The sequence below is a fragment of the Cellvibrio sp. BR genome (genome assembly GCF_000263355.1).
Taxonomy (GTDB): domain Bacteria; phylum Pseudomonadota; class Gammaproteobacteria; order Pseudomonadales; family Cellvibrionaceae; genus Cellvibrio.
The window spans coordinates 115,343-173,013 of sequence record NZ_JH668206.1 but is presented as its reverse complement, the minus strand read 5'-3'; the positions used below and the strand labels follow the sequence as shown (position 1 = coordinate 173,013).

Annotated in this window: 51 protein-coding genes and 1 riboswitch (2 of these 52 running past the window's edge); of the genes, 24 read left to right on the top strand and 27 right to left on the bottom strand. The window is 42.9% G+C overall.

From position 1 onward, the window contains the following. From O59_RS21190 to tssA, 11 genes are all read right to left on the bottom strand, one after another. On the bottom strand, positions 1 to 45 hold the 5' end (the start) of the coding sequence (locus O59_RS21190; RefSeq protein WP_050977126.1) for a tetratricopeptide repeat protein. Its footprint begins 570 nt before the window's first position; the window shows 45 of its 615 coding nt (coding positions 1–45); its start codon is at positions 43 to 45; its stop codon lies off the left edge, out of view. 49 nt (positions 46 to 94) lie between these two features. Further along, on the bottom strand, positions 95 to 2,887 hold the full coding sequence (locus O59_RS19000; protein WP_007645628.1) for a tetratricopeptide repeat protein: 2,793 nt from the start codon (positions 2,885 to 2,887) through the stop codon (positions 95 to 97). 4 nt (positions 2,888 to 2,891) lie between these two features. Beyond that, the gene (locus O59_RS18995; protein WP_007645626.1) at positions 2,892 to 4,292 is read right to left on the bottom strand and encodes a lipopolysaccharide assembly protein LapB; all 1,401 of its coding nucleotides are present in this window, start codon (positions 4,290 to 4,292) and stop codon (positions 2,892 to 2,894) included. 124 nt (positions 4,293 to 4,416) lie between these two features. Further along, positions 4,417 to 7,083: a type VI secretion system ATPase TssH gene (tssH, locus tag O59_RS18990; protein ID WP_081489748.1), complete on the bottom strand. Its 2,667-nt coding sequence runs from the start codon at positions 7,081 to 7,083 to the stop codon at positions 4,417 to 4,419. A gap of 47 nt (positions 7,084 to 7,130) precedes the next feature. Next, positions 7,131 to 8,261, bottom strand: a complete 1,131-nt coding sequence (gene tssG, locus O59_RS18985; protein ID WP_007645624.1) for a type VI secretion system baseplate subunit TssG — start codon at positions 8,259 to 8,261, stop codon at positions 7,131 to 7,133. Continuing rightward, positions 8,225 to 10,060, bottom strand: coding sequence for a type VI secretion system baseplate subunit TssF (gene tssF / locus O59_RS18980; RefSeq protein ID WP_007645623.1), 1,836 nt, complete (start codon positions 10,058 to 10,060; stop codon positions 8,225 to 8,227). Before tssF ends, tssG begins: the two co-directional genes overlap by 37 nt. Further along, the gene (tssE, locus tag O59_RS18975; RefSeq protein WP_007645621.1) at positions 10,053 to 10,547 is read right to left on the bottom strand and encodes a type VI secretion system baseplate subunit TssE; all 495 of its coding nucleotides are present in this window, start codon (positions 10,545 to 10,547) and stop codon (positions 10,053 to 10,055) included. Before tssE ends, tssF begins: the two co-directional genes overlap by 8 nt. A 29-nt stretch (positions 10,548 to 10,576) precedes the next feature. Then, complete coding sequence (tssC, locus tag O59_RS18970) at positions 10,577 to 12,103, bottom strand: type VI secretion system contractile sheath large subunit (RefSeq protein WP_007645619.1); 1,527 nt, start codon at positions 12,101 to 12,103, stop codon at positions 10,577 to 10,579. 74 nt (positions 12,104 to 12,177) lie between these two features. Continuing rightward, complete coding sequence (gene tssC, locus O59_RS18965) at positions 12,178 to 13,668, bottom strand: type VI secretion system contractile sheath large subunit (RefSeq protein WP_007645617.1); 1,491 nt, start codon at positions 13,666 to 13,668, stop codon at positions 12,178 to 12,180. 2 nt (positions 13,669 to 13,670) lie between these two features. Next, positions 13,671 to 14,180, bottom strand: coding sequence for a type VI secretion system contractile sheath small subunit (gene tssB / locus O59_RS18960; protein ID WP_040393503.1), 510 nt, complete (start codon positions 14,178 to 14,180; stop codon positions 13,671 to 13,673). A 33-nt stretch (positions 14,181 to 14,213) separates the two neighbouring features. Continuing rightward, positions 14,214 to 15,464: a type VI secretion system protein TssA gene (gene tssA / locus O59_RS18955; protein ID WP_232283116.1), complete on the bottom strand. Its 1,251-nt coding sequence runs from the start codon at positions 15,462 to 15,464 to the stop codon at positions 14,214 to 14,216. Between the two features lie 224 nt (positions 15,465 to 15,688). Here tssA and tagH point away from each other — a divergent pair, with 224 nt between their 5' ends. The 17 genes from tagH (at position 15,689) to hemN (ending at position 37,948) form a co-directional block, all read left to right on the top strand. Beyond that, entirely contained in the window at positions 15,689 to 17,239 is a 1,551-nt protein-coding gene (tagH, locus tag O59_RS18950) for a type VI secretion system-associated FHA domain protein TagH (protein WP_007645611.1), read from the top strand. Then, positions 17,239 to 17,772: a type VI secretion system lipoprotein TssJ gene (gene tssJ, locus O59_RS18945; protein ID WP_007645609.1), complete on the top strand. Its 534-nt coding sequence runs from the start codon at positions 17,239 to 17,241 to the stop codon at positions 17,770 to 17,772. Before tagH ends, tssJ begins: the two co-directional genes overlap by 1 nt. A gap of 39 nt (positions 17,773 to 17,811) precedes the next feature. Beyond that, positions 17,812 to 19,146 (top strand): type VI secretion system baseplate subunit TssK, encoded by a 1,335-nt coding sequence (gene tssK, locus O59_RS18940; protein ID WP_040393502.1) that lies wholly within the window; start codon positions 17,812 to 17,814, stop codon positions 19,144 to 19,146. A gap of 34 nt (positions 19,147 to 19,180) precedes the next feature. Beyond that, positions 19,181 to 20,080 carry a type IVB secretion system protein IcmH/DotU gene (gene icmH, locus O59_RS18935; protein ID WP_198284833.1) on the top strand — a complete coding sequence of 300 codons (900 nt, stop codon included), beginning with the start codon at positions 19,181 to 19,183 and terminating at the stop codon, positions 20,078 to 20,080. Positions 20,081 to 20,182: 102 nt separating this feature from the next. Beyond that, positions 20,183 to 23,722: a type VI secretion system membrane subunit TssM gene (gene tssM, locus O59_RS18930; RefSeq protein WP_007645603.1), complete on the top strand. Its 3,540-nt coding sequence runs from the start codon at positions 20,183 to 20,185 to the stop codon at positions 23,720 to 23,722. Further along, entirely contained in the window at positions 23,723 to 24,460 is a 738-nt protein-coding gene (gene tagF, locus O59_RS18925) for a type VI secretion system-associated protein TagF (RefSeq protein WP_007645601.1), read from the top strand. 26 nt (positions 24,461 to 24,486) lie between these two features. Next, positions 24,487 to 25,263, top strand: coding sequence for a PP2C family serine/threonine-protein phosphatase (locus O59_RS18920; protein WP_050977125.1), 777 nt, complete (start codon positions 24,487 to 24,489; stop codon positions 25,261 to 25,263). 37 nt (positions 25,264 to 25,300) lie between these two features. Beyond that, positions 25,301 to 27,922, top strand: coding sequence for a bifunctional serine/threonine-protein kinase/formylglycine-generating enzyme family protein (locus O59_RS18915; protein ID WP_007645596.1), 2,622 nt, complete (start codon positions 25,301 to 25,303; stop codon positions 27,920 to 27,922). Between the two features lie 271 nt (positions 27,923 to 28,193). Beyond that, positions 28,194 to 28,811 (top strand): MotA/TolQ/ExbB proton channel family protein, encoded by a 618-nt coding sequence (locus O59_RS18905; RefSeq protein ID WP_007645594.1) that lies wholly within the window; start codon positions 28,194 to 28,196, stop codon positions 28,809 to 28,811. A 3-nt stretch (positions 28,812 to 28,814) separates the two neighbouring features. Beyond that, the gene (locus tag O59_RS18900; RefSeq protein ID WP_040393497.1) at positions 28,815 to 29,366 is read left to right on the top strand and encodes a biopolymer transporter ExbD; all 552 of its coding nucleotides are present in this window, start codon (positions 28,815 to 28,817) and stop codon (positions 29,364 to 29,366) included. Next, the gene (locus tag O59_RS18895; protein ID WP_040393495.1) at positions 29,363 to 29,854 is read left to right on the top strand and encodes a biopolymer transporter ExbD; all 492 of its coding nucleotides are present in this window, start codon (positions 29,363 to 29,365) and stop codon (positions 29,852 to 29,854) included. Before O59_RS18900 ends, O59_RS18895 begins: the two co-directional genes overlap by 4 nt. A 30-nt stretch (positions 29,855 to 29,884) precedes the next feature. Beyond that, entirely contained in the window at positions 29,885 to 30,856 is a 972-nt protein-coding gene (locus O59_RS18890) for an AgmX/PglI C-terminal domain-containing protein (protein WP_007645589.1), read from the top strand. A gap of 282 nt (positions 30,857 to 31,138) precedes the next feature. Next, entirely contained in the window at positions 31,139 to 32,398 is a 1,260-nt protein-coding gene (locus O59_RS18885; RefSeq protein WP_007645587.1) for a hypothetical protein, read from the top strand. Continuing rightward, entirely contained in the window at positions 32,376 to 33,098 is a 723-nt protein-coding gene (locus tag O59_RS21185; RefSeq protein WP_007645585.1) for a hypothetical protein, read from the top strand. The genes O59_RS18885 and O59_RS21185 overlap by 23 nt, the downstream gene beginning before the upstream one ends. Before the next feature lie 3 nt (positions 33,099 to 33,101). Continuing rightward, a complete protein-coding gene (locus O59_RS18880; RefSeq protein WP_007645583.1) occupies positions 33,102 to 34,100 on the top strand; it encodes an ATP-binding protein in 999 nt (332 codons plus the stop codon). 249 nt (positions 34,101 to 34,349) lie between these two features. Beyond that, a complete protein-coding gene (locus O59_RS21870; protein WP_198284832.1) occupies positions 34,350 to 35,513 on the top strand; it encodes a hypothetical protein in 1,164 nt (387 codons plus the stop codon). Positions 35,514 to 36,556: 1,043 nt separating this feature from the next. Further along, positions 36,557 to 37,948: an oxygen-independent coproporphyrinogen III oxidase gene (hemN, locus tag O59_RS18870; RefSeq protein ID WP_040393488.1), complete on the top strand. Its 1,392-nt coding sequence runs from the start codon at positions 36,557 to 36,559 to the stop codon at positions 37,946 to 37,948. Between the two features lie 78 nt (positions 37,949 to 38,026). On the opposite strand, the gene O59_RS18865 is transcribed toward hemN, so the two are convergent. Beyond that, positions 38,027 to 39,643: a hypothetical protein gene (locus tag O59_RS18865; protein ID WP_007645577.1), complete on the bottom strand. Its 1,617-nt coding sequence runs from the start codon at positions 39,641 to 39,643 to the stop codon at positions 38,027 to 38,029. Positions 39,644 to 39,874: 231 nt separating this feature from the next. Between O59_RS18865 and narL the strand changes: the two genes are divergently transcribed. The 3 genes from narL to O59_RS18850 are packed head-to-tail and all read left to right on the top strand — an operon-like array spanning position 39,875 to position 42,550. Continuing rightward, complete coding sequence (gene narL, locus O59_RS18860) at positions 39,875 to 40,519, top strand: two-component system response regulator NarL (RefSeq protein ID WP_007645575.1); 645 nt, start codon at positions 39,875 to 39,877, stop codon at positions 40,517 to 40,519. Positions 40,520 to 40,539: 20 nt separating this feature from the next. Further along, a complete protein-coding gene (gene glp, locus O59_RS18855; RefSeq protein WP_040393485.1) occupies positions 40,540 to 41,796 on the top strand; it encodes a gephyrin-like molybdotransferase Glp in 1,257 nt (418 codons plus the stop codon). Between the two features lie 16 nt (positions 41,797 to 41,812). Further along, positions 41,813 to 42,550, top strand: coding sequence for a sulfite exporter TauE/SafE family protein (locus tag O59_RS18850; RefSeq protein WP_040393482.1), 738 nt, complete (start codon positions 41,813 to 41,815; stop codon positions 42,548 to 42,550). A gap of 24 nt (positions 42,551 to 42,574) precedes the next feature. Here O59_RS18850 and O59_RS18845 read toward each other — a convergent pair whose 3' ends face one another. The 6 genes from O59_RS18845 to moaA form a co-directional block, all read right to left on the bottom strand. Beyond that, positions 42,575 to 43,897 (bottom strand): VCBS repeat-containing protein, encoded by a 1,323-nt coding sequence (locus O59_RS18845; RefSeq protein ID WP_007645564.1) that lies wholly within the window; start codon positions 43,895 to 43,897, stop codon positions 42,575 to 42,577. A gap of 254 nt (positions 43,898 to 44,151) precedes the next feature. Beyond that, the gene (locus O59_RS18840) at positions 44,152 to 44,622 is read right to left on the bottom strand and encodes a molybdenum cofactor biosynthesis protein MoaE (RefSeq protein WP_007645562.1); all 471 of its coding nucleotides are present in this window, start codon (positions 44,620 to 44,622) and stop codon (positions 44,152 to 44,154) included. A 9-nt stretch (positions 44,623 to 44,631) separates the two neighbouring features. Next, entirely contained in the window at positions 44,632 to 44,880 is a 249-nt protein-coding gene (locus O59_RS18835; protein ID WP_007645560.1) for a MoaD/ThiS family protein, read from the bottom strand. Then, a complete protein-coding gene (gene moaC, locus O59_RS18830; RefSeq protein WP_007645558.1) occupies positions 44,873 to 45,394 on the bottom strand; it encodes a cyclic pyranopterin monophosphate synthase MoaC in 522 nt (173 codons plus the stop codon). The genes O59_RS18835 and moaC overlap by 8 nt, the downstream gene beginning before the upstream one ends. A gap of 9 nt (positions 45,395 to 45,403) precedes the next feature. Further along, complete coding sequence (moaB, locus tag O59_RS18825; protein WP_007645556.1) at positions 45,404 to 45,949, bottom strand: molybdenum cofactor biosynthesis protein B; 546 nt, start codon at positions 45,947 to 45,949, stop codon at positions 45,404 to 45,406. Between the two features lie 33 nt (positions 45,950 to 45,982). Further along, entirely contained in the window at positions 45,983 to 46,969 is a 987-nt protein-coding gene (moaA, locus tag O59_RS18820) for a GTP 3',8-cyclase MoaA (protein WP_007645554.1), read from the bottom strand. Further along, a riboswitch (molybdenum cofactor riboswitch) is annotated at positions 46,958 to 47,078 on the bottom strand. It overlaps the preceding gene by 12 nt. Positions 47,079 to 47,245: 167 nt before the next feature. Between moaA and O59_RS18815 the strand changes: the two genes are divergently transcribed. Together O59_RS18815 and O59_RS22340 are read left to right on the top strand one after the other, a co-directional pair. After that, positions 47,246 to 48,508 carry a U32 family peptidase C-terminal domain-containing protein gene (locus O59_RS18815; RefSeq protein ID WP_040393547.1) on the top strand — a complete coding sequence of 421 codons (1,263 nt, stop codon included), beginning with the start codon at positions 47,246 to 47,248 and terminating at the stop codon, positions 48,506 to 48,508. Positions 48,509 to 48,510: 2 nt separating this feature from the next. Then, positions 48,511 to 48,726, top strand: a complete 216-nt coding sequence (locus O59_RS22340) for a 4Fe-4S binding protein (protein WP_040393479.1) — start codon at positions 48,511 to 48,513, stop codon at positions 48,724 to 48,726. 32 nt (positions 48,727 to 48,758) lie between these two features. Here the strand turns inward: O59_RS22340 and O59_RS18805 are convergent, their stop codons facing one another. The 5 genes from O59_RS18805 to O59_RS18785 all read right to left on the bottom strand — a co-directional run bounded on the left by O59_RS18805 (position 48,759) and on the right by O59_RS18785 (position 53,239). Continuing rightward, a complete protein-coding gene (locus tag O59_RS18805) occupies positions 48,759 to 49,127 on the bottom strand; it encodes a putative zinc-binding protein (RefSeq protein ID WP_040393476.1) in 369 nt (122 codons plus the stop codon). Positions 49,128 to 49,201: 74 nt separating this feature from the next. Next, positions 49,202 to 50,488, bottom strand: coding sequence for a nitrate/nitrite transporter (locus tag O59_RS18800; RefSeq protein ID WP_007645548.1), 1,287 nt, complete (start codon positions 50,486 to 50,488; stop codon positions 49,202 to 49,204). A 126-nt stretch (positions 50,489 to 50,614) separates the two neighbouring features. Beyond that, complete coding sequence (gene mobA, locus O59_RS18795) at positions 50,615 to 51,283, bottom strand: molybdenum cofactor guanylyltransferase MobA (protein ID WP_007645547.1); 669 nt, start codon at positions 51,281 to 51,283, stop codon at positions 50,615 to 50,617. After that, positions 51,284 to 52,177, bottom strand: coding sequence for a U32 family peptidase (locus O59_RS18790; protein ID WP_007645546.1), 894 nt, complete (start codon positions 52,175 to 52,177; stop codon positions 51,284 to 51,286). It lies immediately after the preceding gene. 54 nt (positions 52,178 to 52,231) lie between these two features. Then, positions 52,232 to 53,239, bottom strand: coding sequence for a peptidase U32 family protein (locus O59_RS18785; protein ID WP_007645545.1), 1,008 nt, complete (start codon positions 53,237 to 53,239; stop codon positions 52,232 to 52,234). An 84-nt stretch (positions 53,240 to 53,323) separates the two neighbouring features. Between O59_RS18785 and O59_RS18780 the strand changes: the two genes are divergently transcribed. After that, a complete protein-coding gene (locus O59_RS18780; protein ID WP_050977123.1) occupies positions 53,324 to 53,836 on the top strand; it encodes an SCP2 domain-containing protein in 513 nt (170 codons plus the stop codon). A 102-nt stretch (positions 53,837 to 53,938) separates the two neighbouring features. Here the strand turns inward: O59_RS18780 and nrdD are convergent, their stop codons facing one another. Then, positions 53,939 to 55,792 carry an anaerobic ribonucleoside-triphosphate reductase gene (nrdD, locus tag O59_RS18775; RefSeq protein ID WP_007645542.1) on the bottom strand — a complete coding sequence of 618 codons (1,854 nt, stop codon included), beginning with the start codon at positions 55,790 to 55,792 and terminating at the stop codon, positions 53,939 to 53,941. Positions 55,793 to 55,828: 36 nt separating this feature from the next. Then, entirely contained in the window at positions 55,829 to 56,296 is a 468-nt protein-coding gene (nrdG, locus tag O59_RS18770) for an anaerobic ribonucleoside-triphosphate reductase activating protein (protein ID WP_007645540.1), read from the bottom strand. Positions 56,297 to 56,517: 221 nt separating this feature from the next. Here nrdG and O59_RS18765 point away from each other — a divergent pair, with 221 nt between their 5' ends. Continuing rightward, on the top strand, positions 56,518 to 56,901 hold the full coding sequence (locus O59_RS18765; RefSeq protein ID WP_007645539.1) for a hypothetical protein: 384 nt from the start codon (positions 56,518 to 56,520) through the stop codon (positions 56,899 to 56,901). Positions 56,902 to 56,915: 14 nt separating this feature from the next. Here O59_RS18765 and O59_RS18760 read toward each other — a convergent pair whose 3' ends face one another. Both O59_RS18760 and ytfE read right to left on the bottom strand, forming a co-directional pair. Next, a complete protein-coding gene (locus tag O59_RS18760; RefSeq protein WP_007645537.1) occupies positions 56,916 to 57,185 on the bottom strand; it encodes a hypothetical protein in 270 nt (89 codons plus the stop codon). Between the two features lies 1 nt (position 57,186). Continuing rightward, a protein-coding gene (gene ytfE / locus O59_RS18755) for an iron-sulfur cluster repair protein YtfE (RefSeq protein ID WP_007645535.1) crosses the window boundary here: on the bottom strand, positions 57,187 to 57,671 show its 3' portion. It continues 238 nt past the right edge of the window; only the last 485 of its 723 coding nucleotides appear in the window; its start codon lies beyond the right edge, outside the window — the gene reads right to left on this strand; its stop codon occupies positions 57,187 to 57,189.

Below are 57,671 nucleotides of genomic sequence, written 5' to 3'. Positions count from 1 at the left end.
CAGCCCAGCTATTTTATGGATATGTAATTCGGGTAAAAATTTCATCACGGCTCCATTCAGCAGTGTTTACTTAAAAAGATAAAATTATTTATAGTCAGTTAGCTGTGCTACTAAAAACATGAAATTTTCCCTGGCGCTGATAGCGCGATGGGAAAAGTGTTTGTAATTCGATATGGCTTTTTTTGATCCAGGAACTGTGTGTTCCATCGGCTGTCCTTGCCATATTTATTTCATAGAATTCGATGGCCTTTTCTTCAAAAGGAAATGCTTGATCCTCAATAAGAATGTTATATTGCTCAAGCTCATCATCTGAAAGATTCTTCGGCCGTTCTGAATTAAGAAGCGACTTCGAAAATTCTTGATATATTTTTCCTATAGAATAGGTTGCTTCTATAGTCACCTCAGCAATGTTATATGACGATGCCTGACCAAAAAGAGAAATAGATTCCTGCATAAATTTTTTCTTCTCTCTTAAGTTTTTAGCCAATGGCTCTACAAGATTTTTCTTTTCAAATTTATCTTTTTTATGCTTTGCCAAGGCTAAAGCCGCCGTAGCGGCAATATAATTTGTGCGATCGTTTTTATAACTTTGTACTGTCTTTTGGTCAGCATTAATAATCTGGCGTTGCCAAAATTCGGCTTTTCCAAGATCGTTTTTTTGTAAATAAAGTGAAGATAGCTTATCCATAGACTCCAAATACTGAGCATAAGGCGTCGGATAATTATTCGCATAACTGGTGTAAGCGCGAATTGCGTCGGAGGGTTTATTTTTTGATTCATACAATGCGGCTGCTTTCCATAAAGCAGCCATTTTTATATTTTGATCATTGTCTTGAGTCGATATTTTTTCAAATACAACGGCTGCTCTATCTTCCTGCCCCAGTTTTATATAGGCATTTGAGAGTTCCCGCGTTGCATCCTGATACAAGCGGTGATTGGGGAATTGTTGTTGAAATAGTTCAATATTAGCTACTGCCAGATTCCAACGTTCATGCGCTATAGCAAGGTTAATAGCGGCAAAGAGCGAGTCAGGTGCAATGGTGGCAGTATTAGCTTGTTTGACTACGCGAGCATAATTGGCAATCGCAGAGTCAATCTTGTCGAGTTGTAAATCAGCCTGACCTTGTTCATATATTGCCAGGGCCAAGCCATTACTAAAGCGGATTTTATCGGTATTATTATTTTCGGTAGATAGGAGATATGAGAAAACTTTTTCTGCTTTTTCCGGATTCTTGATCTTTAAGAAGGACAATCCTCGAATATAATCCGCTTCTTTGCGAATATTTTCCGCGGCACTTCGTGCAATGCTCTCGGAAAACGTAATCGCTTCTGCGTAACGTTTATTTTTATACGCAAGTTCCACAGCGTATAGACTCGCCTGTTGGTAGCGTTTTTCATCTTGATATAATTGCGCTGAACGCAAAGAGTAGGTTAGGTGTCGGTCAAGCCATGCGGAATTTTCAGGATAAGATTTGTGTAGTTTATCGGTGAGCTCAATCGTGGCATAAGCTGCCTCCTTGTCCAGTACAATATCGCCATCATAGGCTGCTTTTTCAAAATAACTGAGAGCTTGCTCATTCATATTTTGAGTGACAAGCAATTCTGCATATGCGGTGTAAACCTTATCTTGCCTTGCATAGGATGAATATTGATTTAGGTAGCGCTGATACCATTGATTAGCGGCAACAAAATTTCCAGTTTTTCTGGTTTTTCGATATTCCTGTTGTTGTGCATCTGCAACCAGCAAAATATTATCGCGCATGGATTTTTTAATAACATCGTAAGCTGAAGAGTATTTTTTTCCTTCCCAATAAGGGCTATTCGTATTAAAGCGAATATAAAAAGCCTCCATCGCTGCTGCAAACTCGTCATTCAGTCCGGCCTTTTTAAGGACTTGTAGCTGTTGTAAATAAGCCTCTGGAATTCGTTCTGAATCGGAGTTGCCCGCAATAAAATTATTGAGAATGATACTAGCATCTGCGTATCGTTGTTGTGCCAGGTAGATAGAACTAATAACCTGATGGGTGTGATAGAGGTAATCACTATCGGTTGGTGTATTAAAATAATTTTTAAGCAGATCGGTGCTTTCAAGGTTTATTGCCGCGAGAGCAAGTGCTCTGAAGTATTCATCAAAATCACCCAGATCATTTCCTGTCAGGGTCTGATAATTACCGAATTTCCTATGTTTAATTGCGGCTACATAATCCTCTACTGCTTCAGTAAAAAGACCTTGTTTATAACGGGACCAACCTCGTTTTAGCAGTGAACGCTCATAAAATTCGTTGCCACCGGCAGTAAATATCACCTCTGAGTATGAACTTTCAGCCGTTAAGTAATCCCCCAAAACAAAAGCGTTTTCAGCCAAACGAAAATGGGCTTCTGCATAGTAAACTGATTGTGGAAATTGTGTGGTGAGCTGAGTTAGCGTATTCAACGATTGATCTTGAAGATTCAATTTCTCATAATTTTGAGATAATTGATAAAGAATTCTATCGTTATCTTTTGCATTGGGATATTCATTTATTGCTGCTGAAAGCAGATCTATTGTGCGTAAAATAGATTTCTTATAGCCTTCACTTTGATCAATGCTGACATCAGTATTTGTACTTTCATCATCCAGTTTGTTTAATTCTGCCATTTCCAGCTCCGCCAAACGGCTTATAGCCGCCCGGCGTCCTTTTTCATCAACGGAAGCAGATTTTAAGTAATCACTATAAGCCTTTTTAATTTCACTCTCATTTTTAGCCTTAATGAATACTGGTGCCACATCTTCATCAGATGACTGGATATCTATATCGCGCAACGTGGCTTCTTGTTGTTCCGTCGTGCTACAGCCCATTAACAACAATAAAAATAAAAGTGGTATAGGATAAATGGGTGAATGCATGGGACTATTTACCATCATAAATTGTTGCCAACCCAAATTTTGATTGGCTTAGATAACTAGCGATTGATTCTTGTTCTGATCGTAGAATTGTTTTTGCAAGATTTACATATTCTTCTTCGAGAAGTATTTTTGTATTCGTTAACTGAGTTTTTGTGATACTTGATACCGGATAGTTCAATAGATCAGCAATAATATTAATTTTTTCTACGAAATGACGTAGTTGCTTATCATTCCGCGACTCTGGACGTATGAAAATCCTATTGATTATTTGTAGCGAAATTCTTTGTTCATTCAGGTTAGATATCGTATTAGTTTGTTGGTTGTGTAAGTCTGAATAATAGACAACCGCCTCCTGGTAAGCCGCCAGCGCATCGTCGTATTGCCCAAGTTGGCGCAACGTAAAAGCATTTAATAAATATGATTCAGCTACTGAAATATCTTTTTCTTCTTTTGTTCGTAGATGTTTGAAAGCACTTAATGCCCCTATAAAGTCCTCTTGGTGTAATGCTGCCATTCCCAACCCAAGCAAAGCGCGATTTGTATAATCACTTTTAAGTGATACGTTGCGAAAACTTTCTCGTGCATCACGATAAAAGCCAAATTGAATTTGAGAAAAACCGAGTAGGGTATGCAGCCGATAATCAAGCTCATCTTTTTTAGAGCTATTTTTCTTTATTGCATTATTAATTGCCATGTGCGCATCAGTCCACCAATCCTGACGGATATTAGCAGTGGCAAGATTAAGTTGAGCCAACCTATAATGAACAGAATCTGCTTTTATTTTTTCATAATAGCTCATAGCTTCACGATGTCTTTTTTGTTGCTGTAAAGCGCTACCAATTAATAAATTAGCTTCTTCTGCATCCTCTTTCTCAAGGTTTTCGGTTACATCGGTGTTTTTTAGTAGCATTAGCACCTTATCCCACTTGTTTTGTGCTGCACTATATTTTGCTATTTCGAATGAAATCCTTGCGCCTCCATATGCATCGCCCTGATTATGCGCGTGTGCTAATAATGTTTCGGCAAGTGTAAGGTTATGCAGGGATAAAGCGAGGGAAACTATTTGTTGTACAACTGGCAGATGAACGTTTTGTTTTGTAAAAGGCATGTTTTTTACAAGGATGATCATTGCTGCGGTGGATTTTTTTGCTGCAATTTCAGCGTCAACTTCCGCAATGATACTATTTAAATCCGTAGTAATAGGCTCTGATTTTTCTCGACTAACTATATCTTGATAAGCATTCGATGTAGCGGTCAAAAATTTTGTGTCTGTAGACGCAGCTGCTACTCTTCCGCTGCTTCCCAAACCTAAGATCATTAATAAAATAATATAAAAATAGAGAATATGAATATTTTCTAAAATTTCCTTTTTTTTTCTTTCTTCGTTTGTACTGAATAAGTTCATGGGTAGTTAAAAACGTAGTAGAAAATGATTGATGTTGATGCTTTAAGTTAAGATAACGTAAAGCCGAATGGCTATACACTTCCAAGATAAAGTCACCAGAAAATAGTTCTGGTGACTTTATTCATTAGATCACTTGATAAGTAAATTGGCCGTTTTCATTCACGCTCACATGGATGCTATTGATCGGTTCATTGTTAGCCATTTTTCCAAGACATTCAGTTGCTAACGCAGGTAACAATGTACGCGTCAAAATATTTTCGATATTACGTGCGCCGGTATCAACTTCTTGGCTACGGGCTAGAATATGAAGTAGAACATCTTCGTCATAAGTGAAGTCTGCGTTGTAATGATCTTTGACACGTTTACTAATACGTTTCATGTTAATTAAACAAATTTTCATTAAATCGTCATCATTGAGTGGATAGTAAGGAATCACAGTGGTACGACCAAGAAAAGCAGGCTTGAAGTAACGTAATAATTGCGGACGGAAATTATCCAGCAATACCTCTGGATCGGGACGTTCTTCTTGTGCGGCGCACATTGCGCGGATATGCTCCTCACCAGCATTGGAAGTCATAATGATAACGGTATTGCGAAAATCAATATCACGACCTTCGCCATCCTTAATCGTGCCCTTATCAAACAAGTTGTAAAAAATATCCTGTACACCAGGATGAGCTTTTTCCATTTCATCAAGCAAAATTACACTATAAGGTTTGCGTCTGACCGCCTCAGTCAAAACACCACCCTCACCATAGCCTACATATCCCGGCGGTGAGCCTAACAGCATGGATACTTTATGTTCCTCTTTAAATTCAGACATATTGATGACGGTAATATTTTGTTCACCACCATAGAGAATGTCTGTTAATGCGAGTGCTGTTTCTGTTTTTCCTACCCCACTTGAGCCGACCATAAAAAATACACCGATAGGTTTGCGTGGGTCAGTTAAGCCGGCGCGCGATGTACGAATGCTTTGTGCAATTGCTTCCAAGGCGTGAGGCTGGCCGATAACCCGCTCTCCTAGCGCGCTCTGTAAATCTAAAATAGCTTTAATTTCATTTGATACCATCTTTCCTACGGGGATACCGGTCCAGTTTGCAACCACTTCGGCGATGGCTTGGCTATCTACATTGACTTTAATTAGCGGAGCTTCACCTTGTAATACAGCAAGTTCTTCGCGTAAATTATCCAGCTGTGTACGCAGTGCAGTTAACTCATGGTCATTAAGGACGTTTTCGGCTGCATTATTTTTGCGGTTATGAAAATCATCTTCTATTTGTTTTTGTAAGTTTTGAATTGTTTTTACTTTTTCCAGTTCCAGTTGCCATTGTCCCTCTTGATCATGTAGTTGCATCTGCAATTGTTGTTTTTCTGTTTCAAGTTGCGCTAAACGTTCGGTAGCGTTTCCATGGGATGCGTTTTCTCTACCAAGAGATTCAATTGTTGCATTGCATTGAATAATTTGACGGCGAGTGTCTTCAATTGCTGCGGGTGTGGAGCTTTGGCTGAGTGCGACGCGGGCGCACGCCGTGTCAAGTAGGCTTACTGATTTGTCGGGTAATTGGCGTGCAGTAATATAACGACTGGAAAGACGTACCGAGTCCACAATCGCTTCATCCATAATTCTTACGCGATGATGATTTTGTAACATATCAGAGATAGCACGCATCATATTGATAGCCTTTTCTTCATCAGGCTCTTCGATTTTTACGACCTGAAAACGACGCGTTAGCGCAGGATCGCGTTCAAAATATTTTTTATATTCTGCCCATGTTGTGGCAGCAATGGTGCGTAGTTCTCCCCGTGCTAATGCTGGTTTGAGAAGATTTGCAGCATCACCTTGTCCCTCTTTCCCTCCCGCGCCAATTAATGTATGCGCTTCATCAATAAACATGATAATCGGTTCAGATGATGCTTTGACTTCAGCAATGACTGACTTTAAACGGTTTTCAAATTCACCCTTTACGCTTGCACCAGCTTGCAATAACCCTAAATCCAAACTGCGGATGGTGACATTTTTTAATTGTTCCGGAACATCACCTGATGCAATACGCAATGCAAAGCCTTCAACGACGGCTGTTTTACCTACGCCAGCTTCTCCCGTAAGAATAGGATTGTTTTGGCGGCGACGAATAAGAATATCAATAATTTGACGAACCTCATCATCTCGCCCTAATACGGCATCAATTTTTCCCTTCTTGGCAGCCTCAGTGAGATTAACTGTAAATCTATCGAGTGATGGTGTTTTGCTTGGCGCAGTAAATGTTGAATTATCTTCATTAGAGGAGTTCGAATTTTCTGTTTGTTTGGATTCACCAGTAGTACCAATAGCACTACGGACTACGTCACGTAGTGACTCAGGAATAATTTTTTTTAATTCACCGTTAGTGGCTTCGGTTGCTCGACGTAAGCTTTCATCCAATAATAGTGCTGCTAGTATGTGAGCAGAAGTAATCTTACTGTGGCCATACTCTACTGATGCAAGTATCCATGCATTTTTTGCCAAATCGACAATAGTAGGGGAGAGTGCGGGAGCGCGTGAGTTTCCGGTTTTAACAGCATCCAATTCTCGGTTTAGGTGACGAACGAGATTGCCAATATTAATATCAAATTTTTCTAGTACGGACAGGATATCACTATCCGCTATCTCTAATAGTTTAAGCAGCCAATGCTCAATTTCAACATTATAATGAGTTCTTGATAAACATAAGCCAGCGGCACTTTCAAGTGCATTTCTGCAAGGTTCATTGAGTTTTACTACAAGCGATTTCAGATCAATATTAATCATGGCTCTATCCTTAAATTAATTTAATGTGTGCTTTTAAATTCTAATAATCAAACGACATGTTTAGCTGAAACTTTAATTTTTAGCGTTTCATCTTTATCGACTAATGTTTTTTTCTCGCTAGTAGATAACCAGGTATTCCAGCTCAAAATTGGAGGTGATTTTGCGCTAAGTTTAATTTTGTTGGGTAGGTCTATTCGCTTTACCTCAATTATAAATTCATAATCATGTTCTAGCCCTAAATACATTTGAATCATATGATTCATTGCAGCTAGGGCCTTAGTCCCTGGTGCAAAGCGATAAAACTGTTCTTTATTGAGTGGGCCGAGCAATATCCTAATTTTCCCTTGGGCGATCCAACCTTTGGCACCTAACATTGCTGAGTATGCTAATGCTGCATTTTGTCCTTTAGGTTCTAATTTAGATGCAATGCGTGTACGAATATCGGGAATTAGATCCTGCCATTGCCCCACAAATTCCTGAATTTTCACGGGCAGATCAAAATAATCAGCTAATATTTGTTTTAGTCCGGTAGATGTTCTAACTTTCTGTGTTAGTAGTCCGCTGTAGAATAACAGTGACTCATCTTTTATTAACAACCTATTAGTAAGTCCCTCAGTACCCAATCCAATCATTGATAATAAAGCTTGTGTAGCTGTTGATTTATCTTTTTTCGCGCTGCCATTTAATTTTTTTCGCTCATATTCAATAGGTAATGAGTATTTAGTACTCGCTTGATAAAAAAGCGAAACAGTTCGATGATTAAACATATCCAGAAAGTGAATGAGGGACTCATCTTTCTGTTTCAAGCGTTGTAATATTAACTCTGTGTAATGGTAGGGCAGCACCCCGGTGCTGCCTGCCAGGCTCATAAAATTTATTTGCATTTCCCATGGTGCATTCAAGTTTCCTTCTTTGGTTTTTGTAATAGATGATATTTCGCTGCTTGGAAAATTAAATGATGTGCGAGTTTTGAAGCGCAAGGCTTCAGTTGTCGGCGGCACGAATAGTCCAATTGGATTTTGTTTTTTTGTCTGATTATTGTCATAAACAGACAATGAGTCGTTAAAAATAACCGCACGTTCCAATAAGCGTACTGCCTGGAAAAAGCTAAATGCATGTGGTGCTTTTAACAGTAAATCGGTTACAGCAGTATTTTTTCGCCAGCTCGGGGAGGACATTTTTTTAAGTAACCTTCTTTATTTTTACGTTTAACGAGTAAGCGGGAAAATGAATTAATTGAGCAGTAAAGACCAAAGAAATGTTCTAATACACTTGCAAATAGAAAACTGCTACTGCCAGTAAACTGTGAATCATCTATTTCAATTTCAACCTCGATACCGCGACATAATGTTGCTCTGCCATCTATATTAAGTGGTGCATTCACACTTCGTGTATGAATCGATTGAATAGAATCAATTAGCGCTCTTGTTGCCGGAGAGTCTTTAAAATTATAAAGACGCAATATTTCTTTTAAGGCATCGGTAGCGTTATGCGATCCTGTTATTGATAAATGGTTTAAATTTAAATGAGATAATAACCGCCAGCGCGCGCCATTTCTCAGTGGTGGACGAACAGTAATTGAAGGCTGGGTTAAGCAGCGAATTTTTTCGCAAGGCGGAGCTGCATTGACACATTGAAGTTTTGGTTGTTCAAGATTAAACGGAAGTTTTGCGGGTAAATCTCGGTTGCTACAAGTGGTTTCTACAATTAGCGTACGATCTTCAGGTAAGTTTGGGTTAAAGTTTAAATCAACCAAACTTAGGAACATATCCGTTCCTTCATCACGTTGGCCGTAGCCGAGTTTTGCGTGCTGGCGATTAGCAAACCAAAAAGACTGAGTTTTTAAATCCAGATGTTTATGTTTGAGACCATAGAATGGTAGAAATTTTTCTTGTATACCAGTTGTGCTGCTAGCGATAACATTCTCTATTGAATAAATTTCATATCCCGTTGGCCGGCGCGCATCTGGAATAATTTGATAGTCCAGCTGAGTGTGCTCCAATTTTATTGGATCTGCTTTATGGCTGAATAAATTTACCACCGGTGTACAGCCCAATACAAAAGTGGCTGCATTAATATTATGTTCAAGCTCTACATCAGATCGATTGAGATAGAGATAGAGATTTAGCTCTGTCGTGGCATTATTTGGGATGTAATTGGCGATTCCTTCAATATCAATAAACATGAATTTCTCTGGGAATACAAAAAATTCACTCAATAATCGGTAGCCCGAAAAAGAGGAAGAAGGGTAAGGGAGTAAACTTTCTGTATCGCAAAACCCTACCGCTTTTACGATATTTTTACCTAAAAAGACCGGATTTATATCGGTTGCAGATGTTGAAATAACTAATTGTTGGCATTCATTGAGTATCATCTCATAAAGTGGATGAACGTGTTGTGGTTGACCTTTGATATAAAAACGCAAACGGTTTGGGCGCAACTCGTTAAAATTTATTGCTTCATTAAAAGTATGAAGTCGCAAATGCAAAACACCCCCTGCACCGCGCACGCTATTCGCACCGGGTGTTGCAAAAGGTCGTCCCACCAAGCTTGCATCTTTAACTTGTAAGGGGAGGAGCTCAGTTTCATACACTGTAGTGAAACGACAATTCTCTCCTTGGAATTGCTCTGTTTCCAGGATTGTTTGGGCCGGTAGGATATAGCTCGCTTCAAGTTGCTCCTGATTTGGCACCAACTGCACTATGGCCATTGACGGTATTGGACGTTGGTAGTGCGGAAACAGGATACCTAGTAGGGCATCACTAAGTTCTGGAAAGTCGTCATCTAATTTATGCTGAACACGCGCATTTAAATAAGCGAAGCTCTCGATTAAGCGTGAAACATGCGGATCTTCAATCGTATCTGTACTAATCCCTAAACGGCCGGCAATTTTTGGATGTTCCTTCGCGAATTCGGCACCCATTTGCCGAATAAAAGCGAGTTCTTTTTCGTAATAGGGAAGTAATTCATCAGCCATGTTTGGACTCTTCTACTTTTACGGTTCTAAATACCGGGTCTAAAATGGAATCGAAAATGATCACTTCTGGAGCGGGATCCGCATGAAGTGTTGCATCTATACGAAATTTAAGGGTTCTATCAGTGGTATCTTTATTGTCTAGATGGATCACTTTTACTGATTTAAATCGCGGCTCAAATGTTCGAAGTGTTTTTTCTAGATTTTTAGTGAAACCTTTTTTTTTCTCTATATCTGCAATATTTATAGTGGCAAGATCTGGTAAGCCATAATTTAGTATAGAGAACTCCACCTCTTTTAAATCATCAGGTGGTGATTGCATTCTGAACCGAGTGTTTAAAAGGTTTTCCAAATCCCGTTTAACGCTGTTGCGTAGTTCGCGTAAATATTGATTTCGGTTTTTATCTTGTTCGATTTGTATGTGTGGTTCATCATCTATCAAACGGTCTAAAATAGATGGCCGTAATTCTTGTTTTTTCCAAATTCGCATTTCCGCGGTTTTCCTATTGTTAGCCGTTTTTAACTTGTTTGCATTAATTCGGTTACTAACTCTAATTCTGCGACCATTTGATCGAGCTGGTAATGTGGCACCAGATGAATAACACAGAGATATTGTCCAGGTTTGTTAGGGTGTTCGTTTACACTCACGGCGGCTTGACGAAGAGGGTAACGCGCCTGCTCTTCCCATTCCAAATCTTCGCGTCCGGTAGTGTATTTGAACAACCATTCAGTTAGAAATCGCTCGCATTCATCGGCTGTAATAAAAGAGCCGATTTTGTCCCGAATCATAACTTTTAAATAATGTGCTACGCGTGATGCACATAATACGTGTTGCAACATTGCTGATAGTTTCGCATTCACGTCATCCGAGCGCGATAGTCGACTGCGTGGTTGTTGGACAGACTGGTTGCTATAAAACGCGCTAAATGGCGTATCGTAACAATGACATAAGGGCATTAGCCCAAGATCACTAAGTTCCCGTTCCATGGTATCTGTAATCACAATATCGACTGAGGGTTTACATGCTATGCCATCAGCGTCTGTTGCAAAGTTAACAGACGATAAATTGGTTAATAGCCCTCCACCTATCTCATCGCGAGGGACACCGCGAATATGACCAAACCATCCAACGTTTGCAAATTCTCTAATCAGAACCCCACCAAATGCATAGGCTGCATTTCCCCATAATTCGCTAGAGGATTGATTTTCGTGATTTGATTTTTCGTAAAAAAATATACCTTTGTAACTTCCAGGAGACCTGCGATAAGGCTCTCGCATCAAAATGCGTGGCAGGGTAAGCCCGAGAAAGCGACTGTCTTGTTTTTCACGTAGTGCGCGCCATTTAACGTATTCTGTTTGCGCAAAAATACTATGCAGGTTTATAGGCATGCCCAATGCAGTAAAATTGTCTAAACCAAAAAATTCACTGGATGCAGCGGCAATAAATGGCGCAAATGCAGCGGCAGCAATTTGGCTTATACCATTGAGAGTAGCTATATCATCAAATGGGTGTCTTATTGATCTTTTATGGCTTATTTCATAATCACCAATAATGGCTCCGTAAGGTTCACCGCCGGGTGTACCATATTCTTCACTGTAAATTTTTTGAAATAGCTGGCTCTGATCAACGTCCAAAGCTCGTTCTATATCTTTGGTGATTTCTGCCCAAGTAATATCTAAAAAACGTATTTTAATATTTCGACTACCGTCAGCTTGTGCTACGAGATACCACAGGCCACGCCAAGAGGCTTCAAGTTTTTGCAGCCCTGGATGATGAATAATTTCATTTAGTTGGTCATTTACGAGATGGTCAATACGAGCAATTGCTTTATTGATGATGAAGGCGATATCGTTTGCTGTTGTATCGGGGGTTATATTTTCGAAGTTACTTAGCCAGTAACTGATGGCCTCATAGGGATCAGTCTCTTCAATAAAACCGGATAGTGATGTGATGTAAGGTCTACGCTTACAGGCTGATGTTAACAAGTCGATATTTACATCGTGGGATTTATCTATCGATGTACCTTGATGGTTAAGAGCTGACACAACAATAATCCATTTATTGAATAAGGAAGAGGGGAATTAGTATTCCCCTCTTTACTTTAATAGCCCGTAAATTATTAACCTGCTTTTGGAATGTTTGCTACTAATCGTAGTGACGCGGTTAATTCTTCCATTTGTAACCATGGGCGCATAAGTACAACTGCATTATAAACCCCTGGTTGGCCGGGGACTTCTTTCACTTCAACTCTTGCTTCGCGCAATGGATATTGAGCTTTGGCTTCTGCGCTCGCACCTTCGCTGCCATTTACGTAGTTGCTGATCCAGCGGTTTAACCATACTTCAGCTTCACCCGGCTCCATAAAAGAACCGATTTTGTCGCGTGCCATAGTTTTGAGAAAGTGTGCAATACGTGACGTTGCCATGATATATGGCAATCTTGCAGAAATAGCCGCATTTGCCGTTGCATCTGGGTCATCAAATTTTTTCGGACGTTGAGTTGTTTGTGCGCCAAAGAAAACAGCGTAATCCGTGTTTTTGTAGTGGCACATGGGTAAGAAGCCTAATTTACTGAGCTCTGCTTCACGGCGATCAGTGATGCCGATTTCGGTTGGGCATTTCTGATCTGTGTCGCCGTCATCGCTAACAAAAGTATGGCTTGGTAGTCCTTCAACTTTACCGCCACCTTCAGCACCACGTATGGCGGTGCACCAACCATTTTCAGCGAATGATTTTGTTAGTGTAGTGCCCAGCGCATAAGCGGCATTCATCCAACAATAATCATCGTGATCAGTTTCAATATGACGACCATCGTTACTTCTTGGCAGCTCTTCGTAATTAAAGGCTTCTACGGGTTTTGTGGATTGGCCATATGGCAAGCGCGCCAAAACCCTGGGCATAGCCAAAGTAACAAAACGTGAATCTTCCGTATCGCGAAAGCTGCGCCATTGGATATATTCGGCAGAATCAAAGATTTTTTCGAGGTCACGCGGTTTTGACAGTTCGGTAAAGCTATCGAAACCGAACATTTTGGGAGATGCGGCGGATAAAAATGGACAAAAACCTGCTGCTGCAACATTCGACATTTTAGATAATAGGGAAATGTCATCCGGATGAGTTGAAAACTCATAATCACCAATCAGTGCGGCATAGGGTTGGCCACCGGCGGTACCGAATTCGCTCTCATAGATTTTTTTAAAAATTTGGCTTTGATCAAATTCAACAGCTTTTTCCAGATCTTTGCCCAGTTCTTTTTTACTGATATTGAGCATGCGAATCTTGAGTTGAGAGCTTGTTTCAGTATTGCTGACTAAATAATTGAGTCCGCGCCATGAGCCTTCCAATTTTTGGAATTTTTCACTGTGCATGACTGCCGCCAGTTGTTTGGACATGGCATCATCGATAGCTTTAATGGCAGCGTTTATCGTAACCGACAAGTTTTTATCCCACTTGACAGTACCTTTCATTGCCTCGCTAGTTAAGGTTCTCAGCAGCTCTTCTGTTTCATCGCGCGATGTCTGTTTTGTGGCACTAATCGCCTGTTCAAGAAAACTCAATTCGGCAACTTGTGCTTCTGCTTGTAGGCCTTCTAATTGTTCTTTACTAGACATGTTTATTCCTCTTTTTTGCTTACGCCGAGTTCACTTGATAGCGATGACAGTGCGTTAGTGTTACTCAATACATCCTCAAGAATTGCTTCAAGATCTTCTGATCGATCTGCTTTGGTCAACAGGTCTCTGAGTTTGTTGCGTGTATCCATGAGTTTTTTCAGTGGTTCAAGCTGCTCTACGATTCTATGTGGTTCAAAATCTTCCATAGTTTTGAAATCCAAACTGGCGGTCATTTCACTGCCGTCATTTTCAAGAAGATTTTCTACTTTGACTCGTAACTGGGGATTTACTTTGGTCATGATTTCGTTGAAATTATCGCGATCAATTTGCGAAAACTTGCGATCTTTCAACGCCTTTTTACCTTCAGTGTTATCGCCTGAATAATCGCCCATCACGCCCATCACAAAAGGAATTTCCTTTTCTACGATAGAGCCGTTTGTTTCGAGATCATAAGTAATATGAACACGAGGCTTTCTGACGCGTTTAAGTTTATCGTGGATGCTATCGGACATAATCCCTAATCCTCTTGGCTAGGTGTGGTTTGGTTAATCTTCATTAGTTTTAACACCAGTGAGTTCACTGAAATGTTTTCGTGACGAAGAGTCAGGAATAAGCTCAACAATCAATTCATCAAGCGGCATATTGCCCCATTTTACGGCTTTTTCAAGCGCATAAGACACAGGGGAGTGTGGTTCGGTGGTGCGAAAAAATTTTGCGATATCCAACAGTTGTTTAAACGCTGCTTCGCGAGATGTGAAGGTATTTAGCGGGTTAATAACGGCTGGTTTTGTGCGGTCGTCTGTTCCTGTCGCTATGTTAGTGGCTTCAATGACAGGTTCAGCCTCTACTGTAGCGGGAAGTTTATGCTTGGCAATATGATTGAGTGCTGCGCGACATTCTTCCAGCGCGCCAATAATCGCGCGCATAGAGGGTGCATATTCTGAACCGCAGAGTTGGTCGAGGTTTTTTTCTATTCTTTTTGAGCAGCTAATTGCTTCATCAATAGCATCAAACTGATCAACTATAAATTCTTGAGTTGATTCCTCAATCGCGCGTTCTATATCAATTAAAGTGAACCCGAGCTTTTCAGCCTTACTATGGCGCGTATCTTCGTTGGTAATTCTCTCCAGCTCAACAGCCTGTTGGTATTGCCAATAAGCAAATGGACCAGGTGTGTAGCCTTCTGTAAATGGAACCCGTCTAATGGGGGCAATGAGCACACCTTCATTTGCCGTACCGTTGAGTCCGGAGAGAGGTGATATACGTGTTTCAATCCCATCCTCTTCATCAGGTGAGGGATAGAGATGATCCCAAAAATTTTCAATGAGGCCTTCTATTAATAAAAAAGCCTCTCTCAATCCTTGAAATCCATGACGACGAATTAAGGCTTCAGTTAACCAAGTGGCGACTTCAAGATCCTTGCTCTCACGTGTTAATAACATAGGAGCCAAGGATATTATTTTTCGCCAGTGTTCGTCTGCATCGCCATTGGAATCATTATACAAATTGTTTTTTTCGGCGTCGCGTGCCGCATAACGCGCAGTTTTTATTGTCTGATAACTAGAAATAGGTGAAGAGTCGAGCCGCAAGTCGATTCCGGTAGGCTGCTCGCTAGAGATGGGGGCCAAAAGGCTGGAAAAATCTAAAATAGGCGACGATGCCATTAAGTTCATATCCCTTTTCAGTTGCAAAAACGAACCTGACATGGCTGTGTTGTGAGATGCCACATCTGAAAAACTATTATTTACAATATTACTTTGCGGTAGTTTCCAAATTCTTGCTTCGAAGCTCGACACGCTAGCACAAACGCGGCCATAAATTAAGAACTGACACCAAAAGTTATACTCCATAGGGCGAATTGCGTCACAATTCTAGCGGTAGTATGTGGTTTTGATGCCATGATACCATCTGCACTTTTGATAAATAGTCCGGCAATTGAAAAGAGATGCGGGCATTAAATTATCATAACTTATTGAAATTTAAGTATTACTCCTGATGGATCGTTAAGGGTGAAAGTCAAATGGCGTTACAGGTTACTTTGGTGAAAACACCGGGAGGCGTTTCCCTATCCAGAACTAGTCATTTATTTGATGAGCAAGGGGGAACCTTTGGTAGGGCCGACACCAACAGCTGGGCACTACCTGATCCCGAGAAATTTTTATCCTCCTGCCATTGTGAAATTTTGTGGATCGCCGACGGATATTATTTACTCGACAGAAGTACTAATGGTACTTTCCTCAATGGGGCGCCTGAGCCGATAGGGCGAGGTGTAAAGTCCCGTATCGCCCATGGTGATATTTTTGACATTGGTGATTACAGTTTCTCCGTCAATGTCATTGAAGCTACGACTAACGCATCTCCATTTGATAATAAACCGCTCTTTGATAACACTCCTGCAGCAAATATTTTCGATGAACCATTTGGTCATGGGTCTATTCCAGAAGCGGCTTCCCTATTTGAGCAGCCGCTTGATCCACTGGCAATGTGGGATAAAGCGGCCAGAGTACAAAAATCACCGGCTAATTTTGCAAGCGCCACTCCCGCTATTATCAGCACATCGATAGATGACATCTTTGGCGATGAGCCACAGTATTCAACACCTGATTTCGCCCAATTGGATATGTCACAAAGCATGGATCAAGCGGTAGTTTGGCCTAATGCCTTGAGGGAAAATTTAATTCCTGAGGATTGGGAAGATGATTTTTCTGACTTGGGTAAAAAAACAGGTCCTCAGATTACAGCGCCCACAACAGATATAAATACCCTTCAAACCGCACCAATTAATCGTTCTGCTGATGTGCTAGTACCAAAACCACGGAGTGATCGTCAACCACTTGCAGAGCGTTTGATGGTAGCTGAGCCAATCCTTTCTACCTCAACGCCACCACTAGTTCCCGAGCCATCACCGACTCAAGTACCTGTCAATGTCGTGAAGGGGGCTATTGAATCATCGCATCAACCTCATACGACGCTAGCTGATTGTTCTTTTATTCAGGCAATGGGTTTGGATTCTTCGCGCCTTACAGAGGCTGAGGTTGCTGACATTGCAACAATGAGCGGTCAGCTGATGCGCGAAATCGTAGAAGGAATGATGGGCGTTCTACGTTCCCGAACAAGTATTAAAAACGAATTCCGCATGAATGTAACAACGATTCAGCCGGTAGAAAATAATCCGTTAAAGTTTTCAGTCAGTGTTGATGACGCATTGGAAAATATGTTTCTAAAAAAATCTAATTCCTATAAAAAGCCTGTCGAAGCATTTAAAGAGGGATTTCAAGAAATCGCTGAGCATCAGGTCGCGATGATTGGCGGAATACGTCAAGGATTTGAGCGGATGATGGAGCGGTTTAACCCGGATAATTTGGAGAAAAATTTTAACAAACAGGGGCGAGGAGGCGTAATCCCTGGTATGCAGAAGGCAAAGTATTGGAGTAGCTATACAGACTATTACGCTGGTTTTACTGACAATATGGAATCTTCATTTCAGCATTTATTTGGCAGCGACTTTGTCAGCGCCTATGAGGATCAATTACGCCGTCTGGCGGCAGCTCGAAAAAAGGATAAGCAATAATGCGCAATAAACTTACGTTAAGTGATTCAGTTTTCGTTTTCTTTTCCCGTACCTTGGCAATTATGATTTTTTTCAGCGCTACTGCTTTTATGAGCGGATGCAGCTCGTCAAAGAGCCGCGTAGGAGGTGCTCTTAATCTGGATACAGATTTAAAACTTACATTTGAGATTGCATCTGATATCAACCCGGATGATGAGTCTCGACCGTCTCCCGTCTTCGTTCGCTTTTATCAGTTAAAATCTGCAGCTGCTTTTGATAAAGCTGATTTTATCGATATTTATGAGCGGGATATGGAAATTTTTGGTGGCGATATTGTCAGTAAACAAGTGTTGAAACCTCTGCTTCCAGGTAGTGCGCGCACTGAAAGTTTTGTGCTTGAACCTGGTACAAAAATAATTGCTATATATGCTGAATTTTCTCAGTATCCTGGTTCCACATATAAAGCTATATTTCCGGTAACAGAAAATAACATTATTAGAAATAAAGCAATTATTAAGATTTCTGGAAGAACTATTTCTCTGGCAAAAAAATAATTTTTTAAGCCTTTTGCTTCATGATTCGGTGGGATTCGTATGTCGTTAGATAGTAAGGTGGTATGGTCAGAGGGAATGTTTCTCAATCCCCAACATTTTCAACAACAAGATCGATATATAGAGCGATACATTGATCGAAAGTGTATTGCTTATGGTAGCAATGCGTGGGGCTTGCAGGAGTTTGAAATTGACCACCAGTTGTTAAAGCTGGGTAAAATTTCCCTGCTCAGGGCAAGTGGAATATTTCCTGATGGAACTCCTTTTAGTTTTCCCGCAACCGACGAATCTCCTTCAGTTATTGATGTGCCAACAGGGCTGCACAATACCCTTGTATATTTAGCCGTCCCAGTCAAAAGACCAGGTGCAGTTGATGTATTATCAAAAAATAATACTCAGGGTTTGGCAAGATACTACCCAACGGAATTAGCAGTACGTGATGTTACCCAAGAGGGTGGGGAAGACCATGCTATCGACATTGCGAAACTGCGTTTGCGATTGATGTTGGACACTGATGATTTAAGCGGCTACGTATGCATTGCGTTTATCCGGATCGCTGAAGCCCGCGATGATAAAAATATAATTTTAGACGAACAGTTCCTGGCCACTTGTCTCGATTGCCGCGCTAGCCTCAAACTCACCAGCTTCATTACTGAATTGGGTGGATTACTGCATCATCGAGGTGAGTCAATTGCTGGGCGTTTAGCTGATGCTCGCAGAGGCGGTACCGCTGAGATTGCCGATTATATGTTATTGCAACTTATCAATCGTGCCGAGCCTTACGTTAATCACCTTGCTTCCCTAAGGGGGTTTCATCCTACGGAGTTGTTTGCAGTTTTATTGCAACTTGCGGGCGAGCTGGCTACGTTTGTCACCAAAACGAAAAGGCCGCCGGAATTTCCCGTTTATTTACATGACAATTTGCAACAGACATTTTTACCCGTATTGGCAACCCTGCGTGAATATCTATCAATGGTTTACGAGCAGACTGCAATCTCCTTGCAATTGATTGAGAAAAAATATGGCATTCGCGTTTCGGAAATTATGGATCGATCATTATTAAACACTGCCAGTTTTATATTGGCGGTGCGTGCCGATATTCCAGAGGAAGCTGTTCGTTCACGGTTGCCCGCGCAAATTAAAATTGGGCCGGTTGAGCGTATCCGTGAGCTGGTTAATGCTGCGATGCCAGGCATAATGCTTCGGCCATTACCTGTTGCCCCTCGGCAAATTCCTTTTCGCTCCGGGTATACGTATTTTGAATTAGATAAGCACAGTGATTTCTGGAAAGAGCTTAATCAATCAGGTGGCTTTGCACTGCATTTAGGTGGTGATTTCCCCGGAATTGAGATGGAATTTTGGGCTATCCGCCAATAAATTTTAATTAACCTGTTACTTCAGGGAGCGCCGCATGTCTACGGATGATTCAGATAAAACCGTTTTTAAACAGCCGATGCCAGGAGGTGATCGCACCTCTATGCGTCCAATGCCCGGGGCGAGAAATCCCAATCCTGAAATGGGGCAGGTCTCTGCACAGCATAAATCACAAGGTGCATACAATTCTGCTCCTGTTGCTAGTTATGTTCTCTCCGATTCTGGCAGCACAAACTTTAAAGCAGATTGTGGGTTAAACCCTATCATTAGTGCAGCTTCTACGTTGATTGCAGTATTTGCTAAAACCCGTAGCGCAGTCAGTCATCCTGACGTTGGAGGCTTGCATCAGCGTTTAGTTAATGAAATTAAAAAACTGGAAAATGAGTTGCGAGATTTAGGACTCAAACAGGAAGTCCAGTTATCTGTTCGTTATTTAATGTGTTCCGTGTTGGATGAAGCCGTATTAAATACCCCTTGGGGGACTGAAAGTGCATGGGCACAACGCACTCTGCTCAGTGTGTTCCATGGAGAAACCTCTGGCGGAGAAAAATCATTTTTAATACTTGATCGTCTTCGCCAGTCGCCATCCGAAAATCTTGATGTTATTGAGCTTTTTTATGTTTGCCTGAGCTTGGGTTTTGAGGGCAGGTACAGGCTTATGAATCGTGGCAGAGAGGCACTTGATCAGATGCGCGATGAATTATTTTCAATAATTCGCCGTCAACGTGGTGACTATGAACGCAGCCTTTCACCCACCTGGAGTGGTTTGGGGCGGACTCGTAATCCTTTAACCGAGTATATACCGCTCTGGGTTGTCGTTGCGCTTATGGCAACCATTCTATTTTTTAGTTATTCCGGTTTACGCTATTGGCTTTATGCATCATCAAGCCCGGTAGCAGATGATATTGCCGAACTTGTTGAAGAAAAAAATAACTGAATATTTTTTATATAGTGTTTTCGTCTCTATTCGCATACCGATAGCTCCTCGGATATATATTGATCATGTGCCAAGGCACTACTGAATAATGCTCAGGATTATATGAAGAAAATTGGTCGTTTTTTTACTCACCCGGTAGTGATCTCATTGATCGGCCTAGTACTTGTCGCATTGCTGATTTGGTTCGCCGGCCCACAGATTAAATTTGGTTCTGAAAATCAAGCACCATTGGCGAGTCCGATGACTCGCCTCTTACTTATCATGGCCGCAATTATTCTCTGGGGATTAAATAATTTACGCTTGCAGATGATGACAAATCGCAGTAACAGAACCTTGGTTACTGATTTACAGCAAAATAATTCCTATGCGCAGACTGATTCTGCATCAGAGCAAGCAGCGGATGAAATTGCACAGATTAATGATCGCTTTCATCAGGCACTTGATACCCTGAACAAATTAAAATTTACTGGTAAAGGAAAGAAGAAAGCGCTCTACCAATTGCCTTGGTACATTATTGTCGGCCCGCCAGGGTCGGGCAAAACAACAGCGTTAGTCAATTCCGGACTTGAATTCCCGCTCGCCGATCAATTCGGGAAAGGTGCATTACAAGGTGTTGGTGGTACGCGTAATTGCGACTGGTGGTTTACTAATGAGGCCGTATTGATTGATACGGCGGGTCGTTATACAACCCAGGATAGTCACAAGGTTGTTGATAGTTCAGCGTGGGAAGGCTTTTTAACTTTGCTCAAACGTAATCGCCGTCGCCGTCCGGTTAATGGTGTTATTGTGGCGATTAGTCTTCAGGATTTGTTACTGCAAACCGAAGAAGAGCGTTTATTGCACGCCAAAACGATTAGAACCCGTCTGGATGAATTGATGGATAAATTGGAAATTCGGTTTCCTGTTTATCTACTCTTTACAAAATCAGACCTCGTTTCTGGTTTCAGCGAATTTTTTGAAGACTTAGGTAAAGAAGAGCGTGAACAGGTATGGGGTGTATCCCTACCTAACGCGCCCAAACCATCGCAAAGCCCTGATTTTGATTTCTTAGGTCAAGAATTTAAAAAATTATCGCGGCGATTGCATGACCGTGTTATTTGGCGGATGCAACAGGAACGTGATGTTAAGCGTTGCGCGGCGATTGAGAGCTTTCCATTGCAAATGGAAAATCTTTATCAAATGGCGGAATCATTTGTTAAACGCACGTTTGCCCAAAATCGTTTTCAGTTCCAACCCTATCTACGTGGTGTTTATTTCTCAAGCGGTACGCAAGATGGAACCCCTATTGACCGCTTAATGACATCTGTCTCTGCAAGCTTTGGTTTTGCGCGTGAAGCTACGCAGGCGACTAATCAACGTGGGAAAAGTTTTTTTATTGCCCGATTGTTTCGTGAGGTTATTTTTCCAGAGTCTGAATTAGTCGGCACTAATATGCGTTATGAGCGCGTGATTCGTTGGTCGCAAAATGCTGCTTATGCAGGAATTGCGGCGGTAACCTTGTCAATTGTATTGCTATGGAGCGGCAGTGTTACGCGCAATAATCTGTATATGAGCGAAGTAAAACAACAGATTGCAAACTTTAAGGATGAAGAGAAAAAAATCAGCAGCTGGAATACCGAGGCCAGTGCTGCCCTGCCTGCGCTGAATGCTCTTGCCAGCGCAAGCAGCGTTTATGACAAAGAGTCTCATCCATGGTTAAGTAGTATGGGGTTGTATGATGATCGCGTGGATCAAGAAGCCGATCTTTTATATGAACAAAAATTAAAAACCGTTTTTCTACCACAATTACTACGCACTTTAGAGCGGGTAATCCAACAAGGCGATCCAGAAGGCGATTTGTATCAAACATTTCGCATCTACGTCATGTTTAATTCACTTGAACATATGGATGAGTCACTTGTTAAACAATGGTTCGAAACCAAATGGGATAAATTATATGGCGCTGACAGTATTCATCGCGTTGAACTGCAAAAACATCTCAATAGGTTATTAATTAACGACATCCCCTCCTCAGTATTAAATGAGGCGTTGGTTACACAAACGCGTGGAACTTTATTGCGAATTCCGATTGCGCAACGAATTTATAGCCGAATTAAAACTGACCCACAATTTAATCAAACAGTGAATGTGCTTAATTTCTATGGGGAGGCTGTGCGCTCCACATTTAAACTGAATAGTGAAAATCAATCTGCATTTACAATTCCTGTACTGTTTACGATTCAGGGTTATCAAAGCTTGGATCTCTCTCCCAACTCAGCATTATTCGCTGATGTGGCAGACGAGGAATGGGTACTAGGCGGAGGTGATAATCAAGCACTTGTTAATCGCGATGTAAAAGTAATCAGCGAGCAGGTTAAGAACTTTTATTTTGCAGATTACAGCAATGTATGGCTGACCATACATAACTCATTACATGTTGCGAATTTTAGTAATTTGCGTGACTTAAATACTGCATTGTCAACGTTTGTCGACCCGGCTTACTCTCCTGTGCTCTCTATATTGGATGTTGCAAAAACCAATACCCAGCTCACTCCGCCATTGCTTGATGCAGCAGCAGATAAAATTTCTACGGGTGCCGCAGGTCAGACGGTTAGTTATCTTGCTAACCAAGTTGAAGGAACGATCGTCGACAAGCGCTTTAACGATTTACATGCCCTCATCAAACAATCATCGCGTGGGCCAGCTCCAATTACTTCCACCATGCAACAATTGGAAGCCTTAAAAATATTTGTGCAAGAAATTGCGCTATCTCCTGATATAGAACAAAAATCATTCGAGATTGCAAAAGCACGTTACGAAAGTGGTGCAGCCAACCCGGTGACGGCATTACGTGCTTATGCGAAATCTACCCCCGAACCTCTCCAGCGTTGGCTAACCGCTTTATCTGATGAGGCATGGCAAGTGATTATGCGCTCAGCGCACCAATACGTTAATAAAGAATGGCGTGCCCGTGTATATCAAACCTATTCGCAAGGTTTGGCAGGGCGCTATCCACTGAATCGTGCCGCTACAGATGAACTCGCATTGTTAGACTTTAGTGGATTTTTCAAACCTCAAGGTACAGTGGATCAATTTGTAAAAGAGTTTGTTGAACCCTTTATTGATAAACGTGGAAATTGGGCCAATAGAACTGTTGATGGCTACAGTATCGGGTTTTCCTCAACAACCGTTAATCAGTTGCAGCGAGCAGCGAATATTCGCGATGTGTTTTTTCGGCAAAATCCGGAAACACCCAGTATCAGTTTAGAGTTACGTCCTTTCACAATGAATAAAGACGATGCTGTATTTACTCTTGATTTGGGTGATCAACGCTTAACTTATAACCATGGCCCTAAATTTTGGAAGCCGGTGACCTGGTCTGGGCAAAATGATTCCCGTCGTATTCGAGTTATTTTCGAAGATTTGAACGGCACGCAATTTGATAAAGCCTATACCGGCCCTTGGGCGTGGTTCCGTTTATTGGATGCATCCAAAATTCAGTCTACGCCACAATCCAATATTTATTTGATTACCTTTGCACATGACATGGATGTCGCGGCAGCACATACACGACAAATCGTTTATGAAGGCCGTGCGACCAGCATTCATAATCCATTTAAAAACGATTTACTTGAATCGTTCCGCTGTCCGGAGTCAATTTAAATGATCAATGCCAATTCCGTGGGTTTGTTTGGTAAATTGCCGGCACACGGTGATTTTATCTATCGTAACTTACCGAGCAATTTCATTAACGCTTGGGATGCGTGGCTACAAGGTTTTGTGGGAAGCTCGCAAGAACAAATTGGTGAATCCTGGCTCGACGTTTATCTCACTAGTCCAATCTGGCGCTTTGTATTATCTGATGGAGTGATTGATGGAAACCAATGGGCAGGAATTGTACTGCCTAGTGTAGATCGTGTAGGTCGTTATTTTCCATTTTCAGTTGCAGTGCGCCTCAACGCAAATGCTAATTCATTCAATGTAATTAAACAAAACACCTGGTTTGAAGCAATAGAACAAATAGCATTAAAAGCTTTAGCGGGCCAGTTGCAAATAGATGATCTTACTCAGGAGCTCAATCAACACACACTTGACGTAAAGTCAGCTTATATGACGGGTACTGCGTCGCTGGAAAAACAAGGTACGCTAATTCATTTAGAACAGGATGCGGCTCCTGTAGAAAGCACATTTCCATTTTTAATGGATGCTGTTTGTAAAGAGCAATTGGTTAGCTATTCCGTATGGTCTACTGTTTACGGCTCGCAAGTGGTAGAGCCTTGTCTGTTTTATACCCGCGGGTTGCCTCAATTGCGCGGTATAGCGGCGATGTTAGACGGACAATGGGCAGCAAGAGGTTGGCACCAACCTTATCAACTTAAATCTCATTCAACGTCAATCTAAGTCTCCAATTTCCGGTGATCATGTTAATGACAGATACAACCTATAGACGCCCGATCAGTTGGGTAAGCGGTGTGCGAACGGATGTAGGTTGCGTACGCACAATTAATGAAGATGCAGTTCTCGCAAAACCAGAAGTTGGACTGTGGGCCGTGGCTGACGGTATGGGTGGACATAAGGTAGGTGACATTGCCAGTAGCAAAATTGTTGATGCACTTGGAGCGCTTAGCGCCTCAACAAGTTTGGGCGATTGCGTTGATGTAATCGAGGATTGTTTACTCGAAGTTAATCAGCTAATGCTGGAATATGCGCAAATCATGTTTGACGGAAGCACTATGGGTAGCACCGTGGTGGTTATGGTTATCAAAGGAAGAATTGGCGCTTGTTTATGGGTCGGTGATTCACGGCTATATCGTATGCGTAACCAACAGCTGATACAGCTATCGCGCGATCATAGCCAACTGGAAGAAATGATTGAACTTGGTTTAATTACAAGAGAAGCCAGTGAAAATCATCCCAATCGCAATGTCATCACTCGCGCTGTAGGCGTTGAAACACCGCTTTACGTTGATATGACTCTTTTTACGACACAGGTAGGCGACAGTTTTTTGTTATGCAGTGATGGTCTTTACAATGCTATAAGTAATGAAGCCATAATAGAATCAATGAAGATTCGTGATGTGCAGCAAAGCACCGATGAATTGGTTGAAAAAGCGCTGGAACAAGGCGCCAGGGATAATGTTTCTGTGATTGTTGTTAAAGGCAATCCAGGTAGAGTGTCTGCTGCAGATAGCGCGCAGGGATAGGGCAAGACCGGGTAAATAGGACAGCGGTAACACTACAATGAATGATTCAATCGAAAACAAAACTCAAATAAAACCATCACTTACCGCGAATGCGAGCGAGGAGGATAAAACTCGTTTTGCGCCGATGAAAAAAACCGCTATTACGGATGACGAGAGAACACGCATCCAATTATCGAAACCAAAAAATACTACACCAAGTTCCGATAAAACCCGTTTTATACCTCAACAAAAAGTTAATCCTAATCTTATGCATGCGGATAACTTTGGGCAGGATGAAAAAACTCGCATTAGCGGTACCCCATATTCTGAACAACAAAATAATAATTTCACACTGCAAGGCATCGCTGATGAACACACTGTACTCAAAGGACGTTTCGTATTAGAAGAGCTTCTTGGTGCAGGGGGGATGGGTGTTGTCTATAAAGCTAAGGATTTGCTTAAAATCGAAGCCCAGGACCGCGACCCCTATGTAGCTATCAAAGTACTTATTGATGAATTTAAAGCACATCCTGAAGCGTTTATTGCACTCCAGCGTGAATCACGCAAAACCCAGCGTATAGCTCATCCGAATATTGTCACTGTGTATGATTTTGACCGCGATGGTGATACGGTCTTTATGACGATGGAATACCTAGATGGAAAACCGCTCGATAAATTAATTGCACAGTATCGTTCTGTTGGGTTACCTCACCCGGAAGTTATTAAAATTATTGAAGGTATGTGTGCAGCATTAATTTATGCACATGCACAAAATATTATTCACTCAGATTTCAAACCCGGAAATATTTTTGTTAATAGTAAAGGCATTGCTAAAGTTATTGATTTTGGTATCGCACGCGCAGTGGCTAAAGTTGAGCATCGCGAAGAAAGTGTTGATGACCGCACTGTATTTGATGCGGGTAACCTCGGCGCACTGACTCCTGCTTATGCAAGTTTGGAAATGCTTGAAGGAAAAAATCCTGATGTGCGCGATGATATCTATGCATTGGGGTGTATTGCATATGAACTATTTACCGGATCCCACCCATTTAACCGGGTGCATGCGGATGAAGCTAAACGCCAGAAACTCAAGCCAAAGAAAATTTCTGGTTTAAGCAAGCGTCAGTGGAAAGCAATAGAACACGCATTGGCATTTGATCGGGAAGATAGAACCCAATCAGTGGAGCTCTTTTGGCAGGAGTTTACTCGCTCTGCCAGCCGGGCAGGAGTTTTCTTTTTATTTACAGTTCTATTATTGGGTGGCGCTGTAGGTGCCTATTATCAATTTAAACCTGCTCCCACAATTACTTTATCAGAAGATCAAGTACGCAATGAAATTGAACAGAAGTTGCGCCTTGAGATGAAAAAGAAAGCAATAGCGGAGCTTTATGCACAAGCCAGTTTTTCTTTAGAATGGGAAAATCAAGTATGGCTTGAAATACAAGAATTACGTCAACTATTAGGCAAGACCGATCCATGGTTGATCACGCAAGAAGATAGTTTTTATAAACTTTATCTACAAAAAATCAAAGAAGCCTTAGTTAAAAATGAATTGGATAATGCACAGTTATGGCATACCAATGCCATTCGATATGCTGGCAATCAAACCTTATTGGCAGAGCTTGGGGAAAAAATAAATTCCGCCTTGGCGGAACGTGAGCGTCAGGCAATAGAGCGTGAACAGCAACAGGTATCAATCGCGATCGAACAGGAACGATTAACAAAAGAAAAGCAAGTAAAGTTGCAAGAAGAAAAAGTACAGGCAAAACAACACTCCGACTTTGAAGCGGCGCTCGCTAATGTCAATAAACCACTGATGTGCAATAGCACTATTGATATGCGCGACTTTGAAATTGCTGTTGCAAAACTGCGCTCATTGAATTTAATAAGGTATAAGCAAGAAGAGCCAAGTATTGTTGCCTCAATGGCATTGTGCATTAAAAAAATTGGTGCGACATTTCCAGATCGCGCTGAAGTTATTAAAAGGCAAGCACTACGATTATTTGAAGGTAATAGCCTGCTGGCGAGCATTACAATCGCAGCAAAAGACCCATGTAGCATTTCATTAGCTGGTCTCGGTGCTCGCGGTATGGGAAGTAGTTGCCGCGATAGACTCAATGGTGCGACCAAAGCACCAATGATGGTAGTTATCCCAGGTAGAGGCAGCATTAAAGCTTTTGCAATTGGAAAATATGAAGTTTCAGTAGATGAAATGAATGAGTTTTGTCAGCAGAGTGGTAAATGTAGTATTGAAAATCAACAAGAGCCTGCAACACCAGTCACCAATATCAGCATTAACAATGCTTCCGCTTACCTTGAGTGGTTATCCAATAAATCAGGGCGTAACTATCGCTTACCTACGATAGCAGAGTGGCAATACGCTGCTAAATCAACGAATAGTATTCCCGATCCAAATCGCAACTGTAAACTGAACTCACGCGGGATTAAAAAAGGTAGTTCACTCAATAAAACTTCCCTCGGCCAGCAAAACCTGTGGGGGGTTGTAAATCATTTAGGCAACGCGCAAGAGTGGGTGCTATTGCCGGGCGGAACATATTCTGTTGTTGGCGGATCATTTGATACAGACATGGACGAATGTAATTTTAATAAATCATCACCCCATGATGGGCGTGCAGATCCATTTACCGGATTTCGTGTATTACGTGAAATTCAAAATTAGCTACATATATTTTAAGTATGGAAAATTCTGGTGGAAAATATATATATTGAGGCAATAAAAAAATTAGCTAATGCTCACTACGAGCACCGTATTTCTATGGAAGAATATCGAACCAGACGGAGGCAGCTAATAGATCAGATGGATAACGAATTTAACGGATCAAAGACTATATCCTTGGATACAAATATCGACATCAATAGAGCGGATTCAATAATCTAGCTATTGGACTATTTTTCTTTATTTATTCTCAATAAGAGTGAAAGGTTGGTTTATGGAATTAGTAAAATTTTTTCAAACCGGTGGGAATTTTATGTATCCCATTCTTTTTGTAATGGCAATAGGTCTGGCGATTGCGGCTGATAGACTGTTGTATCTATCGAGAATGTCAAGCGCAACTAACAAACTTTGGAAGCTTATTGTTCCTATGCTAAAAGCAAACGATTTAGTTCGTGCGGAAAGTGCGATTAGTGAATCCAAGAGTCCACTCGCTGTGGTACTTTCATATGGTTTTGCGCGCGCGAAACCTACGGTAAAACGAGAAATTGTTGAATCTGCAATGGAAGAAGGTGTAATGGAAGTAGTGCCATTGTTAGAAGAGCGTACGCATTATCTTGCCACTTTGGCTAACGTAGCAACACTGCTCGGTTTGCTCGGTACTATCATAGGCCTGATTGATGCATTTGCTGTTGTGGCAGAAGCAGATCCAGCAGAGAAAGCAGATTTACTTTCGGGAAGCATTTCGGTTGCGATGAACACAACGGCATTCGGTTTAATCGTCGCAATTCCCTTATTGCTTATTCATTCGTATCTCGCAACACGCACCAGCAAGTTAGTAGATACTATAGAAATGGCGGCAGTAAAATGCTCCAATTTGATGGTCGACGAATAAATAATGAAATTTATACGTAAGAAAAATATGCATGATGTGGTTGAGCTCAATATCACTGCATTTATGAATCTCATGGTAATGCTGGTACCTTTTTTATTGGTCACAGCTGTGTTTTCCAGAATGACGGTATTAGAGTTAAATCTTCCTGTATTAGACCAAGCCCAGAAAAATTCTGCAGAGAAGATTGACCTCATGCTAGAACTTGTTGTCAGGGAAACCAGCTTTGATATCCAGGATGCAAATCTTGGATTAATCCACAAAATTGAACGCAATAATAATCCAGATGACTGGAAACTTTTTTCAAAGGTAATGCTGGAAATAAAATCTCGTTTTCCGGAAGAGCGAGATATGTTGTTACTATTTGAAGCCAAAATAACCTATAAAACGATGATAGAAGTAATGGATCATGTGCGGAGTATGGAGGTAGTTAATTTAGCAACTGTTGAATCTGTTGAGCTATTTCCGAATATTTCAATCAGTGGGGATATCGATATTGTGCCGATCGCTACAGAATCAGAAGTACCTTCAACACCAGTGAATGAGTCCGCACAATGAAAATGTCACGTCGCGCTCGTCGAATGGAGAGAAATCATAAAAAGTTTAAAATTCCACCACTGAATCTTGTGGCATTAATGGATATTTTTACGATTCTGGTTTTTTTCCTATTGGTAAGCTCATCTAATACGCATCAGTTGCCGACAAACAAAGACCTAAAATTACCTACTTCTAAATCAACGCTCGCACTTGAGGATACTTTGGTTGTTGCTATAACCCAAAAGGATATTTTATTAAGTGGTGTTAGTGTTGCAAAAGTAAATACGATACTTCACAGCCAAGACAATACTATCCCAACGTTAATGGCAGAATTGAAGTTTCATGCACAGGCTAAATCACAGAAAACCGGGCAACATGGGCGGATAACGATCATGAGTGACGAAAATGTACCTTACGAGGTAATTCAAAAAGTGCTCACCAGTTGTCAGCAATCAAATTACACAAAAATTGCATTTGCCGCTGTGCAAAAAGCAATTCCGAAGATGTAACATCTCGTAAAAACTAACTACGGATCCAGGATGTCAGAGGTTATTAATTATAAAAAGCTTGCGCTTGAATGGGAGCCAAAGCCTACTGTATCTGATCATTTTAAATGGATCACATTAGTAGTTTTTTTATCCGTTATCGTCCTTGCTGTTGTTGTCGCTTTTATTAAGGTACCCGCACCAGAGCGCCGTTTGGTAACTAAAGTTCCAGACCGCATTGCTAACTTTATCGCTGAGCGGCCTAAAAAAGTTATACCGGTGCCTCCGCCAGAATCGAAGCCTATTGTGTTGCCAAGAAAACCGCAGACACAACAGCTTCAACCAGAACAACCTGCCAGAGTTACTATAGAGCGGAAGCGTCCATCGGAGGCAAATAAAAAACCATTGGATGAAACTGCAAAACAAGCCCGAGAAGTTGCGCAACAAAGTGGCTTACTTGCATTAGCCAGTGAGATGAGCGAACTAACTGACACTAGTGATGTTAGCAGTAGTGTTCGGGCAAAATTGCGTACCAACACAGCTACAGCACCAGCCGCCAGTCACGATACGATTAAGATTGAATCAACAGCGTCAAATAATACTGTCGATGCAGAAAAAATTACCGCAAATAGTAATAAGGCAAAGCTAGAAGAACGAGACAGCGGGAAACAAATCACAGCTGCCACTGAGCAAGCTGAAAAAGAAAGTATTGCTACAACTAATACTACTAGCCAAGCAGGTGGGCGTGCACCAGAAGACTTAACAAGAGTTTTTGACAAAAACAGATCGAGCCTTTATTCACTTTATGAGCGTGAGCGGCGAAAAAACTCCACCCTCAAAGGACGAGTTGTTTTTCAACTAACCATATTGCCCAATGGCAAAGTTGCTGTTGTAAAAGTAGTTTCAAGTGATTTGAATAATCCGGCCCTGGAAGCAAGAATAATGAGCCGAATTAAGCTGTTTACATTCCCGCCTACCTCCGGGGCTCCAGTCACTGTTAGTTATCCGATAGAGTTTTTGCCATAGGTGTTCACTTAACTAAAGTTATGCCTATTTCTAAACTCTATCAAAGCTCGTGCATACCTTTACCGCTGGTACATCTGGCGGAAGGGCACCGTTCATGCAACTAAACGTTGGAAGTTTTACTTACATCTAACCTATTGATATTTAAAAGAATAATAAATTCATATTGTTAAATTTAGTTGATATTTTTTTAACTAAAATAAGAAAATATATGTACTTTACAACAAAATTTGGGCGTTATATATTCGGTGATAACTCCATCCTAATTGCAGCAGGAGGCCAGGTATGGCTCTTCGCGGAAATAAACGAGTTACCGTTGAGGCATTGGGGGTCGCTAACTGGAAGTTCCCGGACGAGGGCGCTTTTTCCGGTGCTATTTATGATTCGTATACTGCTCGCAAGCAAGCTGTAAACTTATATTTTGAGGGAGCTACGGATGAGGTGATTAAATCTGAAGCTGGGTTATCGTTGTCTCAAACATATAAGCTGATAAAAAACCGATGTATGGCCACCCATCCTGACGGAGAGGTATGGGGCTGGCGGGGCTTGATACCTAATTTGCGAATAAATGGATATCAACGGAAACAAAAAATTCAAATCGATCAGTTTGGCTTTGGCTCTACTGGTGTTCTCAAATCGCTCTTCAATCAGTATCCGGGACTCCGTGAAAAGTTTGAAAAACGAATTCTTAATGCTTCTAAAGCTACCAAGTTAGGTCTTGTGAATCGCAACAATGTGAACCATTTTCATTGGTTTTTGAGGGAATTGAGGATTCTCGGATTGGAAGAGCAAAACGCATGGCCCTTCAACACTGAAAAACTAGGGTACGTGACAATTAGTAAGTACATTAAGAGTCTTTATGAACAGCACCCTTCAAAAGCAGCACTCATCACGGGCGGTGTGGATGCTTTAAAAAAGTTATCATCAGGTGATGGTAATGCTAGACCAGTAGAACACTTCTTTCAAAGGGTGGAGATGGATGCTCACAAAATAGATGGCCGTTTCAGCGTTAGTATTCCTCAGCCTACCGGAGGGCATGCACATAAAATCGTTCACCGGCTATGGGTAGTGGTGATAATGGAAATCGTTTCTCGAGCAGTGCTTGGTTACCATCTCAGTATGCGGAGGGAAGTCTCTAAGATTGATGTCTTACGCGCGATTAAGATGGCGTTAACTGTTTGGAAAAAACCAAGAATTACTTTTGGGGATCATGCATATCTATTTAATGCAAATCTCCCTTCAGCTGTCTCGGAGGAATATGTCGGATTGTGTTGGGATGAAACTAGTGTTGACGGAGCGCTTGCAGAAACATGCAAGACGGTAGAAAAAGTTTTAGAAAATGTTGTTGGTTCAAAGTTACTCCACCCAAAAAATAGCTTTTCCGTTCGGCGGAATAAAGATGACAGGCCATTCATTGAAGCATTTTTCCGTCACTTAGGATCTTGGGGCTTTCAACAGCTAGGAAATACGACTGGATCCAGCCCCAAAACGAAGCCTAAAAAAAAATCCAGAAGAAATAGCGTTGACCAGCCAGTTTCAATATGAGTATGCAAAAGAACTTCTGGATGTCTTAATAGCGAATTACAACGCGACACCGCATTCCAGTTTAGGTGGGCGCACTCCCTTAGAGTATTTTAAGTTTCGGTTTTTGCAGGAAAAACAGAAGCGATACGCAGACCAAAGTTCGGTTATGCACGTCGTTTCATATAGAAAGCTTTGTACAGTCTTGGGAGGCTACAAATCAGGTAGATTGCCTTTTATCAATTTTCAGCACGGACGTTATGGCAGCAATATATTGGCACAGAGACATGATTTAGTTGGGGAAAAAATTTGGATCATCACTCATCTTGAAGACGATATTCGTATAGTAATGGCGTCGACACAAGATGGACAGCCTTTAGGTCTGCTTACTGTAAGATCGCCTTGGTCACGATTGCCACATAGTCTAGAAGTTCGTAACGCAGTTCACTCCCTGATAAGCACCGGGAAGTTACGTATATCAGCTGGGCAAGATGCTGTAGAAGCATTCATGGATTATTATGAGTCACAGACGAACGCCAAACTTCCGGTTCACCCTGCCTATATGGAGGCTCGTAGGGTTTTGACAGAAGTCGCCGCTTCCATAATTCCTGAAGTGTCTGACAACATCCAGGTGAGCGAGAGAAATGGTGAAAGCCACGGCGAGGGTGTGAAAAAAAGCGCACGAAAGAGGCCACTGCCTGCTCACAGGAAAGCGGCGGACTAACGCATGCGACTCACCATGCCGCCTCACATTGATCCCGCGCACCCTATAGCAATGCAGGAGTACGCAATTTATACCCCTCCCATGGATGAACTTATTGAAACTGTTGGAGACTGGATTAATCGAAAAGAGTCCGGTGGTTATTTCTATAGCCCACCTCGATACGGGAAATCTCGCACGATAAAGTGGTTCGTTAGCGACGCACTACACGAGCGATTTAAAGCACTAATTCCACTGGTAATATGGATTCGTCGAAACGACATGCAGGTTACCGAAAGTGAATTCTGGTACGAAATTTTATTAGCTTCGGGTTTTATATTCGCAGAGAAAAAAATAGTTAAGACTAAATCCAAATACCGTGATGAAGTATTGAGTCGAATGATTTCCATAGCAAGATCCGCGCACAACAATTACGTTGTGTTAATAATTGACGAAGCTCACGACATGACTGTGAAGGAGTGGCGATGGCTGTTGGGCTTGCAAAATCATTTAGACTATCAAGGGATCCGCTTGAGTGTTTTTTCAATAGGAACACAACAAATCGGCTGTCAACACGACTATTTAGCTAAGACCGGTAACGCGTATATTTCAGCGAGATTTCTGGTGGCAAATTCTCGCTTTCACGGGATACGTGATAAAGACGAGTTAAAATTTGTTCTTGAAGGGTACGATCGGGAGTCAGAATGGCCGGCTGATTCTGGACTTTCTTACTTGAAGTACTTTAGTCCTGATAATTTTTCTCTCGGTAATCGACTTGCCGACTGTCACGAAGTTTTTTGGCAAGCCTTGTGTGATTTGATTCCAAAGACAAACAAGAGTGCATTATCCACATTCATGGAGATAGGGCTTCCGATGAAACACATAGCGCTAAGTATAGAGGAAGCGCTATGGCGATTAGCTGAGGGTGGTGAATGGGGAAAGGTGACAAGTTTCTCGTCATGGACTGAAATGATCGCCGATACGGGGTATGTCGGTCACCTGAAAGCGATATCTGCTTTAGCGTAAATGCTGGAACTGCCTCGCTCAATCCCATACAGACGGCCAAGCGCCAGGTTCAGTAACAACAATATAAATTGGTGGCCGGGCAGGTTGCGCCCCTATGAGTCGATGGTTTCCTTCACGGCAAACTTTTGCGCGTTGAATGGGATTGTTCCGCGAAATTTCGATAAATATATAGATTTCAAGGATCGTACATTCGATAACCGAAACGAATATCTTGAGTACGTCGCCCAGATCTTAGGTGAAGATATCGTTTTGGTTGAAGCAACATTTGATGGTCTACCCGATCTGGAAAATATGGGAAGTTATAGATTAAATTCGCCCCCGGTTGATAAAAAAATAATTCAATATTGCCCGAGATGTATCTGCGAGGGTTATCACAGTTATCTTAACGATTTGGTTTGGCTAGAGCGATGTCCTTTCCATCTTATTCCACTCAGACGAATGCGTGCAAAATATCGTTATCAAGCATTCACTGAGCTTTTTTCAAAAAATTGTTTGCATTGGCCATTCATTTCACTTTCTTGTGTTTCGTCTCAGGAGCATCTTGGTTACGCCAAGATATTGGTAAAGTGGATTAATGGCGTGCACTCAAAAATTAAAAAATTTCAAAAAGATGAGATATGGTTCAATTTGAATTATGAGGATCCCCATAATGAAGACCTAAAATATTGGTTGGGGCGGTTGTGCTGTATAGAAAACCTTCCAGCTCCTCTGTCATATTTAGTCGCAGACTATTTACCAGTTAAATTACTCGTTAAACCGTTCTCTAAAAAAGGTAGTGCAGAAATATTTCCTATCATTAATAGGTACACTTTTTTGGCGACTTACGAAGCTTATAAAATAATAAAGGCACAATCATTAAAACCTTTAGAGCGATTTACTCTCTATCGCCAAAAAATTGCTAGTTTGCACAATACACCATGCGAATGGCGTCGTTATCCAGTAGGTTTTGAAAATTACTATTGGGTAAACTTTGAACCCAATCCTCGATCGGAGTGCAACGATTGCCCAAACTTAATAGTACAACAAGAATTGCAAATCGAATGGGGCCTGATTCCAAAAACACTGCATACCCGAACTTACCGAAATCATCAGCGACGATTTTTGGAACTAGTTGATTTTTTAAGGGAATCCGGCTTGTTTGCATTCAAACAAAATGCTGAAGTGTCACCATCAGGCAAGTTGTGGCTGTCAGGCTTGGTGTTTTCTAGTTGCGAGTGGCGACATACGGTACTTGAAAGGTTTTTCGATATTTTAGCAAACAGCGAATTAGACTTATTTTTCGCTCGAAAGAGTTTGTGGCTGTCAAACATAAATTCGGGAGAAGAGCCGGAACACTGCCCTAAGCTGTATGGGAGTGTTCGGGTGATTTACAGTGAGGGTAGGTTAAAGGTATTAACTTGGAAAGTCGGTTGAGTGTTCTAGATTAAGAGAGCCAGTGTATGGTTTACAAGGGTTGCTCGATTCACGTACATACATTTGATGCAATTGCAGCAATTCCTGTCGGTTCACTCATAAATTGACACAGTATTTGAAGCAAAAAATGTCATTTTTAATTCTAAAACCAAGTTTCCACACCCCTATTTGGATGTTTCATAAGCGTCCAGGATCATAAAATGACACACTTTAGAAAATAATCACCCATTAATTGGCATATCTAACTAGCTGATTTTTGGTGGGTTTTCATATAATCAGTATTCGAATGCCGATGGCATTTGTGCCTGTTAGGCATGATGGCCACTGCTTTTTTTGTTAATAATGAATAATCTGCAGTCCTGCCCAAGCGGTTCCAGCTAGTTGCTCGTAATATTTTACTAACTCGGTTAGAGGTTGGGTCATTACCGCGCCCTGAGGTTGTTAGCTGCAGGATCAACATATGAAACAGTATTGTTTGTATCAGAGTTAATATCAAAAACGACGCGCGCGTGTACTGCAAAAAGGCCTGGATGTTGATTTTCGTCAACCACCACAAATAAAGGGCTTTGCGATACAAGTTGCTTCCAACGTTAAAGTGTCGGATTTGCAGGTGGCTCACTAGAAAGATTAAGTTTAATGATTGCCTCTTTGATAGCTGATAGCTGGCATAGCCGCTTGAATCAAAACTTTACCCGCTGAATTCGCATGACACACAAGATGGCCAGCAATCCTCACCATTATCGGCAATAAATGCACAGGCTAAGCCACAAGATGGCGCAATCTTCCGTGTGTCTCAGCAGATCTTGCTTTGTCGTTTGGCCAACCTCCAGGTTTGACTTCCCTGGCTCTAGTTGACACTCCCAAGCTACTTTCAAAATAAAATTGGTTCGGATCAAATAAATTTTAATGTATCAAATTATCCGGCGTGCCCATGCTCAATAAATTGATACATGTCAATCGCTTATTTTATAAAAAGCGTATGCTGAAAAGCTATTTCTCACAAATAGCTCTGCACTAGAGTTACCAGATATCAAGGTTGTTTTATGGCTTATTTTCAGGCTCCACTTGAATGGAATTTGGATCTTATTAGACGATATGATTTAACCGGGCCGCGTTATACGTCATATCCTACCGCGCCACAATTTTGTGAAAGCTTTTCTGCGTCCAATTTTAAAGCGGCGGTTGAGAGGAGTAACGCGAGCGGAAGGCCGCTGTCGCTTTATTTTCATATTCCTTTTTGCGATACCCTTTGCTTTTATTGTGGATGCAACAAAGTAGTTACTAACAATAAAGGCCGTGCGCAACCTTATTTGGAGCGTATGGAGCGGGAAATGGCGATGCAGTCAGAGTTATTTGATTCCGCGCGACTTGTAACTCAATTACATTGGGGTGGTGGTACCCCCACTTTTATCAGTGATGATGAAATGTCTTGGCTGATGGCTGCGACACGCAAGCACTTTACATTGCTGGATGATGACGCAGGTGAGTACTCCATCGAGATTCATCCAGGACGCGTATCGACTAACACTATGGGGCATTTGCGTAAACTTGGTTTTAATCGAGTCAGTATGGGTGTGCAGGACTTTGATTCTCAGGTTCAAAAAGCAGTAAATCGTTATAACAGTGTTGAAGATGTAAGCGCCTTGGTAAAGGCACTACGCCAACAAGAGTATCGCTCGATCAGTATGGATTTAATTTATGGCCTGCCAATGCAAACTTTGACCAGTGTCGGTGAAACATTAAATAGAGTGATCGAGCTTTCGCCCGACCGCCTGTCATTATTTAATTATGCCCATATGCCGCATCTTTTTAAGAGCCAGGAATTAATTAACGAGCGTGATCTTCCCTCAGCAGAGCAAAAAATTGAACTTTTGTATATGGCGATAGAGCGTCTGCAGGGCGCTGGGTATATTTATGTTGGCATGGATCATTTCGCAAAACCGGATGATAGTTTGGTACAAGCACAAAGAGCAGGAAAGTTACAACGAAATTTTCAGGGCTACTCCACACACGGAGATTGTGATTTGCTCTCTTTTGGCGCCTCTGCGATTAGCGCATTCGGCAACGTTTATATACAAAATGCAAAACGCGTTGAACATTATCAAAAATCAATTGACTCGGGTGCAATCCCTTTTATTAAAGGTATCGAATTAACCGGCGAAGATCTTTTGCGACAATTTGTAATTAATCAGTTGATTTGTCATTTCAATTTAAATTTTGCTGCTGTTGATAGTGCATTTTGCCTGGATTCGCGCAGTCATTTTGCTAAAGAGTTAGCGCAATTAAAACCAATGATTGATGATGGGTTACTCAGCATTGACGATGAGGGCATTGAAGTTCTCAATGCGGGGCGGTTGCTTATTCGTAGAATTTGTATGGTGTTTGATGAGTACCTTAACAACGCATCAACAATTCGTTACTCCAAGGTAATTTAGTCGGTAATATTTTTTGGGGGGTGAGCAGGGGGTGCAATAGTGGTTGGATTGCACTACCTGCTCAAGGTTGTAAGGTTTTCAGGGATTATAAAATTCGCCCTGTTTGCGTAAATAAAACCACCAGTTTAGTAACACACACACCAGATAAAATACCGCAAAACCCAGCATCGCATATTCCGGTGTGGCAGCTTTGATTTGCTCGCCAAATACTTGCGGAATATAAAATGCCCCATAACCCGCTACCGCAGAGGTCCATCCCAGTGCCGGGCCCGCTTGTTCTTTAGGAAAAATATTGGCGATGGAGCAGAAGGTTGAACCATTACCCATACCACTTGCGGCAAACAAACCCAAGAACACTAAAAAGAAGGGCGCAAAATACTGCTCAGGGCTGGCGGATTGATAGGCCATGCGCATGTAATAAGCCGCAACTATCGACAAAATAACCATGGCAATCGCACACATTTGTGTGACCAGTGCACCACCAAACTTGTCAGATACCCAACCTCCTACCGGGCGAATGAGTGCGCCAATAAAGGGGGCGATCCATGCGTAAGTCAGAGCGCTTGGGCCATTCGGGTTGAGGGTATTGTGGGTCATCACTCCATCGATAGTTACATGACTAAAACCAAAAATGACTTGAATAGACAGCGGGAAGGCTGCTGAAAAACCAATAAATGAGCCAAAAGTCATCACATACAACACACTCATTACCCAGGTGTGTTTGTTGTTAAAAATTTTGTATTGGCGATCAAGACTGGTGCGAATAGTCCCTGGTAGCGCTTTGAGTAACATCACTGTGGCAAACAATACCAGCACCAGTACCAGTTCTTTGGGGATCCCAAAGCCGGAGCCATTGACACTGGCAGGCATGATTAGCCACAGCCCCAGCGCCGAGGTTGCGAAGCCAATTAACATCATTGCGATAATGATCGCAAAAGAGCGCGGCGCTCCGCCTGCCAGATTGGGACTTACCTCTGCGGTGTTGATGTTGTTCATACCAAACCAAATCGCAAAAGCGAGTGGGATGAGCAGCAGTAACCAGACAAACCCCGCGTTTTGAATCCAGGTTTCGGTACCCGCAGGGATGGCACCGATTAAAGTGCCGCTTGCAGATTTCAACACCATTGGGTCGCCACCCAATGCGCCAAAGGCGCCAAATGTCATAAACAGCGGTACCAGAATTTGCATACTGGTCACACCGAAATTACCTAACCCGGCATTTAGGCCAAGTGCTAATCCCTGCTGCTTACGAGGATAAAAAAAACTGATGTTAGACATAGACGCTGCAAAATTACCCCCGCCAATTCCGGAGAGCAGCGCCATTAATTGGAACACCCAAAACGGCGTGTTTTGATCCTGCAAAGCCAGACCGGTTCCAATTGCAGGTAGCATCAATAAACTGGTGGTTAAAAAAATGGTGTAGCGGCCACCGCACAAGCGAATAAAAAAACTTGCTGGAATGCGGAGTGTCGCTCCGGTTAAACCGGCAATTGCCGCGAGGCTGAATAAATCGCCGGCCTGATAGGGAAAGCCAAGATTCAGCATTTGCACGGTAATAATGCTCCACTGCATCCAAACGGCAAAGCCACAGAGTAAGCTTGGAATTGAGATCCACAAATTGCGATTGGCAATTGCTCTCCCGCGTGAATCCCAGAACGTTTGCTGTTCCGGTTCCCATTGTTTTAGGTCAGACATGTGAAGCCCTCGGTCAAAAAGTTGTTTTCCCACAAGTATCACTATGGCTTTGCGCAGACATGGAAACTATTCAACCTCAGTGTTAAGTTGGGGTATTAGAAGTGTTACCCGACCTGCCCAATAGGGGTAGGTGCGTTTGATCTATCTACCCACAAAGGGGCATGCGCTGCCCTTAGGTTCTGTAAGCAGTTAAACTGCAGATGATGATGTATTGATATTGAGGAGAGTCTTGTGACAGAAACGGCCGCGAGCATTATGTTGGTGGACGATCACCCTTTATTGCGTAAAGGGTTGCGTCAACTTTTAACACTGTCGGGTGAGATGGAAGTCGTAGCCGAAGCGAGCAATGGCAAAGATGCGATTAAATTGGCGAGTGAACTAGACCCTGATTTAATTTTATTGGATTTGAATATGCAGGGCATGGATGGTTTGGAAACACTACGCCATTTGCGCGATGAAGGTGTCACCTCGCGCATTGTGATGCTCACTGTGTCCGATGCCGATGAGGATGTGCTCAGTGCAATTTCAGCGGGTGCAGATGGCTATTTGCTAAAAGACATGGAACCGGAAGATATGCTGGTGCAAATCGAACGCGCCTTATCCGGCAAAATGGTGTTGAGTGAAGCGGTCACGCAGGTACTGGCCACCGCCATTCGCAATCCCACCACAAAAGGTGCTGTGGGTAGTGACAGTCTCACCCAGCGTGAATTGGAAATTCTGAAATTAATTGCCAAGGGCATGAGTAATAAAGTCATTGCCCGCGAATTGGATATTTCAGATGGCACAGTCAAAGTGCACGTTAAACATTTGCTGAAAAAATTGCATTTGCGCTCACGCGTAGAAGCAGCCGTGTGGATGATTAATCAACAAAACTAATCTTCAGTAGAGATATGCTAATGGATTGTTGTTCACAGCCTGGGTTGTTATCAGTACATGACGCGTTATTGCGTATGCACCAACAATTAACTCCAGTGCAGGAAGCTGAGTGGGTTGAATTGGCATTCGCATTGGATCGGGTGCTCGCTGAATCAGTGTTGGCAAGCATTAATGTTCCTGCCGGTGATAACTCTGCAATGGATGGCTATGCGCTGCGTACTGGTGATGCACAAACTGAAGGTGCTGTGTTTGATGTGATTGGTCAGTCTCTGGCTGGGCACCCCTTTCGCTTTACAGAGCAAGAGGGTGTGCAGTCGGCGCTCGGTAAAATGCAAGTTGTGCGCATTATGACCGGTGCGATGATTCCAGGTGGTGCCGATGCCGTGGTGATGCAAGAAAATGTTACGCGTACTGCTCAAACACTGCATCTGAACAAACTTGTGGTGCAAGGCGAAAATATTCGTCGCGCCGGTGACGATATAAAAAAGGGCAGTGAAGTTCTGAGTAAAGGACATCGTATAAGTGCGCTGGATATTGGTTTGCTAGCATCGCTGGGGATTGCGCGCATCAAGGTTTGGCGGAAGTTGCGTATCGCTGTGTTATCTACGGGCGACGAGTTATTGTCACTTGGCAGTACGCACGACGAGGATAAAATTTATGACAGCAATCGCCCTTTGCTATGCGCACTCTTGCAACGATTAAACGTCGAAATAAAAGATATCGGTATTATCGCCGATGATCTGTTAGGTCTTCGCGCAGCGTTTATGCGGGCTGCACAATGGGCTGATGTCGTCATTTCTACCGGTGGGGTCTCTGTGGGTGATGCGGACTACACCAAAACAATATTGGAAGAGTTAGGCCAAATTGACTTCTGGAAAGTCGCGATGAAGCCGGGAAAACCTTTTGCTTTTGGCCGTTTAGGAGCAGGTTGGTTCTTTGGGTTGCCGGGCAATCCTGTTTCAACTGCGGTCACTTATCATCAGCTTGTTGTGCCTGCGGTGCGATATCTAGCGGGTGAGAAATCGGTTGAATCAGTGCAACTGAATGCTATCGCAAAACAATCCTTTAAAAAGCATCCTGGGCGAATGGATTTTCAGCGTGGAGTTTTAGCGAGTGAGCAAGGTGTTAATACCGTTGTTAGCGCCGGTTCGCAAAGCTCTGGCGTGTTAAGCAGTATGGCAAAGGCTAATTGTTATATTCGCCTGGAGGCAGAGCGGGGGACAGTACTGCCAGGTGAAACGGTCACCGTTATCCCTTTCGATAGCTTTATTCGCTAATTACGGTGAGGTTTTTTTGGATTTACTATCGCTGTTAATTGCTTGCGGTATTTTTTTTGCGGCCGTCTTGTATTCTTCAGTGGGACATGCGGGTGCCTCTGGCTATATTGCAATTATGGCGCTTGCGGGGCTCGCCCCGGAAAGTTTGAAACCGGCCGCACTTGCGTTAAATATTTTAGTCGCCACTATCGCCAGTACTAAATATATTCGCACTGATGCATTTTCCTGGTCGCTGCTGTGGCCATTAATTATCACCTCTATTCCCTGCGCTTATCTCGGTGGCGGACTAACGCTTCCAAGTGATTATTACAAACCTATTCTGGGTGCTGTATTAATTTATGCGGCATTCCATTCGTTTTTAACTGCTAAAAAAGCGCCTCCCCAAAAAATACAGGCACCAAAAAAATGGTTGTTAATGTGTGCGGGGTTAATTATTGGGTTCTTGTCGGGGTTAGTCGGTGTCGGCGGGGGAATTTTCCTGAGCCCTCTATTGTTATTTCTGTGTTGGGGGGAAACTCGCGTAATCTCGGGTGTAGCCGCAGTATTTATTTTGGTAAATTCCGTAGCGGGCTTGCTAGGGGTCATTTCCATGCATCCGGTATTGCCAGAGGGCATTGGCTATTGGGCAGTTGCCGCCATATTGGGTGGCTGGTTGGGTGCGGAATTCGGCAGCAAACGTTTTAGTGCTACCCTTATTCGCCAAGTAATGGCGTTGGTACTGTTGGTTGCCGGAGGAAAGATGTTTTTAGGGTGAGGCTGATTTTTTGCAGCTAATTTTTTATTTTCTCCCCATATTTTCAAGAATCACAATTCTTGGTGTAGGACTTGGCTTTGCGTCTTTACTTTTATCACTTGAGTTATTCATTTTAAATAAAAGATCCAACCTAAGGCTACCGGCAATAATATCCAAATATCCGTCTCCGGTGACATCGGCTAATTCAAATGATGCAATGCTCGCTGGTTTGGCGATAAGGTCGTGTTGAATAAAGTTCTGCTTGCCGTCATTTTCAAACCAAACCATGCTTTGTCGTTTTGGATCATTCCAATCATTCATAAAGCTGCTCGCCACTAGATCCAAATCGCCGTCATTATCCATATCGCCGGCTAGTGCCAAGGCTGCTCCATAAAACCTGCCTATATCGCGGTATCTAAATGTTTTACCATCAAGGTTTTCTAACCACTGAACGCCATGATACGGTTTTAAATCATTTTGAGTGTCGTAAGCATCGCCATTGGTAAACAAAATATCCATGTCGCCATCTAAATCCAAATCAACCAAGCGCATACTGGTGGAACCAAACATGGGGTGTGGGCCGCGTGCGAGCACACTTTGAGTAAATTGTTTGTTGCCTTGATTAATAAAAGCCATAAATAATTCATGCTCTTGAGATATGAGGCTAATGAAGTCCATGTGCCCATCGTTGTTTATATCCCAAGGAATTATGTTGAGTGCACCGGTCACGTTTAATAGGCTTCGTTTTGCATGCTTGTTGTTACCCTGATTTTCTAACCAGAATATTTCACCGCTATTACCTCCTCCAAAGGCTGCAACTATTATGTCAAGATCGCCATCCTTATCTACGTCGATGGCTCTGACTTCTGCAATACGGCCTATGCCATCCATAAGCATTTCTTTGGAAAATGTTCCGCCGGTTTTTTTTCTGAGTAGAAAAATTTTCCCTACCTGTTTATCGGTATACGGAAGAACGCCAATATCTCCAATAAGCATATCGTTATCAAGATCACCATCATAATCAATAATATCGGCGTAAACAGATGTGCTTATGTCAGCAATTTTTTGCTCATTCCATTTTCCGTTATCTTTTGATAGTAAAAATACCGCATTATTGCTCATATCACTTACTATAAAATCGGGATTCTTACTGCCATTAATAGCTGCCAGTTTGATATTGGTGATAAGGGGCATATCTTGAGTTGCGCCAACTACATGCTGTTTGAATGTCAGCCTGTCTGACGGTTTGTTGTAAGGCAGGGCGGGCAAATTTTCAGGTGCAGTGCCATAATAGAATGCCGTAATATCCCGCGTTTGATTAGCGTCTATGATTGCCTTCCCGTATTTCTTTAAGGCAATTTCATTCATGGTCTCAATTATTCTTGGCCAACTTTTTTTGGGGGCTACATTAGGGTTCGGCATTGAATGGCATGATCCGCAGTAATCCTTTGCCATACCAATAATTCGTTGAAGATTATCGTCAGATAGCGTGTCGTTGCTAGATAACAAGATTAGCGCTGCAAATAGATAACAAATATTTTTTATATTCATAATTGAAAATAACGTCCGAAACTCTTACAACCATTAAACTTCAGTTAGGAGGGGTAATCTGGGGGGGAGATTTACCAGCGCTGGGCGAGTTGCTCGTCACTGTCTTTGGCTGAAACCCAATAGGACTCTAGTTTGCTATTCGGATAGCGTTTTATAGTTTCTTTTTTCCAAAAAGGAGCAATTGTTTTGAGCTTATCCATCAGGAATTGCACCGCGTCAAATGCACTGGCTCGGTGTGCACTGCTAACTCCAATCATGACAATCTGATCACCCGGCATAAGTCTGCCGGTACGATGAATAATAGTTACCCCTAACAAAAGCCAACGCCTGCGTGCTTGTTCAACTAGTTTATGCAATGCGTGTTCAGTCATCACCGGATAATGTTCCAAGGTCAAATCGACCAGTTGTTGCGGTGGTAAAAAGTCACGTACTAGACCGGTGAACAACACCACAGCACCGCAAGGTGCACTGATCGCTCTAAGTGAATCGTATTCGGTTTTTAGGTCAAAATCCTCGGTTTGTACGCGAATGGTGAAAATCATTATTTACCTCTAGCCACCGGTGACCGGCGGAAAAAAAGCCACTTCATCACCTGCGACGATATTAGCATTTACGTTCGCCATTGCATGATTAACGGCAATCAGTATTTTTTTTTCTGAAAATATTTTTTCCCACTCAGGGTGATCGGCGATTAATTGCTCAAGTAGGGATTTTACTGTGGTACCGTAAAAGTCGGTAACAAAGCATTCAGCACACTGGAGTCTTTCGCGTAGTTCTGCAAAAAAGAATACTTTAATCATGTCGATTATCCTTATGCCAGTCGCCGCCTTTGCCTCCGGATTTCTGCTCCAAATAAATGCTGCTTATTTCCATATTTTTATCTACGGCCTTGCACATATCATAAATAGTCAGTGCGGCAATACTTGCAGCCGTTAGTGCTTCCATCTCCACGCCTGTCTGACCATTAGTAACGCAGCGGCTGCGAATAAATATTGCCCCAACTGAAGCATTGCAATCAAACTCTACACTGACTTTTGATAGCGCAAGTGGGTGACAGAGAGGAATTAAATCAGCCGTTTTTTTTGCCGCCATAATGCCCGCAATACGCGCCACCGCTAATACATCGCCTTTTTTCAGGCCGGCATTATTGATCAGTTCAATCACATCGGGGCGCGTGCTCACAATCGCACTCGCGACCGCGATGCGTTTGGAGATTTTTTTATCGCTCACGTCCACCATGCAGGCAGCACCAGTGTGATCGAGATGAGTGAGGGTGGGTAATTGGCTGGTAGTGTGCAGATGATTATTGAGCATAAAAATTATCTATCCTCGAGTTTCACAAGCAGCACGTGCGGTCATTTTTAAATGCGGAACGAAGTTGCACGGGCCTTGAGTGGAATCTAGTTGGTACTTAATAATCTCATCCCAGGCGGTTTTGCAAGCGTTAGTGGAACCGGGCAAGCAAAAAATCAGCGTATTGTTTGCAAGCCCAGCTACCGCGCGAGATTGAATAGTGGAAGAACCTATATGGCGATAGGAAATCTGGCGAAATAATTCGCCAAAACCCTCTACAGTTTTATCAAATAAGGGGGTCATGGCCTCCGGGGTTGAATCGCGTCCGGTAAAACCCGTGCCTCCCGTAATTAAAATAACCTGAATTTTTTCATCGGCAATCCACTGCGAACATTGCGCCCGAATTTGATAGATATCGTCGATTGCCAACGCGCGCGCGGCCAGTTGATGCGTGGAGTCTTGTAAGCGTTCTACCAACGCAGTACCTGATGTATCCGTTTCCAAATTGCGAGTGTCTGATACCGTAAGTACGGCAATCGCCAGCGGTTGAATAGTGTCTGTGGTGTGATGCCCCATGGAAAATGCTCCAGTTTAAATTGGTAAATTACCTTAACCGCCAATCATGGCGAGGTGACGGGTTGATCCAGTATGTAGTTGGGCTAATTCATGACCAGCAGTTTTGTGCAACAGTGCGGCACGTAAAAAATGGATCACTGGTTCTGGATCATCACACTGCAATAAATGCCGCAGGGATTGATGCTGCTCAGCAAATAGACATAAATATAGTTCTGCTTTGCTGGATACCCGCAGGCGATTACAGTCTGAACAAAAGTTTTTGCTGTAGGGCATTATCAGGCCGATGGAGCCGATGTAATCCGGGTGGATAAATTCTTTGGCGGGTCCAGCATTAATGCTGCGAATCTTCTGGGCCCAACCTTCACTTAGCAGCCGTTGCTCAATACTTGCTCCACTTAGATGTTGGCGAGAAAAAAAATCCGCGTTGTCGCCAGTGCGCATTAACTCAATAAAACGAAGGGTGATTTTTCGGGTTTTAATAAATGCAAGAAAATCGTCCAGCTCGCGGGCATTCTGTTCGCGTAGCAACACAGTATTAATTTTGAGTTGGTTAAAACCAAGTTCCTGAGCCTGATCAAGGCCTGCTAAAATACTGCGCAGTTTTCCGCTGCCAGTGATCAGTTGAAACATCTCCGGGCGCAAGCTATCAATACTGACATTAAATGAATCTAACCCAGCCGTTCGCCAGGTAGCCACATCTTTTTCCAGTCGAAAGCCGTTGGTAGTCAGTGCTACTGAATTAATTCCTGTAACACCTTTGCACGTTTTGATGATTTCACACAGATCGCGACGTAAACTTGGTTCACCGCCGGTCAGGCGAATCTTCTGCGTTCCCAATAAGGCAAATGCGGTGACTAAACGACGAATCTCGATGAGTGTTAAATCATCGTTCATTGAGTGACATTCACTGCCATCAGGTAGGCAATAACTACAACTAAAATTACATTTTTCGGTTAGCGACAACCGCAAATAGGTAAATGCGCGCGCAAATGTATCCGTAAGTGGATTTTCAACCAACATAAAACACCTTTCCAAATCCGGGAGGCATTTTCGTTTCCAAAAAAACCCATTGGCTTAATTCCATAATCGGGATGACCTTAGGTCATTAAGCTCGGCGTTTATCAATGGTAGTTAGTATTCCCTGGAGTTGTAATTGCCGTAAATAGGGTTGCGGCATACCTCCTATTGGGTATGCATTCTCGCTAGCATGAGGCGATTAAGCTTGCGCTAAATCAAATAATATTCAGTAAATATAATTTAATCTCTCCACTTTTTTTATTTGTGGATTTTTTTATGATGCTACCAGAATTGCTATCACCAGCTGGAAGCCTAAAAGCGATGCGCGTGGCGTTTACTTATGGTGCTGATGCGATTTATGCAGGGCTGCCGCGGTATAGTCTACGCGTACGCAATAACGAATTTACATTGGATAATTTGGCAATTGGTATTGCCGAGGCTCACAACCAAAATAAACGCTTTTATGTAGTGGTAAACCTGTTACCCCATAATGCAAAAATTAATGATCTGATAAAAAATATCGCCCCGGTCGTGGAGCTTAACCCAGATGCATTAATTGTTTCCGACCCAGGTGTGATCCATCTGTTGCGCGAAGCATTTCCTTCGGTGCCACTACATCTCTCAGTTCAGGCTAATACTATGAATTGGGCTGCAGTAAAGTTTTGGCACGCACTGGGAATATCCCGAATTATTTTGTCTCGTGAACTAGGGTTGGACGAAATCGCAGAAATAAAACAGCGCTGCCCGGAGATAGAACTTGAGGTGTTTGTGCATGGCGCTCTCTGCATGGCATATTCCGGGCGCTGTCTAATATCAAACTATATGAACAAGCGCGATCCGAATCAGGGTGCATGCACCAATGCTTGCCGCTGGTCTTATAGTGTCAATGAAAAGCCGGAGGCATCGCGCTCGATATTTGTGGCCAGCGCGGGTGATCCACAAGCAGAGTATTTGCTGGAGGAAGATGAACATGGCAGTTATCTGTTTAATTCTAAAGACCTGCGTGCGGTTGCATTGGTAGAAAAATTAGTGGCGATTGGTGTGAATTCATTAAAAATTGAAGGGCGCACCAAATCCGCTTATTACGTAGGACGTACAGCGCAGGTGTACCGGCGTGCAATTGACGATGCAGGTAGCGGTAAACCGTTTGATAATAATTTGCTCTCAGAGTTAGAAGGCATGGCCAACCGAGGCTATACCGAAGGCTTCTTGCGACGTCATCAACATCAGGAAATGCAGAATTACACACGTAATTTTAGTATCGGAATGCAGCAGGTTGTAGGTGAAGTTATTGATCGTAGCGACTCAGGCCAATTAATTATTGATGTAAAAAACAAATTCCAAATAGGAGATAAGTGTCTATTGATGACGCCGCAAGGAAATATAGGTTTTACCTTGGAACACATCTATCAGCTTCAGGGAAAATCAATAGACGTTGCACCGGGTTCTGGTCATATAGTGTGTGTTTCTTTGCCTGATTCTATCCCTGATCATTACTTGCTCAATATTGAGTATGCAATGTTGATTGCAGAGAGCTTCTAGTGATGGCACCGGGAATAACTAATTATATTATTTGGATTGATGATAGTTGTATCAACTGCGATATGTGCGTCCCTGAATGCCCTAGCGAAGCCATCGCTATGGGTGTTGAACATTATGAAGTGAGTACGGATATTTGCATTCTATGTAAAGATTATTATGAACATGAAACATGTATTTCGGTTTGCCCTATCGGTTCGGTTCGCAAAAAAGTTGTGTAGTGGAACCTAAACATTTTGCTATACCCCCACAGCTAGATTGAAGATAACAATTTATGTGCAGCCGCAAGCGATTTGTACATATCGCTTGGGCTGCAGGCTTCATGGTCACGCTTCTTGATTCCTAATTCAGTTAATTCCATGTGCCATTGAGGAACGATACTGTGTCTCTCCAATACTTTTTTTACGCAGGCGACTTTGCAGCCATCAATAGCCAAAATAGGCCGGTCAGATTTTGCAGTTTTTACCAGGTTTTTTACATTTCCACCTACGCCAGCAATACAAGACATTTGTGCATGTCCCTCTCGGTCAAGGGTGACGGCAAGATCATTTGCGAGCTGAGCAACATTAGAACAGCCAGAACAGGAATACACCAATGGTAAGTTCGCATCTTTCTTATTCATTTCTGCCTCGCTAGCGCGGTAGTAAATAGTGTTAATCAGTATAGAAATTTATTGCAAGCAATGATTGATGTATATCAATTCACTTCTCTTCTTGTCAGGGCAATTCTTTCACTTCCAGGAATTCGATAAAAATCACGCTCTGCATGTACAGGGCGTACTTCAGAAAAGTACATCCACATTAGCGAGGTCCAAATAATGCCAAACATAAACATAAATGCGGATGAGCGGACTCCGGTTAAATCGACTAACGCACCAAATAAAATAGGCAAAATAAATCCACCTAAACCGCCAGCCAAACCTACCACTCCGGAAACAACACCAATATTATTTGGGTAATCATCAGAAATATATTTAAATACCGATGCCTTGCCTACTGCGAAAGCAATGCCCATGGTAAACATAATAATAGTGAAGGTAATTGCTCCCAAACCGAGGTGAAAACTTTTAGGACCATCAATGGTGGTGATTACTATTTCTGTGGGCGGGTAGGAGAGAAAAAACAAACACACGAGCGATACCCAAAGCACCCACCAAGTTACTGTGTGAGCCCCAAATTTGTCAGAGAAGTATCCACCCAATGCGCGCAGCATGCCGCCGGGTAAACTAAATGCAACGGCCAGGAGTGCAGCTGTTTTTAAATCAAAGCCGTATTCGGTGATGTAATATTTTGTCATCCATAACGAGAGCGCCACATAACCGCCGAAAACAATTGAATAATATTGACTGTAGCGCCATACCCGTGGATCTTTTAATACTGCAAGTTGTTGTTTAATAGTGATGCTGCTAGCCGCGCTGTGGGATTTATCAGTAAAGCTAAAAAACCAAAATAAAATCGCTGTGATTAGCATAAGCACGGCGTAAACTTTGGGAACCATTGTCCAGCCATACGCTACTACTATCAAAGGTGCAACTAGCTTGGTAACAGCTGCTCCGGTATTGCCTGCACCGAATATTCCCATTGCCAAGCCTTGGCGCTCTTTTTTAAACCAGCGAGCGCAATAGGCAATCCCAACGGTAAATGAACCACCCGCGACGCCCACAAATAAACTCAAAACTAGAAATTGCCAATAGACAGTTGCATAAGAAATTAGCCAAATCGGAATCACCGTTGAAAGCATCAAAATAAAGAATACGATTCTTCCACCAAAACGGTCGGTCCACATGCCCATGGGTAGACGGATTAAAGATCCAGTCAGCACAGGCATCGCTATCAGTAAACCAAATTCAGTTTCATTGAGTGCCAATGCTTCTTTGATAGGAATTCCAATAACCGCGAACATCATCCAAATCATGAAACAAATGGTAAATGAAAACGTACTGGCGATTACAACTGACCAGGATTTGTATTCACTTTTTTCCATAATTAATCTCCTAGTGATACCAATAATTCACAACACGAGTATAAATAACTGCATGTCATTCAATAGGAGTGTACTGTGCACCTTCTAGGCTTGCTATCGGTGCGGGGCGGTTTGAGTGGGTAACCGCTACCTATAACGGGGTAGGTCTGAAGGGTCTTTGTATTGCGCTGATATTGAATGTGCTGCAATTAAATCCTGAGGAGTGTTAACGTTAAAAAAAGCGTTTTCCTCACTGTTAGAAAAATCAACGGTGACTGCTTGCAGTAGGCGCAATATGTCTTGCATTCGGTATTTTTTAGTTGAGCGTAAAATTGCGTCCAGTTGCGGAAGAAGTGAGATATTCCAGAGTGCAAAAACATACTGCTGTTGGTGATTGTGTTTTGCGACGTAAACGTGATTATTGTGTAGCGTTGTTGCTTGCAAGAATCGACTATACAAATCAGTGGGTATAAAGGGCGTGTCAGAAGCGACACTGAGCAACCAGTTCACCGCTGAATTGGCCACGCGCAGGTATTGCATGCTACTAGCGATGCCTGCAAGTGGACCTGAGAATGGCGAGTATAGGTCTTTAACAACACTGATATGTGCAGGCCTATGTGTGGGGTGTCTAAAAATATCCTCCGCCAGTGTAGAGTCGGGGGCAATATTCAAAAGAATTTCATCTACTTGCGGGGTAAGTCTTGATAGTAATGAGTCGATGATGCGTTCCTCGCCCAAGGAGCAAAGGCACTTAGGTTGCCCGCCCATTCTGCTGGAGCGGCCGCCCGCCAATACTACGGCGATTGCTTTTTCCATTTAGCGGATTCCCGTGCTAGCGATGATTAATTCTTTGCCCGCTTGCTCATGCCAAAATCCGTTGCAGTCAGGCTTTTGCAAAGGAAATGTTGTTGGATTATGTAGTTGTTGTTGAAAGCGCTCTAGCCACAAAAAGGTATCGTTTTCTTGGGGGCTTAAACGAATAATATCAATGGTATTATGCAGGCCTTGCAAATCGTTAATGAGGTTGTGGCGATAACCGGATTGGGTTTGAATACCGTTTAATGTAAATAATGTCTCGCCCTCTTGGCTGGTGACTGCTCGGCCTACTGGATATTTTATGCAGCACAAATCGCATTGATCTTTGGACTTACCCTCAGCACGCGCGGTAAAACAGCGCGCTGACCACGCTAGTGGTATGTGACCAAAGGCAAACAGTTCGGTAGTAATACATTCGCGTACATCGTTTATTTCGTTGCTGTCTAACATGGCCTTTATCCAGCGCAGGGGTAATTCAACGGGAACTACCCAACGTTGCATACCCATTTTCATTAAATAGCGCAAACTGTGTTGGTTATAACAATTGAGTGTATTGCCTGCCACAAAAGGCAGCCCGCGCTCGTTCAGTAAACCCACGGCGCCTATGTCATTTGCTTCAATTAAAAATTCGCCGTTGTCGCAGTAGCGATTTAACTCGCGTAAATCCGCTGGAGATTCCAGCAGTGTCATGCTGGAGAGTACAACTTCTTTGCCCGCTTCACGCAATTGGTGGGCAAGGGCGATGTAATCTTCCAAGCGCAATTCGCGTCGTTTGGGGCACACGGTTTCACCCAAATAGATAATATCCACACTGGATTCAGCGGCCGTCCGGTAAAAATCCAGCACGCTATTTTTATCCCAAAAATATAAGATTGGACCAAGTGAAAATTTCATAATGGAGCCTGTATTGTTTATGGATACCTGCTCTGCAGGTACGACAATAAATTTTTAACGCCACTCACGTTCATAGGCGCCCAAGGTGGTTTGGCTGCCTTCGGCCAGTTGCGCGAGTGCAGACTGCCATTCATTTTTAACTAAAAATTTCTCAGGGTCGGCGCGGCAGCAATCGATGGCTTCGCGCCATGCGCGTGTAACTTGTGCGACGTAAGCCGCGCTGCGTTGGCGCCCTTCAATTTTTAATGAGCGAATACCCAGTGCGAGAAGTTCCGGCAATAATTCCATCGTGTTTAAACTGGTGGGCTCTTCCAATGCATGATAAGGCGTTGAGCCGGGTTCATCGGCGAGTGTAAAGCGGCCTTTGCACAGTGTTGGGTAGCCTGCTGTTTCATTAGTGCCAAAGCGATCAATTAATACATTATTTAAACGGGATTCCAACACGCCATTGCGGTCTTCCCAGCGCACAAATTCGGCAGGTGAACAGGCACCAAATGTATTGGGTGATTGCCCGGTTAAATAAGAACTTAAATAGCAACGCCCCTCCGCCATAATGCACAGACTGCCAAACGCAAACACTTCTAAGGGCGTGGTGCATGAGCGCGCCAGATTTTTTACTTGTGCGATAGACAGTACCCGGGGCAATACCACACGCTGCACATTAAATTGCTGTGCATAAAAATCGATGGCGGCTGCGTTAGTTGCCGATGCTTGTACCGATAAATGCAGTTCTGCTTGTGGGTAGCGTTCGGCGGCATATTGCAGAATGCTCAGGTCAGCAATAATCAGCGCATCAACTCCACAAGCAATTGCTTCATCTACTGCGCTTGTCCAATGCTGCCAGGTATCTGGGTGCGCAAAGGTATTAATTGCCAGATGTACCTTGCATCGGTGTTGGTGCGCATAGTGTGCGGCTTCTTTCAGTTTTAAGGCGTCCAGATTCAAACCGGCAAAGTGACGCGCGTTAGTTTCGTTGCGCAGCCCTAAATACACCGCATCGGCACCATTTTCAATGGCGGCTTTGAGTGCAGGGATATTGCCTGCGGGGCATAACAATTCCATCGCCTACCTCCAATGGTTTATAGCCAGCCTGGTGTTAGCTTGTCATGATGGGTAAAGCTCTATTGTCGATCATGAGGTGCAAAAATGTTATACCAACAAAGGGTAAGCAAAGGGGTAGAAGCTCTCGCACGAAAAGTGATTCCACATTTGCCTGGCGCAATGAGTCGGGCTGCGCGCGTGGTGCCTGACCGGTTGCAGCAAGTGGCGCTGGCACGCAGCCTTAACTATGCGCTACGCGAGGCTATTGCTGCGGGTGAATTGGATTTTTTTTGCGATAAATTACTGAATATTTGTGTCAAGGACATAGGTGTTCAATTCAGCATCCGCTACCGTAATCATAAGCTTGTGGTTGAGCACTTACAGACCGAGGCCGATCTGCGTTTTAGTGCTAGCAGTTACGATCTGTTGCTGATTGCAACCCAGAGGCTTGATCCTGACATGCTGTTTTTTCAGCGGCGGCTGGAAATGAATGGTGATACTGAATTGGGTTTGGGGATTAAAAACTTATTGGCCAGTATTGAGTTAAATACACAATTACCACCGCGTATCGGTGCGGCCGTACAACAAATTGCTGGATATGTTGCGCGTTATCGCTAGATTATTCCTATAAAAAACTGCACACCGGCTAAGGGGTACCGGGTGCAGAAAGGGTTGAGGAGATTTTATTGTTGGGTGATCAACTTGCTCGGGATTTCAATCTTATACGCATACCGCTGCAAGCACCGATTGCGGTTTGTTAGTGATTGTCCTCTTATTTTCATCTACAGCAGTGTTCGCTTTTCTTAAATGATAGTGACGTAATTTGTGTTCCTTGCGGCGTCCGGCACTGAATGAGGAAATGCGCTTTAGATAACCAATCACCCGGGTGCCATAGTCCACATCATCAGACCCACAAGCCTGGCATTTATGTAAGGTGCGTTTATCAATCTGCTGGCATTGGTTACAGATAGTTATTTTTACGTTGATGCAAAAATAATTACAGCCAGTTTTAGCCGCAATGTTGATAAGATTTACGTAGGCATCTGCACTTAATGCTTCATCAAGATTCAAATGGAGCGCGGAACCACCGTCAAGATAATCAATTAGCTCGCGGCCATGCATAATAAACTTATCGAGTGGGTTGGTATGATCGTCCTCCACAACATAAAAATACGAGTTATAGCATTCACGCTCCACTTTATAGCCATCGGCTTTATCCCATTTGGCGTTTTTAACCCCCAGGTTTTCAGCCGGAACAAATTCAGTATTGAACAAGTAGCCAAATTCTTCTTTGGCGGCGCGGTTAGCGTTGTAAATGACTTTTAAATGATTTTGCACAAATTCAATATATTGTGGATTATTGCTGGCACGAATGCCTTGCGACTCGGCCGCCTCTACCATGCCGTTAATGCCGATTGTGAGAAATTGTTTATCCAGGCTGATAAAACCGGCGGAATACACATTGAGCATGCCAGCGGCTAAATAGCCTTCCATTAATTGACGATAGGCGACTTGGTAACAGTGAATTTTTTTCACTTCGGTGAGTAAGTCGCGTTTATCCTGTACCAGGCGATTCATATTAATTGTGATCACATTGATCGAACCAGTTGCAACTCCACCAGCTCCCAGTGTGTAAGAAAATGTGTGGTCGCTAATTTCGTTGCGCAGGCGACAGCAGGAGGCGAGCGAATCGGCATTGTCGGAAAGATACATGAAAAACGCGCTACCTTGAGCCAGATGTGAGCCAATAGACGCGGCAAAGGAGTGATCTTTACATTGACCATTTTCGGTGAGCATCGCCACTGTCACTACCGGAAAGGTCAACAAGGTTTTGCTGCGCTCGGCATTAAACCAATGCAGGAAAAAATCTTGCAGTTGTGCAACGCTCTTCCATTCTGGCTTGGTGAAATCCGGAAATACAAATTCACCGAACATTGAATCAAAATAATGTTGGTCGTAAATGGAAATGTTCCAGAACACACTTTGATAACCGCGCGCTGCTGCTGGTTGATTAAGCGCGTAAACAACATGTTGTAAATGATTGGCGATTTGTTTGGTGTGGGTGTTCAGGTAGTTGTCACCATAGTCTCTGCGGGCGAAATAATCAAAGTAGGTGAGAAATTCGACGGTGGCTATGGCACCGGCAAATTGTGAGCTTACGGCAAATACAAAATTCACAAACGTGCCGCAAAAGGATTCCAGGTGTTGTGGTGCGCGCGATTCACCGCCCAGCTTAGTTAATCCATCTAACAAAAATGGATACATGGTGAGTGATGCACAGTAGGGCTTTAGGCTGGTTTCATCGTGCACATAAATTTCATGCTGTTCAATCTGGCGGATATATTCTGCTGCCATAGTATCACCAAATAATTCCGCAATCTTTCGGCGCACCTGTTCGCGGTTGACTTGTACAAAAAAATCTTTCATTAATTCCGCCTCCAATGTCGCAATATTTTTTTGCGTCACATTGGCATTGGCGTCCATAGTGGAACCGTCGGCTGCATTTTCTGCCGCCAAATAATGCTGAATAAAATCTAATTTTTCATTGAGTTGGGCAGGGTTCAGACGCAGCATAAAAACTCCTCGTTATGAATAATGACTAGTGTATGATTAACAATTGGCGCTAGTGTGGAACTTGTAATTCAGTAATTCGTTTGTGCGCAAATCGATAAAGCGCTGATTGGTGTTGGGATTGTCTAAACCGCCGCGCGCTGCAACCCAAGCCCCGGTTTTCACATAGGTCAAATGCGGTAACAAGCAATCGGGTATCAGATCAAAACCGCTGTATAGACAGGTGTTTAAGTTGGCGCGCCGCGCTTGTTCAAGCAGAGGCTGCAATAAACCCGGTAGCCATTCGCCGCCAAAAAAGACAACACAGCTAATCAGGCCGCGATAAGCGTCCAAACGGCTCTGGAAATAATCACCATAGAGTGGTTCACCCACTTTGGGATTGCGATACTCGCTGCTATGGCAGCCTTTGCAGCGCAGCGGGCAGCCAGTAATGGTGTAGGCGAGTGAGGTTTCACCAGGTACTTCCTGCCATACAACTTGTTCATTCACAAAGCGCATAAATTTCATAAAACACCACATCTAGTATTTATATTTTCTTTTGTGTCTATATGTGGTGCAAGGCTAGTGTGCGAACGGGCTTCAATATTTGATCTATATCAAACTTTGCGTAGAGCTACCCACAAGGGGGTAGGAGAGGTGGCAAGAGGGTGGTTAAGCCTTAGTGGGTATTTCATCGCGAACGTGTAATGCGTAAATTGTGCTATTGGGCAACAAAATGAGGTTAAGCAATGGAACACTTTGATGATTTTTTAACAGCAGCGCGCGCGCAAGCCGATGCGCAACGTTTATTGCTGGTGTTTGTGGATATTGATGAGGTAGCCGATGGCGATGCCAACGAGGGCGGTTTTCTTACGCCGAAAATGTGTGTGGATAAAACGCCGGATGAAATTACCAGCTTCACTGAGCTAGTCGTTGAAGCGACGAAAACCGGTCAGGATTGGTCGCTAATATTTGCGGCCAGCCTCGCCGGAACAGGTGCGCAGGCGCCAAGTAGCACCGATGCCAATAAACCACTTGATGCCATGATTGCAGGCATCAACACCGGTATGATTCAGCAGTATTTGGTATTTGATAAGCAAGGTGGAATTTTATCGCTCACGGCAAATGGGTAGTTACGCGAAAATAGTTAAACTAGATTATTTAACTGCAACACTTTGTAAATTTTTTTGGCACTGCGCGCCAGTTTATTAATGTCACCCAGGCTGGGTGTTTCGCCGCGCGCAAGGCTGGATTCCCAATAAATAATTTCCTGCTCTAAATATTCCAGCAAATTTTTTGCACAGCCAATACAGGCACCGGAGCAGACACGTGCATCATCCAGTTCATCAAAGGGGATATGTGCACGTATCTGCTGCACCAAGTCGAGCATTGCGCTGGTGGTGTCCGGTTTTTTCATATCAACTACAGCTGCCGCAGCAAGTTGAATTGTGCTGCGACTTACTAAATTGCTCCTCCTGTTTAACAAACAGCAAATTGTTTTCCAAATGGATGTGTTCCATTAAATCATTGTGCAATTTCTGCAAACCTAAATAGAGTGCGCGCCAGGTATTGCAGGCCCCTATGGGGGGGTGCATATTATTGGTGAGCCGCTCCAATTCGCGCAGCGCCGCGCCGTGGTCGTCGTGTTCGTGGCGCATCACACTAATAGGGCCAAGCACCATTGAGCCGGTGCCGCGTTTGATCATGGGAAAAAGAATATTTTCTTCCTTTTGCATGTGCTGCTCTAATTCTTGTGCCATCAGTAGCAAATGCTCACTCAAGCCATGGGGGCAGTCGGGTTTGTCCGCATGTACACGTTCCACTTTATTGGCCAAGCGCAACAGTTCAGGCAATTCAGTGCGGTGTACTTGATGAAAATTTTCCAGAATGTAATCAATTAACT

What these genes read in the sequence shown, in the direction of transcription:
- O59_RS19000 (WP_007645628.1), bottom strand. Translation starts at nt 2,887, where the DNA reads ATGCATTCACCCATTTATCCTATACCACTTTTATTTTTATTGTTGTTA.
- O59_RS18995 (WP_007645626.1), bottom strand. Translation starts at nt 4,292, where the DNA reads ATGAACTTATTCAGTACAAACGAAGAAAGAAAAAAAAAGGAAATTTTA.
- tssH (WP_081489748.1), bottom strand. Translation starts at nt 7,083, where the DNA reads ATGATTAATATTGATCTGAAATCGCTTGTAGTAAAACTCAATGAACCT.
- tssG (WP_007645624.1), bottom strand. Translation starts at nt 8,261, where the DNA reads ATGTCCTCCCCGAGCTGGCGAAAAAATACTGCTGTAACCGATTTACTG.
- tssF (WP_007645623.1), bottom strand. Translation starts at nt 10,060, where the DNA reads ATGGCTGATGAATTACTTCCCTATTACGAAAAAGAACTCGCTTTTATT.
- tssE (WP_007645621.1), bottom strand. Translation starts at nt 10,547, where the DNA reads ATGCGAATTTGGAAAAAACAAGAATTACGGCCATCTATTTTAGACCGT.
- tssC (WP_007645617.1), bottom strand. Translation starts at nt 13,668, where the DNA reads ATGTCTAGTAAAGAACAATTAGAAGGCCTACAAGCAGAAGCACAAGTT.
- tssB (WP_040393503.1), bottom strand. Translation starts at nt 14,180, where the DNA reads ATGTCCGATAGCATCCACGATAAACTTAAACGCGTCAGAAAGCCTCGT.
- tagH (WP_007645611.1), top strand. Translation starts at nt 15,689, where the DNA reads ATGGCGTTACAGGTTACTTTGGTGAAAACACCGGGAGGCGTTTCCCTA.
- tssJ (WP_007645609.1), top strand. Translation starts at nt 17,239, where the DNA reads ATGCGCAATAAACTTACGTTAAGTGATTCAGTTTTCGTTTTCTTTTCC.
- tssK (WP_040393502.1), top strand. Translation starts at nt 17,812, where the DNA reads ATGTCGTTAGATAGTAAGGTGGTATGGTCAGAGGGAATGTTTCTCAAT.
- icmH (WP_198284833.1), top strand. Translation starts at nt 19,181, where the DNA reads ATGTCTACGGATGATTCAGATAAAACCGTTTTTAAACAGCCGATGCCA.
- tssM (WP_007645603.1), top strand. Translation starts at nt 20,183, where the DNA reads ATGAAGAAAATTGGTCGTTTTTTTACTCACCCGGTAGTGATCTCATTG.
- tagF (WP_007645601.1), top strand. Translation starts at nt 23,723, where the DNA reads ATGATCAATGCCAATTCCGTGGGTTTGTTTGGTAAATTGCCGGCACAC.
- O59_RS18920 (WP_050977125.1), top strand. Translation starts at nt 24,487, where the DNA reads ATGACAGATACAACCTATAGACGCCCGATCAGTTGGGTAAGCGGTGTG.
- O59_RS18915 (WP_007645596.1), top strand. Translation starts at nt 25,301, where the DNA reads ATGAATGATTCAATCGAAAACAAAACTCAAATAAAACCATCACTTACC.
- O59_RS18905 (WP_007645594.1), top strand. Translation starts at nt 28,194, where the DNA reads ATGGAATTAGTAAAATTTTTTCAAACCGGTGGGAATTTTATGTATCCC.
- O59_RS18900 (WP_040393497.1), top strand. Translation starts at nt 28,815, where the DNA reads ATGAAATTTATACGTAAGAAAAATATGCATGATGTGGTTGAGCTCAAT.
- O59_RS18895 (WP_040393495.1), top strand. Translation starts at nt 29,363, where the DNA reads ATGAAAATGTCACGTCGCGCTCGTCGAATGGAGAGAAATCATAAAAAG.
- O59_RS18890 (WP_007645589.1), top strand. Translation starts at nt 29,885, where the DNA reads ATGTCAGAGGTTATTAATTATAAAAAGCTTGCGCTTGAATGGGAGCCA.
- O59_RS18885 (WP_007645587.1), top strand. Translation starts at nt 31,139, where the DNA reads ATGGCTCTTCGCGGAAATAAACGAGTTACCGTTGAGGCATTGGGGGTC.
- O59_RS18880 (WP_007645583.1), top strand. Translation starts at nt 33,102, where the DNA reads ATGCGACTCACCATGCCGCCTCACATTGATCCCGCGCACCCTATAGCA.
- hemN (WP_040393488.1), top strand. Translation starts at nt 36,557, where the DNA reads ATGGCTTATTTTCAGGCTCCACTTGAATGGAATTTGGATCTTATTAGA.
- O59_RS18865 (WP_007645577.1), bottom strand. Translation starts at nt 39,643, where the DNA reads ATGTCTGACCTAAAACAATGGGAACCGGAACAGCAAACGTTCTGGGAT.
- glp (WP_040393485.1), top strand. Translation starts at nt 40,540, where the DNA reads ATGGATTGTTGTTCACAGCCTGGGTTGTTATCAGTACATGACGCGTTA.
- O59_RS18845 (WP_007645564.1), bottom strand. Translation starts at nt 43,897, where the DNA reads ATGAATGAAATTGCCTTAAAGAAATACGGGAAGGCAATCATAGACGCT.
- O59_RS18840 (WP_007645562.1), bottom strand. Translation starts at nt 44,622, where the DNA reads ATGATTTTCACCATTCGCGTACAAACCGAGGATTTTGACCTAAAAACC.
- O59_RS18835 (WP_007645560.1), bottom strand. Translation starts at nt 44,880, where the DNA reads ATGATTAAAGTATTCTTTTTTGCAGAACTACGCGAAAGACTCCAGTGT.
- moaC (WP_007645558.1), bottom strand. Translation starts at nt 45,394, where the DNA reads ATGCTCAATAATCATCTGCACACTACCAGCCAATTACCCACCCTCACT.
- moaB (WP_007645556.1), bottom strand. Translation starts at nt 45,949, where the DNA reads ATGGGGCATCACACCACAGACACTATTCAACCGCTGGCGATTGCCGTA.
- moaA (WP_007645554.1), bottom strand. Translation starts at nt 46,969, where the DNA reads ATGTTGGTTGAAAATCCACTTACGGATACATTTGCGCGCGCATTTACC.
- O59_RS18815 (WP_040393547.1), top strand. Translation starts at nt 47,246, where the DNA reads ATGCTACCAGAATTGCTATCACCAGCTGGAAGCCTAAAAGCGATGCGC.
- O59_RS22340 (WP_040393479.1), top strand. Translation starts at nt 48,511, where the DNA reads ATGGCACCGGGAATAACTAATTATATTATTTGGATTGATGATAGTTGT.
- O59_RS18805 (WP_040393476.1), bottom strand. Translation starts at nt 49,127, where the DNA reads ATGAATAAGAAAGATGCGAACTTACCATTGGTGTATTCCTGTTCTGGC.
- O59_RS18800 (WP_007645548.1), bottom strand. Translation starts at nt 50,488, where the DNA reads ATGGAAAAAAGTGAATACAAATCCTGGTCAGTTGTAATCGCCAGTACG.
- mobA (WP_007645547.1), bottom strand. Translation starts at nt 51,283, where the DNA reads ATGGAAAAAGCAATCGCCGTAGTATTGGCGGGCGGCCGCTCCAGCAGA.
- O59_RS18790 (WP_007645546.1), bottom strand. Translation starts at nt 52,177, where the DNA reads ATGAAATTTTCACTTGGTCCAATCTTATATTTTTGGGATAAAAATAGC.
- O59_RS18785 (WP_007645545.1), bottom strand. Translation starts at nt 53,239, where the DNA reads ATGGAATTGTTATGCCCCGCAGGCAATATCCCTGCACTCAAAGCCGCC.
- O59_RS18780 (WP_050977123.1), top strand. Translation starts at nt 53,324, where the DNA reads ATGTTATACCAACAAAGGGTAAGCAAAGGGGTAGAAGCTCTCGCACGA.
- nrdD (WP_007645542.1), bottom strand. Translation starts at nt 55,792, where the DNA reads ATGCTGCGTCTGAACCCTGCCCAACTCAATGAAAAATTAGATTTTATT.
- nrdG (WP_007645540.1), bottom strand. Translation starts at nt 56,296, where the DNA reads ATGAAATTTATGCGCTTTGTGAATGAACAAGTTGTATGGCAGGAAGTA.
- O59_RS18765 (WP_007645539.1), top strand. Translation starts at nt 56,518, where the DNA reads ATGGAACACTTTGATGATTTTTTAACAGCAGCGCGCGCGCAAGCCGAT.
- O59_RS18760 (WP_007645537.1), bottom strand. Translation starts at nt 57,185, where the DNA reads ATGAAAAAACCGGACACCACCAGCGCAATGCTCGACTTGGTGCAGCAG.